Annotated in this window: 52 protein-coding genes (2 of these 52 cut by a window edge); 22 read left to right on the top strand and 30 right to left on the bottom strand. The window is 68.2% G+C overall.

From position 1 onward, the window contains the following. The 6 genes from ACOQPP_RS13985 to ACOQPP_RS13960 form a co-directional block, all read left to right on the top strand. Window positions 1-563: the end of a xanthine dehydrogenase family protein molybdopterin-binding subunit gene (locus ACOQPP_RS13985; protein ID WP_420636754.1), read on the top strand. Its footprint begins 1834 nt before the window's first position; the window shows 563 of its 2397 coding nt (coding positions 1835-2397); the start codon falls outside the window, past its left edge; it ends in the stop codon at window positions 561-563. A 13-nt stretch (window positions 564-576) separates the two neighbouring features. After that, a complete protein-coding gene (locus ACOQPP_RS13980; RefSeq protein ID WP_420636753.1) occupies window positions 577-1575 on the top strand; it encodes an FAD binding domain-containing protein in 999 nt (332 codons plus the stop codon). Beyond that, window positions 1576-2448 carry a cytochrome b/b6 domain-containing protein gene (locus tag ACOQPP_RS13975; protein ID WP_420636752.1) on the top strand — a complete coding sequence of 291 codons (873 nt, stop codon included), beginning with the start codon at window positions 1576-1578 and terminating at the stop codon, window positions 2446-2448. Next, a complete protein-coding gene (locus tag ACOQPP_RS13970) occupies window positions 2445-2831 on the top strand; it encodes a hypothetical protein (RefSeq protein ID WP_419165902.1) in 387 nt (128 codons plus the stop codon). The genes ACOQPP_RS13975 and ACOQPP_RS13970 overlap by 4 nt, the downstream gene beginning before the upstream one ends. Before the next feature lie 126 nt (window positions 2832-2957). Beyond that, complete coding sequence (locus ACOQPP_RS13965; protein ID WP_419165903.1) at window positions 2958-3203, top strand: hypothetical protein; 246 nt, start codon at window positions 2958-2960, stop codon at window positions 3201-3203. Next, window positions 3200-3613, top strand: coding sequence for a PIN domain-containing protein (locus ACOQPP_RS13960; protein WP_419165904.1), 414 nt, complete (start codon window positions 3200-3202; stop codon window positions 3611-3613). Before ACOQPP_RS13965 ends, ACOQPP_RS13960 begins: the two co-directional genes overlap by 4 nt. On the opposite strand, the gene ACOQPP_RS13955 is transcribed toward ACOQPP_RS13960, so the two are convergent. The 12 genes from ACOQPP_RS13955 to ACOQPP_RS13900 form a co-directional block, all read right to left on the bottom strand. Next, window positions 3610-4317, bottom strand: a complete 708-nt coding sequence (locus tag ACOQPP_RS13955; RefSeq protein ID WP_419165905.1) for a spondin domain-containing protein — start codon at window positions 4315-4317, stop codon at window positions 3610-3612. The two genes, ACOQPP_RS13960 and ACOQPP_RS13955, sit on opposite strands and share 4 nt — an antisense overlap. Window positions 4318-4321: 4 nt before the next feature. Then, window positions 4322-5443, bottom strand: coding sequence for an NAD-dependent epimerase/dehydratase family protein (locus tag ACOQPP_RS13950; RefSeq protein ID WP_420636751.1), 1122 nt, complete (start codon window positions 5441-5443; stop codon window positions 4322-4324). Between the two features lie 33 nt (window positions 5444-5476). Then, window positions 5477-6892, bottom strand: coding sequence for a serine hydrolase domain-containing protein (locus ACOQPP_RS13945; RefSeq protein ID WP_420636750.1), 1416 nt, complete (start codon window positions 6890-6892; stop codon window positions 5477-5479). Window positions 6893-7038: 146 nt separating this feature from the next. Next, window positions 7039-9840 (bottom strand): DNA polymerase I, encoded by a 2802-nt coding sequence (polA, locus tag ACOQPP_RS13940; RefSeq protein ID WP_420636749.1) that lies wholly within the window; start codon window positions 9838-9840, stop codon window positions 7039-7041. 104 nt (window positions 9841-9944) lie between these two features. Beyond that, complete coding sequence (locus ACOQPP_RS13935) at window positions 9945-10061, bottom strand: cold shock domain-containing protein (RefSeq protein ID WP_419165909.1); 117 nt, start codon at window positions 10059-10061, stop codon at window positions 9945-9947. Window positions 10062-10229: 168 nt separating this feature from the next. Next, window positions 10230-12575 carry a transglycosylase SLT domain-containing protein gene (locus tag ACOQPP_RS13930; RefSeq protein ID WP_419165910.1) on the bottom strand — a complete coding sequence of 782 codons (2346 nt, stop codon included), beginning with the start codon at window positions 12573-12575 and terminating at the stop codon, window positions 10230-10232. A gap of 182 nt (window positions 12576-12757) precedes the next feature. Further along, on the bottom strand, window positions 12758-13444 hold the full coding sequence (locus ACOQPP_RS13925; RefSeq protein WP_419165911.1) for a MotA/TolQ/ExbB proton channel family protein: 687 nt from the start codon (window positions 13442-13444) through the stop codon (window positions 12758-12760). A gap of 98 nt (window positions 13445-13542) precedes the next feature. Next, on the bottom strand, window positions 13543-14481 hold the full coding sequence (locus ACOQPP_RS13920; protein ID WP_419166160.1) for a lipoate--protein ligase family protein: 939 nt from the start codon (window positions 14479-14481) through the stop codon (window positions 13543-13545). After that, the gene (locus ACOQPP_RS13915) at window positions 14481-15173 is read right to left on the bottom strand and encodes a metal-dependent hydrolase (RefSeq protein ID WP_419165912.1); all 693 of its coding nucleotides are present in this window, start codon (window positions 15171-15173) and stop codon (window positions 14481-14483) included. Before ACOQPP_RS13915 ends, ACOQPP_RS13920 begins: the two co-directional genes overlap by 1 nt. Before the next feature lie 59 nt (window positions 15174-15232). After that, complete coding sequence (gene gcvP, locus ACOQPP_RS13910) at window positions 15233-18124, bottom strand: aminomethyl-transferring glycine dehydrogenase (protein ID WP_419165913.1); 2892 nt, start codon at window positions 18122-18124, stop codon at window positions 15233-15235. Window positions 18125-18140: 16 nt separating this feature from the next. Then, window positions 18141-18542, bottom strand: coding sequence for a glycine cleavage system protein GcvH (gene gcvH / locus ACOQPP_RS13905; protein ID WP_419165914.1), 402 nt, complete (start codon window positions 18540-18542; stop codon window positions 18141-18143). A 76-nt stretch (window positions 18543-18618) separates the two neighbouring features. Next, complete coding sequence (locus tag ACOQPP_RS13900; protein ID WP_419165915.1) at window positions 18619-19305, bottom strand: DUF1707 SHOCT-like domain-containing protein; 687 nt, start codon at window positions 19303-19305, stop codon at window positions 18619-18621. Between the two features lie 377 nt (window positions 19306-19682). Between ACOQPP_RS13900 and dapF the strand changes: the two genes are divergently transcribed. Beyond that, a complete protein-coding gene (dapF, locus tag ACOQPP_RS13895; protein WP_419165916.1) occupies window positions 19683-20477 on the top strand; it encodes a diaminopimelate epimerase in 795 nt (264 codons plus the stop codon). 4 nt (window positions 20478-20481) lie between these two features. Then, the gene (locus ACOQPP_RS13890) at window positions 20482-21528 is read left to right on the top strand and encodes an A/G-specific adenine glycosylase (RefSeq protein WP_419165917.1); all 1047 of its coding nucleotides are present in this window, start codon (window positions 20482-20484) and stop codon (window positions 21526-21528) included. 19 nt (window positions 21529-21547) lie between these two features. Here ACOQPP_RS13890 and ACOQPP_RS13885 read toward each other — a convergent pair whose 3' ends face one another. From ACOQPP_RS13885 to dnaA, 3 genes are all read right to left on the bottom strand, one after another. Beyond that, window positions 21548-22759 carry an MBL fold metallo-hydrolase gene (locus tag ACOQPP_RS13885; protein WP_420636855.1) on the bottom strand — a complete coding sequence of 404 codons (1212 nt, stop codon included), beginning with the start codon at window positions 22757-22759 and terminating at the stop codon, window positions 21548-21550. Beyond that, window positions 22756-23883, bottom strand: coding sequence for a DNA polymerase III subunit beta (gene dnaN / locus ACOQPP_RS13880; RefSeq protein ID WP_419165919.1), 1128 nt, complete (start codon window positions 23881-23883; stop codon window positions 22756-22758). Before dnaN ends, ACOQPP_RS13885 begins: the two co-directional genes overlap by 4 nt. A gap of 282 nt (window positions 23884-24165) precedes the next feature. After that, window positions 24166-25545 carry a chromosomal replication initiator protein DnaA gene (gene dnaA, locus ACOQPP_RS13875; RefSeq protein ID WP_420636748.1) on the bottom strand — a complete coding sequence of 460 codons (1380 nt, stop codon included), beginning with the start codon at window positions 25543-25545 and terminating at the stop codon, window positions 24166-24168. 224 nt (window positions 25546-25769) lie between these two features. Here dnaA and rpmH point away from each other — a divergent pair, with 224 nt between their 5' ends. Genes rpmH through yidC form a run of 4 tightly spaced genes read left to right on the top strand, consistent with a single transcriptional unit; the run spans window position 25770 to window position 28240 of the window. Further along, on the top strand, window positions 25770-25943 hold the full coding sequence (gene rpmH / locus ACOQPP_RS13870) for a 50S ribosomal protein L34 (protein ID WP_419165921.1): 174 nt from the start codon (window positions 25770-25772) through the stop codon (window positions 25941-25943). Further along, window positions 25909-26316 (top strand): ribonuclease P protein component, encoded by a 408-nt coding sequence (locus ACOQPP_RS13865; protein ID WP_419165922.1) that lies wholly within the window; start codon window positions 25909-25911, stop codon window positions 26314-26316. Before rpmH ends, ACOQPP_RS13865 begins: the two co-directional genes overlap by 35 nt. Then, window positions 26304-26525 (top strand): membrane protein insertion efficiency factor YidD, encoded by a 222-nt coding sequence (yidD, locus tag ACOQPP_RS13860; protein ID WP_420636747.1) that lies wholly within the window; start codon window positions 26304-26306, stop codon window positions 26523-26525. Before ACOQPP_RS13865 ends, yidD begins: the two co-directional genes overlap by 13 nt. Continuing rightward, entirely contained in the window at window positions 26525-28240 is a 1716-nt protein-coding gene (yidC, locus tag ACOQPP_RS13855) for a membrane protein insertase YidC (protein ID WP_419165923.1), read from the top strand. The genes yidD and yidC overlap by 1 nt, the downstream gene beginning before the upstream one ends. Window positions 28241-28280: 40 nt before the next feature. On the opposite strand, the gene ACOQPP_RS13850 is transcribed toward yidC, so the two are convergent. From ACOQPP_RS13850 to pyrF, 3 genes are all read right to left on the bottom strand, one after another. Further along, complete coding sequence (locus ACOQPP_RS13850) at window positions 28281-29153, bottom strand: DUF1207 domain-containing protein (RefSeq protein ID WP_419165924.1); 873 nt, start codon at window positions 29151-29153, stop codon at window positions 28281-28283. Beyond that, window positions 29135-29932: an Fpg/Nei family DNA glycosylase gene (locus ACOQPP_RS13845; RefSeq protein ID WP_419165925.1), complete on the bottom strand. Its 798-nt coding sequence runs from the start codon at window positions 29930-29932 to the stop codon at window positions 29135-29137. Before ACOQPP_RS13845 ends, ACOQPP_RS13850 begins: the two co-directional genes overlap by 19 nt. Window positions 29933-30269: 337 nt before the next feature. After that, window positions 30270-30989, bottom strand: a complete 720-nt coding sequence (gene pyrF, locus ACOQPP_RS13840) for an orotidine-5'-phosphate decarboxylase (protein WP_419166163.1) — start codon at window positions 30987-30989, stop codon at window positions 30270-30272. Between the two features lie 495 nt (window positions 30990-31484). Between pyrF and ACOQPP_RS13835 the strand changes: the two genes are divergently transcribed. The 7 genes from ACOQPP_RS13835 (at window position 31485) to ACOQPP_RS13805 (ending at window position 36270) form a co-directional block, all read left to right on the top strand. After that, window positions 31485-32267 (top strand): ParA family protein, encoded by a 783-nt coding sequence (locus ACOQPP_RS13835; protein ID WP_419165926.1) that lies wholly within the window; start codon window positions 31485-31487, stop codon window positions 32265-32267. Next, the gene (locus ACOQPP_RS13830) at window positions 32260-33147 is read left to right on the top strand and encodes a ParB/RepB/Spo0J family partition protein (protein ID WP_419165927.1); all 888 of its coding nucleotides are present in this window, start codon (window positions 32260-32262) and stop codon (window positions 33145-33147) included. The genes ACOQPP_RS13835 and ACOQPP_RS13830 overlap by 8 nt, the downstream gene beginning before the upstream one ends. Beyond that, window positions 33144-33956, top strand: a complete 813-nt coding sequence (locus tag ACOQPP_RS13825) for a M23 family metallopeptidase (protein ID WP_419165928.1) — start codon at window positions 33144-33146, stop codon at window positions 33954-33956. The genes ACOQPP_RS13830 and ACOQPP_RS13825 overlap by 4 nt, the downstream gene beginning before the upstream one ends. A gap of 13 nt (window positions 33957-33969) precedes the next feature. Beyond that, window positions 33970-34428 carry a bactofilin family protein gene (locus ACOQPP_RS13820; protein ID WP_420636746.1) on the top strand — a complete coding sequence of 153 codons (459 nt, stop codon included), beginning with the start codon at window positions 33970-33972 and terminating at the stop codon, window positions 34426-34428. 88 nt (window positions 34429-34516) lie between these two features. Continuing rightward, window positions 34517-35518 (top strand): calcium/sodium antiporter, encoded by a 1002-nt coding sequence (locus ACOQPP_RS13815; RefSeq protein ID WP_419165930.1) that lies wholly within the window; start codon window positions 34517-34519, stop codon window positions 35516-35518. A 75-nt stretch (window positions 35519-35593) separates the two neighbouring features. Continuing rightward, complete coding sequence (locus ACOQPP_RS13810) at window positions 35594-35797, top strand: AbrB/MazE/SpoVT family DNA-binding domain-containing protein (RefSeq protein ID WP_419165931.1); 204 nt, start codon at window positions 35594-35596, stop codon at window positions 35795-35797. Continuing rightward, window positions 35794-36270, top strand: a complete 477-nt coding sequence (locus ACOQPP_RS13805; RefSeq protein WP_419165932.1) for a type II toxin-antitoxin system VapC family toxin — start codon at window positions 35794-35796, stop codon at window positions 36268-36270. The genes ACOQPP_RS13810 and ACOQPP_RS13805 overlap by 4 nt, the downstream gene beginning before the upstream one ends. On the opposite strand, the gene ACOQPP_RS13800 is transcribed toward ACOQPP_RS13805, so the two are convergent. The 9 genes from ACOQPP_RS13800 to ACOQPP_RS13760 form a co-directional block, all read right to left on the bottom strand. Beyond that, on the bottom strand, window positions 36267-37007 hold the full coding sequence (locus tag ACOQPP_RS13800) for a succinate dehydrogenase/fumarate reductase iron-sulfur subunit (protein ID WP_419165933.1): 741 nt from the start codon (window positions 37005-37007) through the stop codon (window positions 36267-36269). The two genes, ACOQPP_RS13805 and ACOQPP_RS13800, sit on opposite strands and share 4 nt — an antisense overlap. Window positions 37008-37012: 5 nt before the next feature. Further along, window positions 37013-38809: a fumarate reductase/succinate dehydrogenase flavoprotein subunit gene (locus ACOQPP_RS13795; protein ID WP_419165934.1), complete on the bottom strand. Its 1797-nt coding sequence runs from the start codon at window positions 38807-38809 to the stop codon at window positions 37013-37015. 45 nt (window positions 38810-38854) lie between these two features. Next, the gene (locus ACOQPP_RS13790; RefSeq protein ID WP_419165935.1) at window positions 38855-39637 is read right to left on the bottom strand and encodes a succinate dehydrogenase; all 783 of its coding nucleotides are present in this window, start codon (window positions 39635-39637) and stop codon (window positions 38855-38857) included. Between the two features lie 108 nt (window positions 39638-39745). Continuing rightward, window positions 39746-41194 carry a dihydrolipoamide acetyltransferase family protein gene (locus ACOQPP_RS13785; RefSeq protein ID WP_419165936.1) on the bottom strand — a complete coding sequence of 483 codons (1449 nt, stop codon included), beginning with the start codon at window positions 41192-41194 and terminating at the stop codon, window positions 39746-39748. Between the two features lie 35 nt (window positions 41195-41229). Beyond that, a complete protein-coding gene (locus ACOQPP_RS13780; RefSeq protein ID WP_419165937.1) occupies window positions 41230-42204 on the bottom strand; it encodes an alpha-ketoacid dehydrogenase subunit beta in 975 nt (324 codons plus the stop codon). Between the two features lie 54 nt (window positions 42205-42258). Next, window positions 42259-43260: a YgfZ/GcvT domain-containing protein gene (locus tag ACOQPP_RS13775; RefSeq protein ID WP_420636745.1), complete on the bottom strand. Its 1002-nt coding sequence runs from the start codon at window positions 43258-43260 to the stop codon at window positions 42259-42261. A 145-nt stretch (window positions 43261-43405) separates the two neighbouring features. Then, the gene (locus ACOQPP_RS13770) at window positions 43406-44041 is read right to left on the bottom strand and encodes an OmpA family protein (protein ID WP_419165939.1); all 636 of its coding nucleotides are present in this window, start codon (window positions 44039-44041) and stop codon (window positions 43406-43408) included. 76 nt (window positions 44042-44117) lie between these two features. Then, window positions 44118-44792, bottom strand: coding sequence for a hypothetical protein (locus ACOQPP_RS13765; RefSeq protein ID WP_419165940.1), 675 nt, complete (start codon window positions 44790-44792; stop codon window positions 44118-44120). A 178-nt stretch (window positions 44793-44970) separates the two neighbouring features. Continuing rightward, window positions 44971-45882, bottom strand: coding sequence for an NAD(P)H-binding protein (locus ACOQPP_RS13760; protein WP_419165941.1), 912 nt, complete (start codon window positions 45880-45882; stop codon window positions 44971-44973). A 51-nt stretch (window positions 45883-45933) separates the two neighbouring features. Here ACOQPP_RS13760 and ACOQPP_RS13755 point away from each other — a divergent pair, with 51 nt between their 5' ends. Together ACOQPP_RS13755 and ACOQPP_RS13750 are read left to right on the top strand one after the other, a co-directional pair. Then, on the top strand, window positions 45934-47712 hold the full coding sequence (locus tag ACOQPP_RS13755) for an SLC13 family permease (RefSeq protein ID WP_420636744.1): 1779 nt from the start codon (window positions 45934-45936) through the stop codon (window positions 47710-47712). Between the two features lie 133 nt (window positions 47713-47845). Then, window positions 47846-49861, top strand: a complete 2016-nt coding sequence (locus tag ACOQPP_RS13750; RefSeq protein WP_419165943.1) for an aconitase family protein — start codon at window positions 47846-47848, stop codon at window positions 49859-49861. Here the strand turns inward: ACOQPP_RS13750 and fdhF are convergent. Both fdhF and ACOQPP_RS13740 read right to left on the bottom strand, forming a co-directional pair. After that, on the bottom strand, window positions 49858-52581 hold the full coding sequence (fdhF, locus tag ACOQPP_RS13745) for a formate dehydrogenase subunit alpha (protein ID WP_420636743.1): 2724 nt from the start codon (window positions 52579-52581) through the stop codon (window positions 49858-49860). The genes ACOQPP_RS13750 and fdhF overlap by 4 nt on opposite strands. Before the next feature lie 108 nt (window positions 52582-52689). After that, window positions 52690-54354, bottom strand: a complete 1665-nt coding sequence (locus tag ACOQPP_RS13740) for an NADH-ubiquinone oxidoreductase-F iron-sulfur binding region domain-containing protein (protein WP_419165945.1) — start codon at window positions 54352-54354, stop codon at window positions 52690-52692. An 83-nt stretch (window positions 54355-54437) separates the two neighbouring features. Between ACOQPP_RS13740 and fdhD the strand changes: the two genes are divergently transcribed. Then, the gene (gene fdhD / locus ACOQPP_RS13735; RefSeq protein ID WP_419165946.1) at window positions 54438-55274 is read left to right on the top strand and encodes a formate dehydrogenase accessory sulfurtransferase FdhD; all 837 of its coding nucleotides are present in this window, start codon (window positions 54438-54440) and stop codon (window positions 55272-55274) included. Window positions 55275-55334: 60 nt separating this feature from the next. Here the strand turns inward: fdhD and ACOQPP_RS13730 are convergent, their stop codons facing one another. Next, window positions 55335-57671, bottom strand: the end of a protein-coding gene (locus ACOQPP_RS13730; RefSeq protein ID WP_420636742.1) for an Ig-like domain-containing protein. The gene runs 2796 nt beyond the window's last position; the window shows 2337 of its 5133 coding nt (coding positions 2797-5133); the start codon falls outside the window, past its right edge; the stop codon is at window positions 55335-55337.

Genomic DNA, 57671 nt, shown 5'->3' with positions numbered 1-57671 from the left:
CCCTCTCCTCGGCCACCGCCCTCGCCGGGCAGGGGCTGATGGGCGTCGCGAGGGACAACTTCGCGCACGAGGGATCGACGTGGTCCTGGGTCGTCGGCTTCGCGGTCGTCGAACTCGATGTCGAAACGGGCGATGTGCGGCTGGTCGACTACACGGGCTCCACGGACTGCGGCGTGGTGGTCCACCCGCGCAGCCTCGCGGCCCAGATCCACGGCGGCGGCGTGCAGGGCTTCGGCCAGGCGCGGAGCCAGAAATGGGTGTTCGACCCCAAATGGGGCGTGCCCTTCGCGCACCGGCTCTATACCGCCAGACCGCCGGGGATGCTCGACGTCCCGCTCTCGATGGACTGGGCGGCGGTGGGCGAGCCCGATCCGCAGACGCCGATCGGCGCCAAGGGGATCGGCGAGCCGCCCGTGGGCGCGGGATCGGCGGCCGTCGCCTCCGCGATCGCGGACGCGCTGGGAGGCCGGTGCCTGTGCCGGATCCCGCTGACGACCGACGTGATCCTGGCTGAGCTGGAGGGGAGAGCGCAGCCCCACGAACTCACCGAGATTCATAGCTGAGGGGAGAAGAACGATGGCCGTGATTCGCGACATGATGCCCGCGTTCGAGCTCTTCCAGCCGACGAACGTGGACGAGGCGCTGGACGTGCTCGACCGGCGCGACAACACCTGGGTCCTGGCCGGCGGCCTCGACTCGCTGGACTGGTTCAAGGACCGCATCAAGCGGCCCGAGGTCGTGGTCGAACTGGGCGCGGTGAGCGAGTTGCGGGGGATCCGCGCCAGCGGCGATGGGCTCGAGATCGGCGCCATGACCTCGCTCCGCGACATCGCCTCAAGCGAGGAGGTGCGGTCGCGCTTCGGCATTCTGGCCCAGGCGGCCGCCGAGGTGGCGACGCCGCAGATCCGCAACCAGGGGACGCTGGGCGGCAACCTCATCCAGGACACGCGCTGCTGGTACTACCGGGGCGGCTGGCCGTGCTACCGCGCGGGCGGGAACATCTGCTACGCGGGGACGCCCCGCTCGATGAACCGCGAGCACGCCGTCACGGGGCAGAGCCGCTGCGTGGCCGTGAACGGGTCCGACACCGCCGGGGCGCTGATCGCCCTCGGCGCGCAGATGATGGTGCGGAACTCGGCCGGCGAGCGCGTCTACGAGGCCGACGACTTCTTCATCGGCCCGGCGATCGACATCGAGCGCATGACCGTGCTGGAGCCGGGAGATCTTCTCACGCACGTGCGCATCCCCGGCGACTGGGCCGACGCCCGCTTCTACTGGGAGAAGGTTCGCGACCGCAAGTCGTGGGACTGGGCGCTGGCCAGCGTGGCCGCCGCCATCGTGGAATCGAACGGGACGATCGAGCGCGCCCGGATCGCGGTCAACGGCATCGCGCCGACGCCCGTGCGGCTGCGCGACGTCGAGACCTTCGTCGAGGGAGCGCCGGCGAACGACGACACCGGCCTCGCCGCCGGAGAGCTGGCCACGCGCGGCTTCCGGCCCCTCCGCCACAACGACTACAAGGTACCGCTCGCGCGGAATCTCGTACGGCGCGCGGTCCGAGGAGACATGGCGTAAATGGAGATCCTCAGAACGGCGCCGAATCCCTGGGGCCAGGAGGTACTCGTCGGCGTCGCCTGGGATCTGCTCTGGGCCGCCGCCATCGCCGGGTTCGCGTTCGTCGTCGGGCACCAGCTGTACCTGTGGATCATGGCGCCCAGGGCCCCGAAGACCGCGCCGGAGCCGCCGGCCGACGTGCCCGAGCGGGTCGAGCGCCATTCATCGGCGTCGCGCACGTTCCACTGGCTCATGGCGACGACGATGCTCACACTTCTGGTCACGGCGTTTTTCCCCGTGATCGGCGTCCAGTTCGCCTGGGTCACGATCCACTGGATCGCCGGCATCGTCCTCACCCTCCTCATCATCTACCACATCATCCATGCGACGATGAAGCAGGACTTCTGGTCGGTGTGGATCGGGAGGAAGGAGATCGGGCAGGCGCTGAAATCGATCGGGAAGTTTCTCCGGCGCCAGCCGGCCAAGGAAGAGCGGTCGGGCAAGTACCCCCTCGACCAGCGCGCGTACCACAACGCCGTCACGCTCGTCTCGATCGGGGTGATCGTCACCGGGATCTTCATGATGGTGGGGGTCGACACCTGGTTCTGGGCGAGCAACCCGTACTTCCTGTCCGACTCGACGTGGGGGCTGGTGTTCGTCCTGCACGGCCTGTGCGGGGTCGGCCTCGTGACGATGGTCATCGCCCACGTGTACTTCGCGATCCGGCCCGAGAAGCGCTGGATGACCCGCTCCATGATCAAGGGCTGGATCACGCGCGAGGAGTACCTCGAGCACTACGACCCGGCCATGTGGCGGCTGGGGTCGGAGCGCGCGGACGCCGAAACCTGCGGTGAGGCTCCCGCGGCGGACCCGGACGCGGTCGCTCCCGCTTGAACCGCGCCGATCTCAAGGCCCACATCGAGTCGCTCGAGAAGACGTACGAGTTCTTCCTCTCGTACGCCGCGCTGGGCGCCGCGGGCGAGGAGGCTTCGAAGGTGGGCGGGCAGCTCCGCGACTTCCTCGGCCAGGCGGATACGGCGCTGAGGGCGCTGGCGGACGATCTTCCGGGCCTCCTCGAGGCGGAGGGCCTGGAGCCCGCAGGCGCCTACCGGGACGTGATCGACGTGACCTCGGCGGACGCCGCGAAGGCCGGGGCGGCCGTGCGGCTCGTCATGGCCCAGGAGACGATCAGCTCGCAGCTGATCGACAACCTCAACGCCTCCACCCACGTGCGGGCACTCCTCACCGACCTCTTCCTGCTCGACGACGTCGTCTGATCGAACCCGGTCAACATTCCTCTCACTGCGTCATCAAGCTGATCGGGCCGGTCGTTGACCGTCCCACCCCGATGCCATGATATTGCAGCAATTGATGTAAGAAAATGAATGCATATGGAGTGTCCGTTGAAGACCCTGACCGTGAGAAAGATTCCGCCGGAACTCGGGCGCGCGCTGGATGCCGAGAAGCGTCGTCGCGGCCAGTCGCTCAATCAGACCGTGATCGATCTGCTGAAGCAGGGGCTGGGGGTCGGAACGACGCGATCCAACGGACTGGCCCGGTTCGTGGGCGTATGGAGCGAAGAGCAGTTCCGCGAGTTCAAGGAAGCCACGAGGCAGTTCGACGAAATCGATGAGGACATGTGGCGGTGAGCCGTTACTGCCTCGATACGTCGGCGTACATCGATGCCCTGCGCGGGGACCGGCGGTGCGGGATGATCCTCGATGCTGCGGCCTGGGTCGGCGTGCCGGCGATCGTACTCGGCGAGTTGCGCGCCGGGTTCAGGCTGGGCGCCGGGGGAGCGGAGGAGGAGGCTCGGCTGTCGGACTTCCTGGCCAGTCCGACAGTTGAGGTCGTGCCCGTGGACGACGACGTGGCTGCGTGCTACGCCGACATCGTGGTGGACCTGCGCCGGGCCGGCACACCGATACCTGTCAACGACGTCTGGATCGCGGCCTGCGCCGCGCACACGGGCTCAACTGTGCTCACTGCGGACGCGCACTTCGAGCGTGTCGGGAGGATCGGCGTGCTGGCGGTCGGCCGGCAACCGGGCGGCAGCTAACCGTCGGTCCGAGTGAACGTGAACGTGCCGATGGGTTCATCGGAGAATGGGCGTTCGCCCTTCAGGCCGCGAATCGGCTCCTTCGGTTGGGTATCGTCGTTGGCCGAGGTGTAGGCAGGGCCGCTGTCTGTCCCGGCGTCGAGGGGATACAGCACGACCTGCAGTTCCTCGACCCAGCTTCCCTCCTCGTTCCGCAGCGACAGTCCCGACACACCCACGAACCAGTCCGGGCTGGGCGCGATCATCGTGACCAGAGTGACGAGCGGGAAGTCCTCCCGCAGGGTGATCGCCTGAATCGTCGTGCTTCCGGGGCTGCGGATCCCGGACCCGTTGATGACCGCCAGCGCAGGTGCCGGGATTTCGGCGCGGATCTCCGCGGCCAGAGTGCTGGTGCCTCCCGTCTCGGCCATGCTCTCGATCCCTGGCGTGGCGGTTCCGTCCAGGGCCCAGAAGGTCACGCTGTCGTTGTGCACGGCACCGATGAGCGGCGAGAAATGCGCGCCGCCGGGGAAGTTGGTGGGGTGCGTGGCAGCGCTCCACGTCGCCTCAAAAGCTACCCGGTACGTCGCCGTGGTCGCGGCGGGCGGGGGGGGCGGCTCGGGCTCCGGATCGGGCCTTGAGACCGGCTCGGTCCCTGAACCGCCGCACCCGGCGGCGACGACGACGACGGCCGTAAACGCACGGCTCCGCAGGAGGCTGGTCATGCGTTCAGACGCTCGCGTGCCACGCGGCGAGGACTTCGGCTTCCTTGTCGGCGGGGAGGCCCGCCCGGGGCTCGGCGCGGCGCTCCTCGGGGAGCGCGTTCCACCATTCGACCGTGTCGCGGGCGGTGTCGGCGAGCGGGCGGAAGGTGAGCCCGGCCTGTACGGCGACCGCCACCGAGACCTGGTTCATCCCGACCGTCTCCCCCTCGGGCGGCGTCCAGTTCGTCATGTGCATCCATGGCGCCACTTCCTGCTCCTGCATGAACTCGGTCGACACCCATGTGAACGTGGCGTCGGAGCCGAGGGCACCCCGGATCTCCTCCAGCATGGCGCCGAACTGCTGCACCTCGCCGGTGGCGTTGTACGTGCCTCCGTGCCCGGGGGTCTCGACGAGGCGCACGATCCACTCGGAGAGGTCGCGGGCATCGATGTTCTGTACCGGATCCGCGGGGGTGTTGGGGGCCAGCACCTCGCCGCCGCGGTCGACCCGGACCGGCCAGTACGTCCAGCGGTCGGTGTTGTCGCCGGGCCCGATGATCAGCCCGGGCCGCACGATGATCGCACTCTCTCCGAAGGCGTCGCGGGTGTAGTGCTCGCAGCGCGCCTTCCTCGGCCCGTACCCGCCGTCGTCCTCGGCTTCCGTCGGCGAGAGCTGCCCGACGTGATAGTCCTCGTCGATCCCGACCCGGGCGAAATCGGCGTAGGCGGAGATGGACGAGACGAAGAGGTAGCGGTCGACCTGATCGCGGAGGAGTTCGGTCGTCGACGCGACCCAGCTCGGGTAGGAGGCGGAGTTGTCGATTACGGCGTCCCACTCCCGGCCCTCGAGCGCCGTCAGGTCACTCGTGCGGTCTCCGATGAGGTGTTCGACGCGCGCGAAGTAGTCGTGGAAGAAGGGCGGCTCGGTCTGTCCGCGCGTAAAAATCGAGATCTCGTGCCCCCGGTCCAGCGCGTACTTCACCTGGTGGGGGCCGATGAAGCGCGTCCCGCCGAGGATGAGGATGCGGAGAGGGTCTCCGGTTCCACCCGCGCAGGCGGCCGAGCCGAAGGCGCCGAGCACCCCCAGCGCGCCGCCGGCACGGGCGGAGGACTTCACGAACTCCCGGCGAGTCTGGTTCCACGTCATCGCAATCGTCCCTTTCTTTCGTTCCTTCTCTCGCTAGCGGCGGATCGCGACGATGCTGCCGACCCTGACCGTCATCTCGTCTCCGTCGCCGCTGAAGTGGGCCTCGCGCCCGCTATCGGGATCGAAGAAGGAGGAGTCGCTCAACGGCCACAGGACCCCGCGGCCGGGGCCCGGCCGGAGCGCGAGCCCCCGCCGGTCCAGCTCGAACCGGTACTCGGCCCCCAGTTCGGGCGCGACATAGGTGCCGACGTAGCGCTCGCGCACCTCGGCCGGCACCTCCACGGGCACCTTCTCTTCGGAGAGAGGCCCGGACCATCCGTATGTGTGGGCAACCGTGGTCGCGATCTCGGACGCGAGCTGGCTCCCCGAGTCGGAGTTCGTCATCACGAAGACCCCGTCGTCCCCGTCGATGTACGCCGCGAAGGTGGAGCGGAAGCCCTGGTTCGAGCCCCCGTGCTGGAAGCGTTCGCCATCCGGCGAGATCGCCGGGCCCAGGCCCCAGTCGTCCGCGTCGGGCGTCAGCATCGCGAGCGCGAGCGCTTCGCCGAGGACGCGGGCAGACTCGCCCTTCCACGCGCGTTGCATCTCCCGGGCGTAGAGCGCGAGTTCGCTCGGCGTGGTCCAGAGCCCGGCGGCGGCCTGCTCGGGGTACGTGTGCCACCCGCCGGGGACGCGCTCGCCGATCGCCCGGTAGCCGGTCGCGATGTCGTCCCGGCGCTCGGCCGGGATCGGCTGCTCGTACGTCGAGCGGACCATGCCGATCGGATCGAGGACTTCCTCCCGCACCACGGCGGCGAACGGTTTGCCGTGTACGTCCGCCACGAGTTGCTGCATCACGGTGTATCCGCCGCCGGAGTACCTCCAGCTCTCGCCCGGTGCCTTGTAGACGCGCACGGGGTCGGTGTTGCCGCGGCCGTCCAGGACGGCTGGCCCGTCCGGCACCGCTTCGTCCGGCCCGTACCCGGGGAAGCCCCATACGGTGAGACCGCCCCGGTGCGTGAGGATCCCGCGCAGGGTGACGGGCGCCTCCTCCGTGAACCCGTTCTCCGGCACCTGCCAGCTCGTGAGGTACGCGTTGACGTCGCCGTCGAGCTCCACCCGACCCGATTCGACGAGTCGGAGGGCGGCGAGCGCGGCCACGGGCTTGGAGATGGACGCCGCCTGGAAGAGCGTGTTCGGCGTCACGGGACGCCCCGACTCGACATCGGCGAGTCCGTAGCCCCCCGCCCACGCGATCTCGCCGTCAACGAGCACGGCGATGCTGACCCCGGGCACTTCGAGTTCGGCCATGCGCTCCGCGAGCGAGGGTCGCGCGACAGGCTCGCCGCGGATCGTGAAGGTCGGCATCAGCGCCGACTCGACGGCCGCCTGTCGGGCCCCCTCGGCCCCCTCCTCCTGCCGGGACCCGTCGGCCGGCGGGGCCTGCGAGCAGGCCGCGGCGAACGACATCCAGGCGACGAGGGTGCTCCGGGTGGTGTTGACGGTCCCCCTCCCATCACGGGCGCGACACGGGCAATTTGCGGTACGGCGAACCTCGGGACTACCACGATGACTGTCGGGTGAGCGGGAGACCAGACCGGATCGCCCCGGTTCGGTCACTGCCAGGCTTTCTTCCCGAACTTGCAGTCGTACCAGCTGCGCCCGATGCCGAGATCGACCCGCAGCGGAACGTCGAGTTCGACGCCTCCTTCCATCTCCTCGCGCACCACCCGGCTGACCTCTTCCGCATCGGCTTCGGGCGCCTCGATGAGCAGCTCGTCGTGCACCTGCAGGAGCATCCGCGCCTCCGTGTCGGCGAGTCGGCGGTGGAGCCGGATCATCGACACCTTGATGAGGTCGGCGGCCGAACCCTGGATGGGGGAGTTCGTCGCCGTCCTTTCGCCGTAGCCGCGGATCCCGGGATTTCTGGAGCGGATCTCGGGGATGTACCGTCGGCGTCCGATCAGCGTCTCGACGTAGCCCTGTCGCCGCGCCACCTCCTTCATCTCCTCCAGGTAGATCGCGACCCCCGCGAAGCGCTCGAAGTAGCCGTCGATGAACTCGCCCGCCTGCGCCCGCGAGATGCCGAGCTGCTGCGCGAGGGCGAACGGACCCTGGCCGTAGATGGTCGCGAAGTTGATCGTCTTCGCCTGTTCCCGCATCGTCGCCGTGACGTCGGCGGGCTCGACGCCGAAGATTCGGGCCGCGGTCTCCCGGTGGATGTCGCGCTCCGCCCGGAACGCCTCCACGAACGCCTCGTCCCCCGAGAGGTGGGCCATCACGCGGAGTTCGATCTGGGAATAGTCCGCGCCCACGAACGCGTGGCCGGGTGCGGCGACGAACCCCTTTCTGATCTCGCGTCCCAGCGCCCTGCGGATGGGGATGTTCTGGAGATTGGGGTCGGAGGACGAAAGGCGGCCCGTCGCGGCGACCGTCTGGTTGAATCGGGTGTGGATGCGCTCCTCGGCGTCGATCAGCCTCGGGAGCACGCTCACATACGTGCCATCGAGCTTGTCCAGCTCCCGGTGCTCGAGGATGAGGCGCGGCAGTGCATGACCCATGGTCGCGAGTTGTTCGAGCACGGACTCGTCGGTCGAGGGCCCGGTCTTCGTCTTCTTGAGGACGGGCAGCGCGAGCTGGTCGAACAGCAGGGCACGCATCTGCGGCACTGAGCGCAGGTTGACTTCGGCTCTCGCGATCTTGTGGATCTCCTCGCGCACCGCGTCGAGGTCGCGTCGCAGGCGGGCCTTAAGATCCGCGAAGAAGTCGAGGTCTATCGCGATGCCGGCGCGTTCCATGCTGGCGAGCACGGAGAGGAGCGGCATCTCCACCTCCCTGAACAGGCGGCTCATCCCGGTGCGTTCGAGTTCTTCCCCGTCGACTTTCGCGAGTCGGTGGAGGAGAGCGGCGCGGGGTCCGGCCCATTCGGCGGCGCGCGCCGGCTCGACCGAGGCCATGGCGAGGCGGTTCCGGCCCGTTCCGGTGACCCCGTCGCGGGTCTCCAGCTCCACCTGCGCGCGGTCCGGGGCGAGCGTGGAGAGGGCGCGGTCGCGTCGGGCCGGATCGATACAGTACGAGGCGATGCGGGTGTCGAAAGCTGCGGCGGCCCCGACGCCTCCCAGCTCGACACCGTGCCGTCGCAGAAGCTGGACGGCGTACTTGAGATCGTGGCCGATTTTCGGGGTCCCCGAGGCGAGCAACTCCCGCAGCCCCCGCATCTCGGGCGAACCCAGACCCGGCAGGCCGACCGGTTCGCCGGCATCGAAGGCGAGCGCCGGGTTCCCCGCCACGTCACGCTGGACCTCCGGCGCCCGGTGACCGAGGGGCAGGTAACACGCCGCCGCATCCGAAGCGGCGAGCGCCACGCCGACGAGTTCTGCGCCCAATGGATCGTCCGAACTGCCGACGACGAAGAGTCCGAGGCGGACGGCCCCGGCGAATCCGGCCACGACCTCCCCGAGGCGATCGGCGTCGGCGACCCGTTCGATATCGGGTGAGAATCCACGTACTTCCGCCGCCGGCGCCTCCAGTTCCCGGAGCAGGTTGTGGAACTCCAGGGCGCGGAAGACGGCGGCCGCCTTCCCGGTGTCGAGCGGCCGCGAGCGGAGGCTCTCGAGGTCGAGTTCGACCGGCGCGTCGGTCCGGATGGTCACGAGCGCCTTCGAGCGCCGCGCGTCGTCCGCGTGCTTCAGGAGGGCGTTCCGCGCCCGGGTGGCGGTGACCTCTTCGGCCCGCTCCAGGATGGATTCCAGATCTCCGAACCGATGGATGAGTCCGGGGGCGGTCTTCTTCCCGATCCCCGGTACGCCGGGGACGTTGTCGGAGGTATCGCCGAGAAGCGCCAGGAAGTCGGTCACGCGCTCCGGCGGCACGCCGAACCTCTGCTCCGCGTTCTCCGGGGTCACCCACTCCTGTTCGACCCCGGCGGGCCCGCCGCGGCCCGGATTGAGGAGGACGGTGTCCGGGTCGACCAACTGGTGGAAGTCCTTGTCGCCCGAGACGATGACGGTGCGCAGCCCGCCTCCGCCGGCTTCGCGGGCGAGCGTCCCGATCACGTCGTCCGCCTCCCAGCCTTCGGCTTCGACCACGGGCACCCGGAAGGCGTCGAACACCTCCCGGCACCTCGGCAACGAGGCCCTGAGTTCGTCGGGCATCTTCTCGCGCGTCGCCTTGTAGTCGGGATAGACCTCGGTCCGGAAACTGTCGCCCGCGTCGAACACGACGCCCAGGTAGTCGGGCGCGTGGTCGTCGATCAGACGCATCAGGAAGCGCGCGATCCCGTACGGCGCCGAGGTGTTCTCGCCGCTCGAGGTGGTGAGCGGACGGTTGATCATGGCGAAGAACGCGCGGTAGATGAGCGCGTAGCCATCGAGCAGGAAGAGCGACGGGCGAGCAGCCCGTCCGGAGGTGGTCGACATGGCCTACATGTAGTCCCGCCGAGGGGCTCGTGGCAAAGGCCGGCGCAACAAAAAAACGCCCCGCCGATGGGGCGGGGCGCCTGGAATCGTGGTCGTGCCTCGGGTCAGGCGGTGCGGGTCACCCGGGTCGCGTGCAGGCCCTTGTCACCCTGCGTGACCTCGTAGTCCACCTCCATCCCCTCGGCGAGCGTCTTGTACCCGTCCATATCGCCTGATGGCATCCTGCCTCCTGCGAGCCGCTGAGATGGGTGGTTTCGGACGGGTGCGGCGGTCCTCCGCACACTCCGCCGCTCCGCCGAAAATCGAGATGGAACCTATCGTATGCGAGCGGTCCGAAAGCGTCAACACGCTGCAACGGGACGGTCGCGAACGGTGATCCGACGCGCGGATCAGCGTCCGTCCGTGGCGAGTTCCGGATAGAGGAAACGGTAGATCCCGGACAGTTCGGTGACCGCCCGCACGTACTCGCGCGTCTCCCGGTAGGGGATTCGTTCGACGAGTTGTTCCGTGTCCGCGAACTCGGGGAAATCACGCCACCGGGCGTAGCGGAGCGGGCCGGCGTTGTAGGAGATCATGCCGGCGATGTCGAAGCGCTCGTAGCGGTCGAGCACGTCCGCCAGGTATCGCGTGCCGAGCATCAGATTGACCTGCGGGACCGTGATCTGGCCGCGGTGGTATCCGGGCAGGCCGGCCCGCGAGGCCACGTTTCGCGCCGTCTCCGGCAGCAGTTGCATCAGGCCGATGGCGTTGGCGACCGACCGGATCTCGGGGTCGAACATCGACTCGCGCCGCGAGAGGCCGGCCACGAAGTGCGGCGAGAGGCCGTTGCGCTCAGCCGCGGCGACGAGGGCCTCCCGGAAGGGAAGCGGATAGATGGCCTCGAGGAGCGGCCGGCTCCATCGGCCCCGAAGCGCGTGGGCGCGCCAGCCCTGCCCGATCCCTTCCCGCGTCCAGCCCGCCGCGTTCAACGCGTGCGCGAAGACGAGGACGGATCCGTAGGTGGACGGCCCCCGATCCCGCGCCCGCCGGTACTCCCGGCGCGCCCGGTCGTGCCAACCGAGTTCCCGCAGGATCCCCATCCGTTCGATGGCGGCCGCGTGGACCCCGTCGAGCGGAGGAAACGGGTCCGGGTCTCCGAGGGTAACCGCCTCCCAATGGTTCGATCCGATTCGGGGCGCCGCGAGGATGGCGTAGTAGTCGAACGGATCGTACCCGACGACGCGGCGGTAGAACGACCGCGCAGACGCGGTATCGCCGAGGACCTCCGCGACCCTTCCGCTCCAGTAGGTGGCGCCCTGCGCCCAGGCACCCTCCGGATAGCGGTTCCGATACTCGGCAAGGTGCGATCGCGCTTCTTCGTAGCGGGCCGCGTGATACGAGAGCAACGCGAGCCTCTCGAGTGACCGCGCCCCGTAGTTCGACCCGGGGAACGCGCCGAAGGAGCGCTCAAACCCCTCGGCCGCGGCATCGGGCCGGCCGTCATCGTGCTGCAGGTCCGCGATCAGATAGGCCGCGCGGGCCGCGACCTCTCCCCTGCCCCTCGCGGCGGTCTCCTGGGCCCGCGCGGCCGCGTCCGGGCGGCCGAGCGCGGTGTAGATGCGGTTCGCCAGCATCCAGAGCGACGCGCGGGGGCTCGTCGCCGAGGCAGGATCGTCGATCCACGGTCCCAGCGCCCGGGCCGCCCGGCTCGGGTCGCCCAGCGCCAGGTACGCTCCCGCGAGCGACTCCGCGATGGCGGGCCGCTCGTCCTCCGGCGCGAGTTCGAGCGCCTCGGACAGATATTCGGAGGCGCGGGCGTGCCGGCCGGCCCGGCTGTCCGAGCGGCCGACATCGCGGAGCGTCCGCCAGGAGCGCGACAGGTGCAGGAGCGCGGGACCCGTCTCCGACGTGTACGGTCCCGCAGCGATCGCGTCCGCAACGGCCGACCGGGCCGATGCGGTGTCCCCGATCGTCAGGAAGTGCGGGCCGAGGTGCCGGGCGGCGAGCGCGGTGCGGACGCGGCGGCCCGCGCGGCGCGCCAGCGTGACCCCGCGCTCCGGGTCCTCGAGCCGGAATGCCAGGCGCGCGGCGCGGAGCAGCGCGGAGTCGGCGGACACCCGGCCCGCGATGACGATCGAGTCGGCAAGCGCAAACGCGGCGCGGTCGTCCCCCTCGGCGAGGGCGTAGAGACGGGAGAGCCGCAGCCACGGCGCCAGATCCGGGTGTTCGCGCTCGGCGAGCGCGAATTGCTCCGCCGCCTCGGACCACCGGGCCAGGTCGCCCGACACCCGGGCGAACTCAACGCGCGCGGCCGGCGGAGGCGTCCCATCGACGGCTCGCAGGTACGCGCGGTATTGCTCGGCGGCCCGGCCTGCGCTGTCCAGCCCGGCGTACGCGCGCGCCAGGAGAAGTGTGGCCTGCGACCGCGCGGACGGGGCCGAGACGGCGTCTTCTACAAGGAGCCGCCGCACGGAAGCCCACGCGCGCTGACCCGCAAAGGCTCTCGCCGCCAACAGCAAAGCCTCGTCCCCCTGCACCTCGCCCACCGCAAGTTCACGCGCCAGCAGCGTGGACGCGGAGACCGGCATCTGCGCATCGAGGAGAGCGCTCGCTCGCTCGAGGATGGCGTCGCCTCGCGGAAAGGCGGACTGGGCCCCGTCGCCCCCGTTCTGCGCGGCAACGCCCGGTGCGAGGGACAACAGCAGGAGCGACCCCAACCCGGGGCCGCGGAGAAACACACGCAGGAACACGCTCACAGACAGGCCTCCTTCCACCAACTTCCCCACCCCGACAACCCACGGGCCAGCGAGCCCGACCCACAATTTCCGTCGCCCTCCGCCCTCGATGCAAGGACCAAAAAAAAGAAAGCGGCCCGCCGGAGTGGCGGGCCGCCTCTTTGAAGCCGGCCTCGGTTGCGCCCCCGAGGGCGCGTGGACGATCAGCCGGCGGCCTGGTGAGCCTCGCGCTCGTGCAGTGCATCGATGAGACGCTGGGCGCTCTCTTCCATCTCGATCACGAGGCGGTCGATCATCGTGACGAAGTAGTTGTGGAAGATGTTGATCGGAATCGCGATCGTCAGACCGGTCGCGGTCGTGATGAGCGCGACCTTGATCCCGCCCGCGACCAGCGTGGCTTCCACCTCACCCGCGATCTCGATGGCCTGGAAAGCCATGATCATCCCGATCACGGTCCCGAGGAAGCCGAGGAGCGGTGCCACGTTGGAGAGCGTCGCGAGCCAGACGAGGCCCTTTTCGAGGCCCGCTACCTGGATGGCGCCGGCGTTCTCGATCGCCTGGGTCGCCCGCTCCGTCCCTTCCTCATGTCGGGAGAGACCCGCCTGGAGGACGGTCGCGGCGGGGGCGCCCGATTCGTTGCAGAGATCGAGGGCCGCGCCGAGGTTCCCGCCGGCGATCATCTCGTCGGCGTCTCGGAGAACCTTCTTGTTCTTGGAGGCCTTCAACTGCAGGTCGACCAGCTTCCAGAGGATGATGAGGACTCCGATCGCCAGGGCCGCGCCGAGCGGCCACATCATCCAACCCCCCGCCACCCAGATGTCGGCAAGGTTGAGCGACTGGCCCTCACCCAGCGTGAGTGTCTCCTGAAACCAGAGTATCGACGCGATCAAGGTGGGCCTCCCGGGTAAGGTTGATCCTTTTTCCACAGCGCGGCCGACCGGGCGCGCGGAGGCGCCGGAGGCGGAGCGGAACCCAAGCTAGATCCGGTCTATGGGACCGTCAAGCGGGACGCCGACGGGTCGAGAGGCGATGGGGCCCGGCGCCGCGCGACGGCACGCTGCTCGCGGCGCCAGAGCCAGGCGGCCGATCGATGGAGCCCCTCGTACGATGCCGCCATCCGGTCCAGCGTAGCCGACACCCCCACGATGTCCCCGGGGGGCGCCGGTGCCCCGAACGCCCGGGCCATACCGGCCTCGAGGCGTCGGATGATGGTCTCGGCATCCGGGGCAGGCGAGAGCGCCTCTCCCAGGCCGATCGACGGTCGCCCCCCGGCCTCCCCCACCGGGTCCGCCGCCGGGTCCGCCAGCGCCTCCGGTCCATCGAGGTCCGCCAGCTTCTGCCGATCCTCCAGCAAAATGGAGCCGTGCTGGAGCAGCGCCCCGCGGCGGCGGCGCTGAGCGCTTCCCACCAGCTTGCGGCCGCCGACGGTGAGTTCGCCCGGGGCGGGTTCACGGAAACAAGCCGCCGCCGAAAGCGCAATCGGCCCCGCCGTACCGGGCGTCGGCGCGTCGTCCCGCGGCAGATCGTCGACGGGGACGCCGAGCGCCCGCAGCCCTTCCGCGAGCGCCCGATGGAGGCTCCGCAGCACCGCCTTCGGCCCTCCCCACGCCCGATCCGGACAGGCGAAGGCGTACGTGATCTCGGGGCCGTGGAAGACCGACCGGCCGCCCGTCGGCCGCCGGACGGCATCCACCCCCGGGCGGATGTCGCCCGGGGCCTTCCCGAGCAGGCGCGCGGGCGCCGGCTGGTTGCGGCCCAGCGACACGCACCAGGGATCCCATCCATAGAAGCGCAGCAGCGTCCGGCCGGCGGCGGCGTACTCCAGCATTGACTCGTCGAGCGCCATGTTCCGCGCGCCGTCCGCCACGGCATGGGGCAGCACGACGCAGGCCGGCCCCCCGCGGGATGGCCGCCCGCCCCGGCCCATCACAGTTCCAGCGCCTCTCCGGGCTTCAGGATGACGACTTCCGCGGCGTCGCCCACCCCGTCCACGAACCTGGCCGGATCGACGGCGATCAGCTCCCACGTGTCGTAGTGGTGGGGGATCGCGATCCGGGGCTGGATCATGTGGATCGCGCGGGCCGCGTCCTCGGGGCCCATGGTGAAGTTGTCGCCGATCGGCACCAGCGCGATGTCCACCTCGCCGTTCAGCAGCTGCATGTCCATCGTGAGCCCCGTGTCGCCGGCATGGTACACCCGCATCCCGTCCACGGTGAGCAGGATGCCGGCGGGGATTGTCGTGTACCCCTCCGCGCCCGGCGCATCGATCTTCCCGCCGTGGATCGCCACGGTGAGCTTGACGCGCCCGAACGGGAACTCGTGCGCGCCCCCGATGTGCATGGGATGCCCGTTCTCGTGCCCCTGCACCTCTCCCGCGTAGGACACGATCTCGTAGGTGGCGATCAGCTGCGCATTCGTCGCCTTGAGGATCTCCCACGTGTCCGCGATGTGGTCGCCGTGCCCGTGCGTCAGCAGGAGATAGTCCAGCCGGTCCGTGAAGTGTTCCGGGCCGACGTCGGCGATGGGGTTGTCGGTCAGGAAGGGATCGATGAGGATCCGCGTTCCGTCCGCCGTCTCGATCTCGAAGCAGCTCTGGCCGTGGAATACGAGTCTCGCCATCTCGGCTCCCTCCGTTTTTGCGCCGACCGGCCCGGGGGGGCCGGCCGCACTGACGAGTCCTATGCCTCTACCGTCTCGTAGCTCTCCAGGGGCGGACAGGCGCACACGAGATTCCGGTCGCCGTGGGCGTTGTTCACCCGCCGCACGGGCGGCCAGAACTTCCATTCGCGCGTGGACGGGGCCGGATAGGCCGCCGCCTGCCGGGCGTAGGCGTGGTCCCACTCGTCGCCCGCGACCATGGCGGCGGTATGGGGGGCATTCTTCAGCGGGTTGTCCGCCTTGTCCCAGATCCCCAGTTCGATTTGCCGAATCTCGCCGCGGATCGAGATGAGGGCGTCCACGAGCCGGTCCAGTTCCCGCTTCGACTCGCTCTCGGTGGGCTCGATCATGATCGTGCCCGCCACCGGGAACGACATCGTGGGGGCGTGGAATCCGTAGTCCATGAGCCGCTTCGCCACGTCCTCGTCCGTCACGCCCGTCCCGCGACGAAGGGGCCGCGTGTCGAGAATGAACTCGTGGGCCACGCGCCCGTTCTCGCCGCGGTACAGGACATCGAAGTGCTCGCTGAGCCGCGTCGCCATGTAGTTCGCGTTGAGCACCGCAACCTCCGTCGCCGCGCGGACGCCGTCGCGGCCCAGCATGGCGACGTAGGCCCACGAGATGAGGAGGATCGAAGCGCTGCCCCAGGGCGCCGACGATACCGCCGGGATCGCGGACTCGCCGCCCACATCGACGAGCGGGTGTCCGGGCAGATAGGGCGCCAGCTCCTCGGTCACGCAGATCGGGCCCATTCCGGGACCGCCGCCTCCGTGCGGAATGGCGAACGTCTTGTGGAGGTTGATGTGGATGACGTCGGCCCCGTAGTCGCCCGGTCGGCAGAGGCCCACCTGGGCGTTCAGGTTGGCGCCGTCCAGATACACGAGCCCTCCGTGCTCGTGGACGATGTCCGTGACCTCCCGGATCGCGGACTCGAACACGCCGTGCGTGGACGGATACGTGATCATCGTCGCCGCCAGCCGGTCCGCGTGCCGCGCAGCCTTCGCGCGCAGGTCCTCCACGTCGATATTACCGTCTTCGTCGCACTTGACGACGACGACCTTCATCCCCGCCATGACCGCGCTCGCCGGGTTCGTGCCGTGGGCCGAGGACGGGATCAGGCAGACATCCCGGTACTCCTCCCCACGGTCCTCGTGCCGGGCCGCGATGACGAGCAGGCCGGTGTATTCGCCCTGTGCCCCGGAGTTGGGCTGGAGCGAGCACGCGGGAAGTCCGCTCATCTCGCACAGCCAGCCCTCGAGTTCGTCGAACAGGCGCCGGTAGCCCTCCGCCTGCTCGACGGGCGCGAAGGGGTGGAGTGAGCCGAACTCCGGCCACGTGACCGGGATCATCTCCGAAGTGGCGTTGAGCTTCATCGTGCACGAACCGAGCGGGATCATGCTCGTGTTGAGCGACAGGTCGCGCGTCTCCAGGCGGTGGATGTAGCGCAGCATCTCGGTCTCGGAGTGATGCCGGTTGAAGACCGGGTGCTCCAGGTAGCCCGAGGTGCGCGCGAGGTTGGCGGGATAGGCGGGCTCCGGCGCCTCGGACACAACCGCCGCCGCCGTCAGTTCGGGTCCACTCTCACCCCGGAAGACGGCGAGCAGATCGTCGATATCCTCGCCGCGGACCGTCTCGTCGAGCGTGATCCCCACCGTCCCGTCCTCGAAATCCCGCAGGTTGATGCGGCGCTCGAGCGCGCGGGACAGGATGTCGGCCGACGTGAAGCCCGAGGGGATGACCTGCAGCGTGTCGAAGAAGTGCTCGTGCACGATCGTGTGGCCGAGCCGCTCCAGCCCCCTCGCGAGCGCCCACGTCAACTTCCGGACCCGCGTCGCGATCGCCCGCATGCCTGCCGGCCCGTGGTACACGGCGTACATGCCCGCCATGATCGCGAGCAGCACCTGGGCCGTGCAGATGTTCGACGTGGCCTTCTCGCGGCGAATGTGCTGCTCCCGCGTCTGGAGGGCCATCCGCAGGGCCGGGTTCCCATCCGCGTCGATCGAGACTCCGATGATGCGCCCCGGCAGCTTCCTCTTGAACGCGTCGGTCACGGCAAGATACGCGGCGTGCGGGCCGCCGTAGCCCATGGGGACCCCGAAGCGCTGCGAGTTGCCGACAGCGATATCCGCGCCAAACTCGCCGGGCGGGGCGAGCAACGCCAGGGCGAGCAGGTCTGCCGCGACGACGACTCCGGCACCGTGCTCGTGAAGTGCCTCACACAGGCCGCGGTAGTTCACGGCCGCGCCCTCGGTCGTCGGATACTGGAGGAGGGCGCCGAACGCCACCCCCGGGCTATCGAGTTCGAGGTCTCCCTGCCGGAAGAGCCGCACCTCGATGCCCAGCGGACGGGCACGGCCCCTGACCACCTGGACCGTCTGGGGGTGACAGGCCTCGGAGACGAGAAACACGTTCCTGTCGCCGCGTCCCCGGGCGGCCCAGAGCATGAGCATCGCTTCCGCCGCGGCGGTTCCCTCGTCCAGCAGCGAAGCGTTCGCGATCGGGAGGCCGGTGAGGTCGATCACCATGGTCTGGAAGTTGAGCAGCGCCTCGAGCCGCCCCTGCGAGATCTCGGCCTGATACGGTGTGTACTGCGTGTACCAGCCGGGGTTCTCCATGATGTTGCGGAGGATGACGCCGGGCGTCAGGGTCCCGTGGTATCCCAGCCCGAGATAGGACCTGTGGGGCCGGTTGAGGCGCGCGAGTTCCGCGGCCCGATCGAGGAGCCTTCTCTCGCTCACCGCCTCGGGGAGCTCGAGGTCGCGTCCGAGGCGGATCATTTCGGGCACCGTCTGGTCGACGAGCTCGCCCATGCTCGCCACGCCGACGACATCCAGCATCTTCTCGATGTCCGCGGCCGCGGGTCCGATGTGGCGCCCGGCGAACTCGCCGACAGGTTCCATCTCGAGCTGCATGTTCAGAAGCGTACCGTCAGCCCTCGTCGGCGTCGGCGACGAGCGCGGCGTACTGCTCGGCGGTGAGAAGGTCGTCGAACTCGAACGTCGAGTCCGTCGCGAGGCGGATCATCCAGCCCTCGCCGTAAGGGTCACTGTTGACGAGCGCGGGATCGGTCTCCAGAGCGTCGTTCACGGCCACGACCTCTCCAGCCGCGGGGCAGAAGAGTTCGGAAACCGTCTTCACGGCTTCGACGGTCCCGAAAGCCTCCATCTGTCCGAACTCCTCGCCGGGCGCCGGGAGTTCCACGTATACCACGTCCCCCAGCTCGCCCTGGGCATAGTCGGTGATCCCGATGAAGACCTCACCTTCCACATCTGATTCGCGCACGTACTCGTGCTCTGGCGTGTACCTGAGGTCTTCCGGGATGTCCGTCATTTCGTCCCTCGCGTGGTTCGGACCGGGCGGTATGGGGGGCGGCGACGGGGAGAATACCCGAGCCGCGAGCCGGGCGTCAAGGAAGCTGCCCGCGGCGTGCTTTCCTCGCCATCCTGAGGCGTTTCCGCGCGTCTCGGGCGCTCTCGCCGGGCAGGCGTTCCACGATGTCCACGCCGCCCATGCAGACGAGGCCGCTGATCCGGATCACCGGTGCGTCCCGTGCCGGCGGAGTGCTCGGTTCGGGCATGGTCACGCCCCCCATCAGCGCGAGCCCACCCCATTCCACGCGGACGCCCGGCGGGACGACGATATGCACGCCTCCCATCAGCGCGAAGAGTCGGACGGAGACCTCGACCGTCGCGAACGCCGCCTGGCGGAAATCGAGGTCCGTGCCGCCCATCACGCTTACGGCGGTGAGCGTGCGGGGCGGGACCCAGCTTCCCTTGCGCTCGGTCGTGCCCCACACCGAGACGATGAGGTCGCTCTTCTGGGCGGGTCGGGACGGATCGACGGACGTGGAGGGGCGGGGAGCGGGGGCGACCGGGCGGGTTTCCCGCTGCAGCGGCGGGAGGTCCCGCTCCAGAGCGACGAGTTCGCCCGGGGTGCGGGCGGCGTACGCAATGTCGAGCCGGCGCTCCAGCTCCGTGGCGCTGATGGCGTCGCGCGCGAAGTGCGCGCTCAGCCGTTCCACCATCGCCTGCCGTTCCCCGGGTGACGGCGATCTGGCCGGAGGTCCGGCGTCCGTCCCATCCCTGTTCGTCATCGTCCCCCCTCGCCGCAGCGTAGTCGGGGTGATCCTCGCGTCGCGCGGATGCCTCGGCAAGACGACAAACTTGCAGCTTCGCCCCGCACGCGGCATCATGCGCTTTGTTGTTCGTTTTTGGTGCCCTATCGTGAACTTCTGAAAGGAGGTGATCCAGTGTCTGAAGGGTGTAGAACCGGGTCTGACTCGGCATGGGCAGCGATCGCCTCGAGGCAGCGTAACCGGTCCTGAACCGGTGGCGCTCGAGACATGCGCCGACCTGAAGCTTGCGGTGCCTCGCCGGCGTCGCGTCGAGTCAGGTTTCGGACAAGACAGAGCCGGCCGCGGGCTTCACGCTCGCGGCCGGTTCTCTTTTTGTACTCCACCTCACGGTTGAGATGCCGCTATTCAGCAAGTACAGCGGGGCCGGCAACGATTTCGTCATCGTGCGCGGCGAGGAGTTGGGACTCCGGGATGTCGGAACGCTGGCCGCAGTCCTCTGCCCGCGGGCGTCGGGCGTCGGGGTGGATGGACTGATCACGGTTCGCAGCCTGAGCGAGGAACTGGTCCGCCTCCGCTTCTTCAACCCCGACGGCTCGGAGTTCTCCACCTGCGGCAACGGGTCGCGTTGCGCGGCCCGCTACGCGGTGGACCGCGGCCTGGCCCCGGCCGACCACATGCTGGTGACGGACGACGGAGAGATCGTGGCCAGAGTGCGGGCCGACGGCGTCGCGCTCGAGTATGCGCTCGATGCGCGTGTGGAGCGGGAAGTGCGGGCAGCGGTCGGGAAGGAGAACCGCGACGCCTGGCTCGTGCGCATGGGCACCGCGCACCTCGTGGTCCCGGTACCCTCCGTCGAGGTGGAGGATTTCGAGGCCGTCTGCCGGTCTCTCCGCTGGCTGGAGGCGCCTGGTGATGGCGGCGTAAACGTTCACCTCGTCGCGCGCGCCGACGGGGCCACCTTCATCCGCACCTTCGAACGCGGCGTCGAGGCGGAGACGCAGGCCTGCGGTAGTGGTTGCATGGCGGTGGCTTTCGCGCTGCGGAACGCGGGTGAAGCCGGAGAGCGCGTCGAACTCGTGGTTCGATCCGGCGCGGTGCTCGCGGTGGAATTCCTCGCTGCCGGGCGGATGCACCTGACAGGACCCGCCGTGTTCGTCTTCGATGGTGTCTTCCCCGAACCGATGCCCTGAGCCGGTGCGGCCCGGGATCACGACGGCGCTCCTGGGCTGGTTCGACCGGCGGCGGCGTGACGTCCCCTGGCGCGGCGAGGGTGACCCGTACGCGATCCTCGTCGCCGAGGTGATGGCACAGCAGACGAGGCTCGAAACCGCCATCCCCTTCCACCGCCGCTTCATGGAACGCTTTCCGGACCTGCAGGCCCTGGCCTCGGCGGACGAGGACGAGGTCCTCAAGGTCTGGGAGGGGCTCGGCTATTACGCCCGGGCCCGCAACCTGAGGCGGACCGCGCGGCTCGTGGTTGCGGAGTACGGCAGCCGGCTTCCGGACACCGCGCCGGAACTGCGGCGGCTCCCCGGGGTCGGTCCGTATACCGCGGGGGCGGTGGCGAGCCTCGCGTTCGGTCGGCGGGAACCCGCGATCGACGGGAACGCACGTCGCGTGCTGTCTCGTCTCCACGACCTCGAGGCGCCGACGTCATCGTCGCTCGACCGCGCCGCGCGCGCCCTCCTGCGGGACGCCCTCGACCGGCCGGGCGCCGTGAACCAGGCGCTGATGGATCTCGGGAGCGCGGTGTGCACACCCCGGCGGCCGCGCTGCGAGGAGTGCCCTCTTTCGCCGCGCTGCCTCGCCCGGCAGCGGGGGACGAGGGCGCAGCGTCCCCCGCTGCGCCCTCGTGCGACCCCGCCCGAACGGGTAGAGGCGGCCGCAGTCGTGCAACGGGACCGGCGCATCCTCGTGCTGCGCCGACCGGCCGAGGGGCTGCTGGGCGGTCTGTGGGATTTCCCGTCGATTCCGCTCGCTCCCTCGGCCACGCCCCGGACGGCGCTCTCCGAGGGGCTCCGCGAGAGATTCGGACTGGTCTGTCGCGTCGGTGACGAGATCCGAAGCGTGCGCCACGCGTTCAGTCACTTCCGGCTTCGGCTCGCAGTCCATCGGGCCTCGTGGATGGATGGCGAGATACCGCCGGAGCTGCGTCACCGCTGGATCCGGCGTACGGAACTGGCCGACCTTGCCTTCCCCGTCTACCAGCGCCGCTTCATCGACCGGGATCTGATCACGTGAGACGCTATCCCCCACCGCTTCACCCGGGGATCGGCGGCGGTTTCTCACCCGCCTCCTCCAGGTAGGAGAGGTAGGCGCGGATCGTGAGTTGCGCGGCCCGGTGGCGGGGCGCCGGCAGGTCGCCGTAGACCGCTGCCCGGATCTGCTCGAGTGTACGCGCGCCCGATCCGAGGGCGGCGCGCACGAGAGCCACGCGGTCGAGTCGGTGGGCACGACACGCCTCCAGCCGAGCCCACGCGTCATCCACCGCGGGCCCGTGACCCGGCAGGAGCCGGGTCGGACGCAGCGCGGCGAGGCGAGCCAGACTCGCGAGCCAGGCGCTGACGGAGCCGTCGGGATGGACGATCATGCTGCTCCCCTCCCCCAGCACGAGGTCGCCGGTGAACAGGATGCCTTCCGGTTCGAGGAGATAGCAGAGGTGGTCGGCCGAATGGCCCGGCGTCGCCAGCGCGCGAAGTCGGAGATCGCCGCCCAGCGCGACCGCCTCGTCGTCCGCGAGCGGCCGGCCGCCCCGCCCCAGTCGGCCCAGCGTGACGGCCGAGCCGCGGAGTGCGCCCCAGCGCCTGGATGCTTCGGCCGCGGCTGCGGCGTGGTCGGCGTGCGCGTGCGTGAGGCATACGGCGGCCACGCGCCTCCCGCCGACAACCGCTTCGACGCGGCCGAGATGCGCCTCGTCCCGCGGGCCGGGGTCCAGCACGACGAGGGGTTCGGCACCGATGACGTACGTCTGCGTGCCGGTCAGCGTCAGCGCGCCCGGGTTGTCAGCGCGGATCGCGGTGACGTGCGCCCCGCGCCGGGCGACGTGCGGGTCGGGAGGCAGGGGGCTCAAGGGAACTCGTCGTAGCCCGGGGCGCCGGGCGCCAGCGGCCGGACACCGGATGCGCTCGGCGAGCCAAGAGAACCTCGTCTGGTCCGCCAGTAGTGCCCGGCGCGCTTCCGCGAGGCCCGACGGGTCTCCCGGCTGCGTGGATCCGGGGAGGATGCCCGTCTCCTCGAACAGTTCGCGCAGAGCCGCCACGCACGCCGTTGACTCGCCCACGGGCGGAAGCCTGCCCGCCCACGTCGGTGAGGCATCGTCCGCCTCGATCACGCCGCCGGGGAACACGTATGCCCCCGCCGCGAACCTCGATTCCATGGGCCGCTGGAGGAGCAGGAGTTCCAAGTGAGGCGGTGCCGGGCGCGCGACGATGATCGTTGCGGCGGGCCGCGGAACGACCGGGTCGACGCTCAGTCGAGGATGCGCAGCGGCATCACGAGGCAGAGATAATCCGGCTCGCCGCTGGCGGGCTGGAAGGTCGCCGCGCGTTCCGGCGCCTTGAACGTCATGCGCACGTCGTCATCGGGCATGTGCCGCAGGACCTCGAGCAGGTACGTGGCGTTGAACCCGATGTCGATGTCCTCTCCCTCGTAATCGAGTGAGAGCGTGTCCTCGGCCTCGCCGAGGTCCGGGGTCTGAACCTTGAAGTTGAGGCCGCCGTTCGTGAAGGAGAGGCGGACGCGTCTCGTCGGGTCTTCGGCCATCACGGCCACCCTCCGCACTGCGGTTTCGAGCGCAGCGCGGTTCACCGTCGCTACCTTGTCGTTGTCCTTCGGGATGACCTGGTCGAAGTTCGGATACGGCCCTTCGATGAGGGAGGTGAACACCTCGCGGCCGGCGGACCGGAACGCGAGATGGTTATCCGATCTGGCGACCTGCAGGACGGCGTCCGACGGATAGAGTTTCTGCACCTGGTTCAGAGCTCTCGGGGGGATGATCAGGTCGATGTCGGTCGGTACCCCGCCGCCATTCAGTTTCTGCGTGATCTTCGCGAGCCGATGGCCGTTCGTCGCGACCATCACGGTCTCACCCGCGCGCAGTTGCCAGAGCATCCCGTTCAGAATTGGACGGCTGTCCTCCGTCGACACCGCGAAACTCGTCTTTTCGATCAGCGTCTGCAGTTCCCCCGCCGACATCTCCCAAGCCACTCCGAAATCGATCTTCGGAAAGTCCGGAAACTCATCCGGTGCCTGCCCATAGAGCGTGAACCGACCGCGCCCACAGGCGATATCGACCCCAGTTCCGGACTCCGCGCCCCCGGGACCGGAGGACGAAAACTTCACCGGCGCATCCTCCAGGACGCGCGCGATCTCCACCAGTTGTCTGGCCGGCAGCGCCACCACACCCGGTTCTCCCACCTCCGCGGGTGCGCCGAGGGAGACGAAGACCGACATGTCCGTGCCGCTGAGCCGAACGGCGTCATCCTCCGCCTGGATCAGGATGTTCGAGAGTACGGGCAGCGCCGCGCGCGTCGGGACGGCGGATGCGCTCGCCCCAAGGCCTTTCTGAAGCGCCTCGCGAGTGATGGAGAATCTCATCTCAACTCCGGGATTCCGGTTCGATGTTTTCCACCGTTGGTTCTACGGGTGCGTATGATATCTCTCTCAACGTAGCAGTAGTAGGGCCCGTCCACGTGTCGAAAACGCCCCGATATGCGCGGGGGCAGACGGTCTTACGGGCATGCGCGAGCTGTCGACAATGCGGCATGGACGTCGAAGCTCCGCCGAAAATCCCGATGTCGGGACTTGCACCTGCGAGACGCGCGGCGGAAACCGGTGTGGTTTCCGACATCCTTCGGTCTCTTCTCGGCGGGCCGGGCATCAGGTTTTGAACAACTCCTTTTGGAGTTGCAGGACGCGCGTACGAAGGACGCCGTCGGAGGCCATGTCGGCCTCGACCTTGTTCACCGAGTGGATCACGGTGGAGTGGTTCCTTCCTCCGAACAGGTGGCCGATGTCGGAATAGGCCAGGTCCAGGTGCGTCTTGATGAGGTACATCGCCACCTGCCTGGGGACGGTGATCGTGCGGTTGCGCCGCTTCGACATCAGCGCATCGATGGACACCCCCCATAAGGCTGCGGTGCGCTCACGGACTTCTTCCGGCGATATCTCGATGGGCTCTTCCTCGGGCCAGGGGACTTCGGGACCGAGTGCGTCCCGGGCCATGTCGAGCGATATCTCGCGGCGCGTCAGCGAGCTGAAGGCGAGGAGTTTGATGAGTGCGCCTTCGAGTTGCCGGACGGAGGTCCGCCGACTGCGCGCCACGTACTCGACGACATCGTCTTCGATCTCGATGCCGTCTTCGTGCGCCTTCTGGCGGAGGATGGCGGAGCGGGTCTCCAGATCGGGCGGCTGAATGTCCGTGACGAGGCCCCACTCGAAGCGGGAGACAAGCCGTTCCTGAAGACCCGGGATGTCCTGCGGCGGCCGGTCGCTTGTGATGACGATCTGCTTCTTCGCGTCGTAGAGCGCATTGAACGTGTGGAAGAACTCCTCCTGCGTGCCCTCCTTGTTCGCGATGAAGTGAACGTCGTCGACGAGGAGCACGTCGATGCGCCGATACCGTTCACGGAAGAGCGCTGTCTGCCCCGTCCGGATCGCGTCGATCATCTCGTTCGTGAACTGTTCCGAGGGGACGTAGGCGACGTGATGGTTCGGCAGGCGTGCGAGGATCGTGTTTCCGATCGCGTGCATCAGGTGCGTCTTGCCGAGCCCCGTGCCTCCCCAGATGAAGAGGGGGTTGTAGGTCGTCGCCGGGGCTGCGCCCACGCGATCGGAGGCCGCCGCCGCGAGTTCGTTGCTGCTGCCGATGACGAACCGCGCGAAGGTGTATCGTTCGTTGAGCGGTGCGGCCGATGGAATGCCGGCCCGGGGCGGGTCCGCAGCTAGGAGCGCGCCGAGGCTGACCGGGTAGGGGTCTGAAACGTGGGGGAACTCGATCCGCTCCTCCGCCCCGCGATGCTCGAATAGAAGTCGCAGGCGCGCCCCGAGTTCGCGTTCGGCGATGTCTCGGAGCAGGCCGCCGTACTTATCCTCCACCCACTCCACGGCGAACTTGGTGGGCGCGGAGATGATGAGCGTGTCGTCCGAGAGCGAGACCGCCTCCGTGGAAGCAAGCCAGGTGCGGTAGGTTTGCTCGGGCAGCTGCCTCTGCGCGAACGCGCGGATTTTGGTCCAGGCCTCGTGTGCGGTCAGCTCCATCGCGTCGCGCTGGCAAAGAAAAAAGACGGTGGGATGGGAAGCCCCATCTTAGACGAGCGCGGCGGCGGGTGTCAACGAGCGGGAAAGCTCCTCCCGGGTTGGACGGCCATCCGCGCGCGCCGGAGCAGCCGTCACCCGAATTGACACTATCCGGCATCGCGTCTAAACTTCCGGGCTCACCTCGAAGAGAGGGCAGCGACCGCGAAAGCCACGGGTGATCTGCGATGGGGAAGCCCACATACAGCAAGCCGACCAACAGAAAGCGCGTCCGCGATCACGGGTTTCGGGCCCGCATGAAGACCAGGGCCGGGCGTCGAACCCTGTCGCGCCGCCGCCGAAAGGGCCGCCGCCGACTGACGGTCAGTGACGCGTTCAGCCGCAAGCGACGAAGCCGCTAGTGCGGCGCGTCCGCGGGGGGGCTTCCGCCTCCCGCGTGCGGCGAGGCTGCGGACAACTCGTGACATACGGCGCACGATGCGTGAGGGCCGACGCAGCCGCGGCCGACTCGTTGACGTGTTCTTCGCTTCATCTCCCGCCGGGCGCCCGCGAATAGGGATCGTGACGCCCCGCCATGGCCGAACCGCGGTCGCCCGCAACCGCGTGCGGCGCCGGCTCTTCGAGATCGCCCGGATTCAGTTCCTGCCCACGCTCGAGGCGCGGCGGCTTGACCTGGACGTGATCCTGCGGGCGAAACCGGCCGCCTATGAAGCCTCGTACCGGAAGCTGCAGGCAGTCCTGAGGGACGCCACGGAGTTCGTATGCGCACGGTGATGATCGGCGCGATCCGCGCCTATCAACTTGTCGTCTCGCCGTGGCTACCGCCGGGTTGCCGATATGAGCCCAGCTGTTCGGAGTACGCACTCACCTCGCTGAGGCGATTCGGGGCCGGGCAGGGGTCCTATCTGGTCGTTCGCCGGCTCCTGCGTTGTCAGCCGTTCGGATCGTACGGGCACGATCCCGTACCAGCACGGAAGCGTTGATGGAACGCCGTCTGCTCTATGCCATAGCGTTCATGATCGGGATCATGATCCTCTCGAACGTCATCTTCCCGCCCATCGAACGCCCGCTCGAACCCGGCGCGCCGGGGGACGAGACGACAACGATCGTGCAAGCCCCCGCGGGCGGCGTGGAGCCCGAGCCTTCGGGCGCGGAGAGGGCCGCGGAAGAAATGGCGGCCGCGCTCGCGGAACCCGAGGAGATGGAGGTCCCGGGCCGGGAAGAGGCACCGGCACCGCGGGCCGGCGAGACGATCGTCGTCCGCTCCGACCTGTACGAATACCGATTCGACACCCGCGGAGCCCGGCTCGTCGGCGCCACGATGCTGGAGTACGAGAACTTCGCGTCGGGTGGACACCTCGGAGCGAACGTGGAGTTGATCCGACTCGATGACGCGATCCTGACGTACGGCGTCACGCTCAGAGGGGACACCGTGTCGCTCGCTTCGGTCGTGTTCGACGCTTCCACGACGCGCCTGGACGTCACGGACGGGCCGGCGGAGGTGACGTTCGAAGCCGCCGTCGGCCAGGTCACGTTCGACGTCACCTACCGCTTCCAACCCGATGACTATCGGATCGAAGCCAGCGGGGGTCTGCGCGGACTCGGCGAGGTGGGGCATGCGCTGCTCATCGGGCTGGGGCGCGGGATCGAGCTGAACGAGGCCGTGCCGCAGGAGGATCGCCGGGCGCGGGCGCTCGTCACGCGGAGCCGGTCCGGACAGATATCGGCGGAGCGCCTCGGTGGAGTGGACGACGGCGAATCGGTGCCCGTGGCCGGTGGTCCCTTCAGCTGGGTCGCGTCAAAATCGAAGTACTGGCTGGCGGCCCTGGTCACGCCGCCGAACAGCCCGGGCGTCGGCGGGGTCATCCTGCGGGGCATAGCCGAGGAGGACGCCGCGGTCATGCAGGCCACGCTTCCCGTGCCGGCGGGCAGCGAGGGGTTCGCGTACGTCGCGTACGTTGGACCGCAGGATTTCGAGCGACTGCAGGCGGTGGGGCAGGAACTGCACAATGTGAACCCCTACGGCTGGAGTTGGCTCCGGTGGTTCATCCGACCCTTCGGGAATCTCATCGTCGCCGTGCTGATCTGGATGCACGAGTCGTTCGCGCTCGCGTACGGCTGGGTCCTGATCCTCTTCGGCGTCGCGTCCCGGATCGTCCTGTTCCCGCTCTACCAGATCTCGATGCGGCAGCAGATGAAGCAGATGGCGATGCAGCCCGAGGTCAAGCAGCTCCAGGAACGGTACAAGAGCGACCCGCAGCGGCTTCAGCAGGAGCAGATGAAACTGTACAAGGAACACGGGGTCAACCCGCTGGGCGGCTGCCTCCCGATGATGGTGCCGCTCCCGATCCTGATCACCCTTTTCTTCGTGTTCCAGAATACGATCGAATTTCGCGGCGCCCCCTTCCTGTGGCTTGCCGACCTTTCGCTTCGCGACCCGCTCTTCATCGTGCCGGCGCTGATGGGTGGTTCGATGCTGCTGCTCGCCTGGATCACGCAGAGGGGCATGGAGACAAGCGGGCAGATGAAGATGGTCTCGTACGTCCTCCCGGTGGTCTTCACCTTCATCTTCGCCAGTTTCGCGGCGGGGCTGAACCTCTACTACACGGCGTCGAACATCGCCTCGCTGCCCCAGCAGCTGTACCTGTCGCGGGAACGCCGTAAGGCGCAGCCGGCCGCCAGCGGAAAGAACAGCTAGCAACTACGGCTGCCGGACGGGCCGCAGCGGGGTCGGGGCTTCAGCGCACGTGGGAGATCGAGAGGCCCAACAGTCTCTCGGACTTGCGGAAAAACTGCTCTGCCCGCGAAGGGCCGAACCCGAGTCCGAACCCGATCTTCGTGCCTCGACCGAGCGCGGCCCCCACCTCGGCAGCGAGCGCGGGCTCCCAGCCGAGCTCGGCCCAACCGAAAAGCTCCAGCGAAGCGTAGAGTCGCGCGTGCGCGAGGCGGGACGATTCCCAGTCCGCGCCGGCCCGGAACGAGACGCGCTCCAGATCACGGGAACTCCGGAGTAGCAGTCCCGGTCCGCCGTAGATGGTCAGGCCGGACAGGGGGGATCCCTGGACCAGCACCTCGAGGCCCTCGCGACTTGTGCTGATGGGCTCCGTGCCGGTGTCGAGGAGGAATTCGTCCCCCAGGTGTGAGCTGACGTGATAGATCTCGGCGCGAGCGGCGAGCGCACCCAGCCGGGCGCGCAGTAGCGCTCCGATCCGGTAGTGGACCTCGATCAGGCTCTGGTCCGGCCCAGCGAGATCGAAACGGGAGAACGCCCCGCCGTGAATCGCCCCCGCCCACTCCACGGACCCGTCCGGATCCCGCCGGATCCAGAACTGGAGCCGATCTCCGATATCCGCCAAGGCGATTCCGTCGCGGACGGAGTCGCGGACGCTGCGGTAGAATGCGATACGATGCGCGGGCTCGAGCGGGGATCCGGCGGGGGTTCGGAACGGGTGCCCGTTGCGGTCACTGATCGGGTCGCGGGTCGCGCCATGGGTCTGAGCGGACAGCGACCCGCACAGCGCGGGCGCGAGAAAGAGGAGGGCGGGCGCGAAGGACGCGCCCGCCCGACTGCCCGGCCGCCAAAGACGAATCTTCAGGCTGCCCGCTGGCACCTCGGGCAGATTATGGTCTTGCGGCCAGTGACCCGGAGAGAGGTAAGCTCATGCCGGCAGCGTGGGCAACCACTCCCGTTGAGGCGGGAGTTGATCAGCCAGCCCGGGTCGGAGTGCGCGGCAGTCCAGTGAAGCGTGGCGCGCCGCAGCACCCGCTTCAGGTAACGGTGCAGGCGCTGAATCTGATCAGGTCGCAGGCTGCCGACCCGCAGGTCGGGGCGCACCCCGGCCTGGAAGCAGATCTCGTCCGCGTAATCGTTACCGATACCGGCGATGGCCTTCTGGTTCAGAAGAAATCCCTTGATGGTCGATCGGGCGTTGCCGGACGCGAGCTTCTCGAACCGTTCGACAGTCAGGTCTTCGCTCAGCGGATCGACGCCCAGACTCTCGAGCACCCCGTTCTCGTCGAACTCGCTTCCCGCGACGGCCTCCACGGCGCCCTGCGACCCGGACGACGAGAACCTGAGTTCTCTGCCCGCCGCGAACTGGAACCGAATCCGGGTTCTCTCGGTGGGGGGCGCCGTCTGGGACTCCAGTCGCAGGAGACCGTCGTCTCCCATGTTGAAGACCAGACTGTAGTCCGAACGAAACCTCAGGACGACGTGTCGGCCGTGGCGCTCGACGGAATCCACCGCGTGGCGCTCGAGGTGATCCTGTACGATCCAGGGCTTGAGGGACACCACGCTGGGATCGTCGATGCGAATGGCCGAGATCGTCTTGCCGGTCGTGTAGCCGGCGATACTCTCTATCATCCGCTCTACGTCGGGAAGTTCTATCATCGCATTACGGCTCCGGTAGGCAATACGGGTGTCAGTGCGTCTACACCCGTACGCGACAAAAGTGCCTCTTGCTTCAAGTTTCACCTCCGCGGCAGAACCACCGGGGCCGGAGCGGGACCTCGCAGGCTCGCCAGGACCACGAACAAGGTCAAGTTGCGGGCCGGGTCGCAACGGCCCGTCAACGACCATCGGGGCCTGATGCAGGGAGCCAGCGACTTCGGGGTGCGTACGGGTGGCCGGGTCCGGGTCTTGGATGGGTACGGCGCGCGCCTGTAACACCTTATCACACATTGGGTTACGTGAGACGCAGGTCGCTGCGTCGCGAGCCACGGGGGCCTCATCCGTCACGCGCAAAATGAGCCGCAATCCGATCCTGGACGGCGACGGCGGCCGCTACCGGGTCCGGCGCGTTGCGGATGGGCCGCCCCATCACGATGTAGTCCGCTCCGGCTTCGAACGCCGTCTCCACGTCCACCGTGCGCTTCTGATCGTCGTGGCCGGCATGGCTGGCGGGGCGAATTCCGGGAACGACGATGCGGAAACCATCGGCTACGACCGCACGGATCCTGGCGGCCTCGTGTCCGGAACTGATTACGCCGGCGCAACCGATCGCCTGCGCGCGGCGCGCTCGGGAGCGTGCAACCGCCGGAATGTCGGCCTTGAAGCCGAGATCTTCCATGTCCGCCCGGTCAAGGCTGGTGAGCACGGTGACGGCGAGGATGCCGAGGGTCCCCCGCGCCGCGTCACAAGCGGCCCGGAGGATCGCGTCGTTGCCGTGTACGGTCAGGAAATCCACGTCTCTGCGCCGAAGCTGCCGGACGGCGGAGCCCACCGTCTGGGGTACATCGTACAGCTTCAGGTCGGCGAAGACCCTCTTCTCCCGGGATCGCAACCAGTCGGCAAGGTCGAAGTAGGCGCCCGACAGGAAGAGTTCCAGACCGATCTTGTAGAAGGAAACGGTCCCGCCGAGCGTGTCGACCAGGGCGCGCGCTTCATCCGCGCTCGGCACGTCGAGCGCCAGGATCAGGCGGTCGTTCGTCGGGATTGTCGGCACGATTCTCTTCTTCTCCCTCTTTCCAACGATTGGTTGGCGCAGACAAGCGCAGAACCATGGCTGAGTCGGACGACGAAGCTCTGCGTCTCGACCGGAACGGGCAAGAGGAGAGCGTGAGGCGTTGCACGTGAAACGAGCTCACGAAACCAGGACGTTACTCCCCGGGACAGGTACCGGTCAGCGTCACGGTCCCCCGCCCCCGGGCAAACGGGTACGGGCAAGTGGGCCGCCGCGGGCGGAACCGTCACGGTCCCCCGCCCCCGGGCAAACGGCGGCCCGGAGCGTTTCACGTGAAACGTGCATAAACCGGAGACGGAGGTATATTGGTTGTGGGCCGGCATCGTGGTCCGGCAGCCCCCGTCGTTCACCCCGGTCGAATCCGTCGATCGAGGCGGCGACGACAACCGGACTACATTTGCAACCAATTGTGCAACACCATGTTACGATAATCCGGCGGCGATCGGTCAGCCGCGGGATCGAGCGAGGAGCGGATTCGTCGTGGGTCGAGTGATCACCATCGCCAATCAGAAGGGCGGGGTCGGCAAGACCACCACGGCCATCAACCTGGGTGCGTCATTGGCGATCGCCGAGCGCAAGACGCTTGTCATCGACTGCGATCCGCAGGGGAACGCGACGTCCGGGCTGGGGCTCCGGAAGGACGGCAATACGCCGACCGTGTACGACTGCCTCGTCACCGCGCAACCGTTGCGGGCTGCGGTGCGAGACGAAGTGCACTTTTCCTGTCTGTCGGTCGTCTCCGCGAGCCGGGATCTCACCGGGGCCGAGGTGGAGTTGATCGACCGGGCGGACCGCCAGAAGATCCTGAGCGAGAAGGTCGATGTGTTGCGCGAGGACTACGACTACATCCTCATCGATTCGCCCCCGTCACTCGGCTTGCTGACCTTGAACGCTCTGGCCGCAGCCGACGCCGTGCTGATTCCCATCCAGTGCGAGTTCTACGCTCTCGAGGGCTTGAGCCAGCTGCTGAACACGGTTCGGCTCGTCCAGCGCGCGATCAATCCGGGCTTGGAGATCGAAGGGGTCTTGCTGACGATGTACGACTCGAGGCTGAACCTCGCCAAGCAGGTGGCGGCCGAGGCGCGGGAGTATTTCGGGGGCAAGGTCTTCGACACGATGATCCCGCGGAACATCCGGCTCGCCGAGGCGCCCAGCTTCGGCGAACCGATTGCCAGCTACGATCTCCTGTCGAGCGGGGCCCGCGGATACCTCAGCCTGGCGCGCGAGCTGCTCGATCGGCATCGGGAGGAGAAGATTGCCTAAGAGCGACCGCCGCCTCGGGAAGGGACTCGCCGCGCTCCTGGGCGAGAACCTCGATGCCGAACCCGCGACGAGCGACGCCTCGATTCCGACTAACGCCGTGCGTCCCAATCCTTTCCAGCCGCGCGGCGAGTTCGACGCGGAACGGCTCGCCGAACTTGCGGACTCAATTCGACAGAACGGGTTGCTCCAGCCGATCGTCGTGAGGGCCGTGGCGGACGGCTTCGAGATCGTCGTGGGGGAACGACGGTTTCGGGCGATCGAAAGCCTTGGCTGGGATTCGGTTCCAGCGATCGTGCGGTCGCTGACCGATGAGCAGATGCTGGTCGTGGCCCTCGTCGAGAACCTTCAACGGCAAGACCTGTCCGCCCTGGAGGAAGCTCGCGGCTACCGACAGCTGATGGAGGAGTTCGGCCTTACGCAGGAGGAGGTGGGGCGCCACGTGGGTCGGGATCGATCGACGGTCGCGAACGCGCTTCGCCTGCTCGCGCTTCCCGCCCCCGTGCTCACGCTGCTCGCCGGCGGGCAGTTGTCCGCCGGCCACGGCCGGGCGCTCCTGACGCTCCCGGACGCCGAAGCCCGGACTCGGATGGCCGTGGAGGCCGTGGAGGAGGGCTGGTCGGTGCGCGAGACGGAGCGCCGCGTTCGGAGGGGTCGACCATCCCGAAAGCGTCGACCGGGCAAGCGAAGTCGCGCGACGCACGATCCTTTCCTGCGGCGGGCCGAACGAGAGCTGGAACGCGGCTTCGGGACCCAGGTACAGGTCCGGACCCGGTCGGACGGAGGTGGCGAAGTGGTCGTCCGCTTCCATGACTCGGAAGATTTCCTGCGACTGGTTGAATTGATGGGAGGCGAGGGGTTGGCTGCGGAGTTGCGGGAATGATGCGGTTGCAGGACTGGACGCTTCAGTTCGTCCGTCGCGACGGGCACGGGTTCCGTACCCTGCGGCTGGGAACGGCGCAGGTGCTCCTGACGGTGTCGGGGTCCATACTCGCCATCGTTGCGGTCGGCGTACTGCTGGGGGTGTCCATCGCCGGACGAAGCGAGGCGGCCCGAGTCGCGGAGCTGGAGGCCCGGCTCGCGGTGCTTGTGGCCGAGCGCACTCGGGTCAACGACCTGGCGGGTCGGCTGATCGAACTGGAAGAAGGGTTCGGCCTCCTGCAGGACGCGGTGACGGAAGGGCGACCGGCCGCCCCGCCGCCGGCGAACATCGTGGGAGCCGGCACGCGGGCCGTGCCGTCGCCGCCGGCTCTCGAAGGTGCGACGCCCGCCTGGCCTCTCACGCAGCGGGGCTTCATAACGAGGACGTTCGGTTCGCGTCCGGAAGCTTCCGGGGAGGGGCACACGGGCCTGGATATAGCGGTACCCACCGGATCCTACGTTCGGGCGATCCAGGCGGGGGTTGTCGAAGAAGCGGGGGAAGATCCTGTCTACGGAAAGTTCCTCCGGATTGCGCACGCCGACGGGCTGACGTCATTGTATGGGCACAACTCCTGGCTGTTCGTCGGCGCCGGTGACCAGGTGGAGCGGCTCGAGGTGATTGCCCTTACGGGCAACACAGGGCGATCGTCGGCGCCCCATCTGCATCTGGAGCTGGCGCGGAGCGGCGCGCTGCTGGATCCACTTACGCTGGTCGCAGACCACAGTGTTCGGGGTGGCGCCAGGGCCCGAACGGACACGGAACCGAAGTGAGGATTGGGACGATATGATCAGAGATTCTCGACAAGCTCCACCCGTCCGCGAGGTGAGCGACGTGGTTTCGGTGATCGCACCGGGAATGACCGTCCTCGGGGACATACGGTGCGAGGGCACGGTGCGCGTGGAAGGGAAGGTCGAAGGGTCGGTCCAGGCATCGAAGTCGGTGGTCGTGGGCAAGAAGGGGCAGGTTGTTGGAGATATCGAGACCCAGGATGTCGTGGTCGCCGGCTCCGTACAGGGGACCGTCATGGGCGCGAGCCGGGTGGAATTGCAGGAGACCTGCCACATCGACGGTGACATCCGGAGCCGGCGGATCAAGCTGGACGAGGGTGGGCAGATCGATGGCCGCTTCCACATGTCGAAGGCGGACCCGGCCGAAAAGGCCGCCGCCCCGGCGACGGCGTCGGGCACGAAAGGGCCTGGGCGTTCTCTCCAACCGAAGAAGCACGCGGCTGGCCGCAGCTGACCCGGGAGCCCATCCCGCCGGGTTCACGGGGGCGCCGCCCGGGGGGCCTTGAACCCGTCGTATATTCTGCACAACGCCCAGACCGCCGATGAGGGACACGCTTCTCTTCGTGTTCGCGCTCGTGCCTCTCACGCTGGGGGCGGACTGGCTCGTCCGCGGAGCGGCCGCGCTGGCTCAGCGCCTCGGCGTAAGTCCGCTCGTCGTCGGCCTCACGGTGGTCGCCTTCGGTACGTCCGCCCCCGAGCTCTTCGTGAGCGGGAGCGCCGCACTGGACGGGGACGCGGGCTTCGCCGTCGGGAACGTCATGGGGTCGACCGCGGCGAACGTAGGCCTGATCGTCGGTATCGGTGCTCTGATTCGCCCGATTGTGGTGCACCACCGCGTCATCGTGAGGGAGACCCCGCTCGTCATCTTCGTGCTGTCGCTCGTGATGGCGCTGTCCCTGAACGATGCCCTCGGTCGACTCGACGGGTTCGTGCTCGTGTCCGGCTGGTCGCTCTACCTCTTCTTCCTCCTGCGGTGGGAGAGGAGCGAAGTCAGGCACAGCGAACCCCGGCCACCCCGGCCCGCCGCCAGCGAGACGGAGTCGGCAGGGGAGCCCGAAGCAGACGATGCGGAGACCGACCTACCGGCCCCCTGGGGGTCGCTCCTGCGAATCGGGCTCGGCATGACGTTGCTCTACTTCGGAGCGGAGTGGCTGCTCGAGGGCGGGAAGGGCATCGCGCTCGCGCTCCGGCTGCCCGAGGCCGTCGTCGCCGCAACCATGATAGCGGTGGGTACTTCGCTGCCGGAACTCGCATCCACGCTGGTCGCCGCCTACCGACGCATGGGTGACATTGCAATCGGGAACGTCATCGGCTCCAACGTCTTCAATCTCGGTCTGGTCCTCGGCACGGCCGCGCTCCTCCGACCTCTCGTCCTCGACCCGAGCATCGTCGTCGGCTACGTCCTTCCGGCCCTCGCGTTCTCCATCATTCTCATCCCGCTCGCCTTGCATAGAGGTACGGTGCAACGGTGGGAGGGTGCGCTCCTACTCCTGCTTTACCTTGGGTACATTGTGTCGCTCGTCGCATTCGCGCCGCCTACGTAGCATAGAAGCCGCCACGCGAGGATTGTAAAGTGACACCGTAAAGCATAAGTTGGTTTCATGGTCGTTTCCGTAAAGATGAGCAGCAAGAACCAGATCGTGGTGCCGAAGCCGGCTCGGGACGCCCTTGGCCTGGTACCCGGCGACCGGCTGGCCGTCACGGTGGAGGACGACACGGTCCGGATGGAGAAGCTGCCGCCGGATCTGGAGGATCGCCTCGGCGGCGCCCTCAAGGACGTCGCCGGATCCGGGGACCTCTGGGCCGAGCTCACCGACGGATGACGGCGGAGGTCGGGACGCCGGATGGTCTCGTCGAACGTCTCACGCGGGCCACGCTGGTCCATGTCGATGCGCGGGTCCTGGCCCTCCACCTCACGGCGACCGGGCCCGTCGCGCGCACGGACGTCGTGTTCGCGGGCATACGGGATGGGCAGATCACCGCCCAGACCTCGAGCCTCTCGCTGTACCAGATCCTCGCGGAAGTCTACCGGCAGGGGGAGGCGGCCCTGGCCCGGGAGGTCGCCCGGACACTGCGGCTCCACGCGCGACTTGAGATCGTAGCGGCCGGCCCGGAGATCGCGCTTCAGGCCGCCGAGGTCCGCGCACGGCTGGGAGGGCGCCCCGAACGGGCGTTCCAGATCGCGACCGCCCTCGTGTCGGGCGCCGAGATCTACCTCACGACGGGATCGGTCCTGCGGCGGATCGCGGGAATGCTCGTGCTCAACATCGAGGACGTCACCTCAGACGACGGCTAGCCTCGCCGCACGAGTCGGACGAGCGCCTTGAGCGGGTCGTAGAAGCGGTCGACCACACGTTCCTTGAGCGGAATGATCGCATTGTCGGTGATGGTGATGCTCTCCGGGCACACTTCCGTGCAGCACTTCGTGATGTTGCAGTAGCCGATCCCCGCGGCGTCCTTCAGGAACGCGCTCCGATCCTCGACATCGATGGGATTCAGGCTGTATCCGGCCGTCCTCACGAGGTAGGTCGGGCCGATGAACTCCTCGTGCTTTCGGTGGGACCGGAGTACGTGGCACACGTCCTGGCAGAGGAAGCATTCGATGCACTTCCGCATCTCCTGCGCGCGCTCGATCTCGAACTGCTGCATCCGCCAGCCATCCTCGGCGTCACGCGGGCGCGGCTTGAAGCGCGGGATCGAGGCGTTGTTCCGATACCCCTGCGAGACGTCCGCGACGAGGTCCTTGATCACGGGGAAGGCCTTCATCGGCGTCACCGTGATCGTCTCTTCCGCGCCGTAGTCCGACAACCGCGTCATGCATGTGAGTCGGGGCTGCCCGTTGACCTCGCAACTGCAGGACCCGCACTTGCCGGCCTTGCAGTTCCAGCGTACGGCGAGGTCCGGGGCATGTTCGGCCTGAATGCGGTGGATCGCGTCGAGCACGACCATGCCCTCTTCCACGTCGATCTCGTAGGACTCGAGCGCCCCCTGGACTTCCGAGCCGCGGTAGACTTCGAAGGTTCGTTGCGCCACCTCGCTTACACCCCTTCCTCGATGAGCCGCCGCAGGTCGTCCGGCGGCGCCGCTACCGGCTCGGCGTCGGTCACCATCCGCCCGTCGGAGGATCGAATGACGAGGTTGACCCGCCCGAACTCGGGGTCCGAATCAGGATAGTCGATGCGGGTATGAGCCCCGCGACTCTCCCTGCGCTCGAGCGCCGTGAGCACGACGGCTTCGGAGACCGTGAGCATTCCGTGCAGGTCGATCCACGTGTGCCAGCCGGGGTTGAAGGCCCTCCCTCCGTCAACGGAACAGCCGTCGACCGCCGCGCGCAGCCGCCGCACGTCCGCTAGCGCCTCGTGCAGGTGCGCCGCCGTTCGAGCGATCCCCACCTTGTCCTGCATGACCTGTTGCAGTTCCTCCTGCAGCGAGAAGGGGTTGCGCCCGCCCTCGCGCGCGAAGGGGGAGAGTGCCTGCCGCGCGGCGTCCTCGAGTTCGCCGTCGGCGACGGCGATGAGATCCAGATCCTTCGCCTCGGCGGCGGCGGCCGCCCCGGCGCGCTGGCCGAAAACGATGAGGTCCGAAAGGGAATTCCCGCCGAGGCGGTTGCCCCCGTGCAGTCCAGCCGCGACCTCGCCCGCCGCGTACAGGCCGGGCACGCAGGTGGCGGCCGTCTCCGGGTCGACCTTCACGCCCCCCATCGCGTAGTGCGTCGTCGGTCCCACCTCCATCGCGTCGACCGTGATATCGACGCCGGCGAGTTCCTGGAACTGGTGATACATGCTCGGGAGCTTCGCCTTGATGTACTCCGGGCCGCGCTTGCCGGAGATGTCGAGGAAGACGCCGCCGTGCGGGCTGCCGCGCCCGGCCTCCACCTCCGCGATGATCGCTTTCGCGACCACGTCCCGGGTCAGGAGTTCGGGCGGCCGGCGATTGCTTGTACGATCCCCCTCCACCCAGCGGTCCGCTTCCTCCTCGGTCTCCGCGTAGTCCCCCTCGAACATCTCGGGGACGTAGCGGAACATGAAGCGCTCACCTTCGCTGTTCGTGAGGATGCCGCCTTCGCCTCGGACCCCCTCCGTGACGAGCGTGCCGCGCACGCTGGGCGGCCACACCATGCCGGTCGGATGGAACTGGACGAACTCCATCCCCATGAGTTCGGCTCCCGCCTCGTAGGCGAGCGCGACGCCGTCTCCGGTGCATTCCCACGAGTTGGATGTGATCTTCCAGGCCTTGCCGAGCCCGCCCGTCGCAAGGATGACGGTCCGGGCCCGGAAGAGCACGAACTCGCCCGTTGGACGCCAGTAGGCCAGCGCACCGGCCACGCGGCCCTCGACCACGAGCAAGCGGAAGACCGTGCACTCCATGAAGACATCGGCGCCCTCGTGCACGGCGTGGTCCTGGAGCGTCCGGATCAGTTCCAGCCCCGTCCGGTCCCCCACGTGCGCCAGCCTCCCGTACGTGTGTCCCCCGAACGGGCGCTGGTTCATGCGGCCGTCCTCCGCGCGATCGAAGAGGGCGCCCCATGCTTCGAGCTCCCTCACGCGATCCGGCGCCTCCCGCGCGTGAGCCTGGGCCATGCGCCAGTCGCACAGCCCCTTCCCGCCCCGCATGGTGTCGCGGAAATGGACGCGCCAGTTGTCTTCCGGGCGGTTGTTGCCGAGCGCCGCCGCCATGCCCCCCTCGGCCATCACCGTGTGGGCCTTGCCGAGCAGGGACTTGCCGACGAGCGCCACGGAGGCGCAGGCTGCGATCGCCTCGATGGCCGCCCGCAACCCGGCGCCGCCGGCTCCGATCACCAGCACGTCATGTTCGTGGCGTTCTCGTATCTCCATGCAGGTTCCGCCGAGGGTCGGTGTGCGTAGCCGGAGTGAGAGTCGTCAGAAAAGCCGTGGGTCCTGGAACGCGCCCATCGCGACGAGCCGGATGTAGAGGTCGGTCACGCACACGAAAGCGAGACTGAGCCAGGCCCAGCTCATGTGTCGCTTGTTGAACCAGCTCACGCCCTTCCAGGCCTTGTAGCGCGCCTTCCCCGCAAGCGCGCAGGAATGGCAGTCGACGTCGCCCCCGATCAGGTGCCGGAGAGAATGACACCCGAACCAGTAGCCGGAGAGGAGGACGAGGTTCATCAGCAGGATCAGAGATCCGAGTCCTACCCCGAACCCGTCCTCGAAGAGAAAGCCGTGGATCGTGTCGTACGTCAGGAAGAGCCAGATGACGATCGAGGCGTAGAGGAAATAGCGGTGCAGGTTCTGCAGGATCCACGGGAATCTCGTCTCGCCCCCGTATCCGTCACCCCGGAACTCGCCCACCGCACACGCCGGCGGATCGAGGAAATAGGCCCGGTAGTACGCCTTCCTGTAGTAGTAGCAGGTCCCCCGAAACCCCAGGATGACGCCCATCATCAGGATCGCGGGCGAGAAGGGCCACCACTCGAATCCGAGCAACCGGATCTGCTCCGGACAGCTCGCGGCGATGCAGGGTGAGTAGAACGGGGACAGGTAGGGGTCGGCGAAATAGTTGCCGCCCTGCAGGACCGCCCAGGTCGCATACAGCCCGAAGAAGCCGAGCCCCAGAGCGACGCTGAGAGGGGGTAGCCACCAGCGATCCGTTCGAAGGGTCTTGCCGAATCCGCGATCTCGCACCGCGACCGAGCTTTCCATTGTCTCCCGTCGAATTCTGAACCGGCGCCGGGTCCACATGGAGGAACGCGGCCAGCCTACCGGGCGGTCCCGATGGCGTCAAGCCGCGACCGGCGCCGGTGAGGGCTTCTAGGCCATCTCGTCCGGGAAGTCCTCGAGGTATTCCTGCACCCTGTTCAGGAAGAACGCCGCCATCGCGCCGTCCACGACCCGGTGGTCGTAAGAGAGGCCGAAATACGCCCGGTGGCGGATCGCGATCACGTCATTGCCCAGAGCGTCCTGCACGACCACGGGCCGCTTCTCGATGACGCCCGTGCCGAGGATCGCCACCTGCGGCTGGTTGATGATCGGCGTCCCGAACAGGTTCCCGAACACACCCACGTTGGTGATCGTGAACGTGCCTCCCTGGATGTCGTCGAAGTCGAGCGCCTTGGCGCGGGCTTTGGCCGCAAGCGCATTGGCCCGCTCCGCGAGCCCCAGGAGGCTGAGTTGGTCCGCGTCCTTGATCACGGGGACGATGAGTTCGCGACCGTCGTTCAGCGCCACGGCGATGCCGAGGTTGATGTTGCCGTGATAGACGATTCGCGATCCGTCCACGGACGCGTTCAGGATCGGATACTGTCGCAGGGCGTCGATCACGGCCCGGTAGATGAACGGGCCGTACGTGAGTTTCACGCCCTGCTCGGTGAACCTTCCCTTCATCGATCGCCGCAACTGCACGACGCGCTCGAAGTCGACCTCGTTGACGGAGGTCACATGGGCCGACACCCGCTTGGACATGAGCATGTGCTCCATCGTCCGCAGGCGGACTCTGCTCATCTCCTCGACCCGGTCCCGATCACGCACCGGCACGGAGCCGAGCTTGATGTCCAGCGTCGCCCCGTGGATCGGAACGCGAAGCGTCCCAGGCGCCGCCGGCCCGGGGGGCGGGGCGGACGGAGGGGCGGACACGGGCGCCGGGGGGGCTGGATCGTCGGGGACCGCGACCGGCGCCGGCACGTGCGCGACAGCCGTCTCCGGATGGCCGGCGGTTTCCCGCCCCCCGGAGGCGATGAAGGCCAGGATGTCATCGCGCGTCACCCGTCCGGAACTGCCGGTGCCGGTCACCTGGTCGATGTCGACGCCATGCTCGGCGGCGATCTTCCGCACGAGCGGCGTGGAGCGCGTCCTCAGCCGCTCCTCGCGGCTCGCGGGCGGTCCATCCGCCGCCGTCGTCGGGACGGCCTCCGGGAGCGCGGCAGCGTCGGCCGGTGCCGGAGCGGGCGCGGGGGCGGTCGGAGCGGGCGTGTCGGGCAGATCGCCCGTCTGCGTCTCCGCCTGGCCCACACCGGCGGTCATATCGGTCTCAATCCTCGCGACGATCGTGTTCACCTCGACGGTCTCGCCGTTCTGCACGAGTACCTCGGCGAGCACCCCCGCGGCGGGGGAAGGGATGTCCGCGTCCACCTTGTCCGTCGAGATCTCGAACAGGTCTTCGTCCCGTTCGACCGCGTCGCCGACCGACTTGAGCCAGCGCGTCAACGTCCCCTCCGCGATGGACTCACCCATCTGCGGCATGATCACATCCACTTTCGACATAGCTTCTTCCTCCCCCGGTTCCTGCTCGGCGTCCCTTAGTAATGCAATTGTTCGCGAGCCATCGATACGATGTCAGCGACCTGCGGCAGGTGCGCATCCTCGAGCGGCGCGGCATACGGCACCGGCGTGTCGCGGGCGGTCACACGCCGGATCGGCGCGTCCAGCCACTCGAACGCCCCTTCGCACGCCACCGCCGCCAACTCGCCCCCAAAGCCCCCGAAGCCCGGCGCCTCGTGCACGATAAGGAGTCTCCCGGTCTTTCTCACGCTGTCGAGGACCGCGGCGGCGTCGAGAGGTTGCAGGCTTCTGAGGTCGATGATCTCGACCTGCGCTCCGTCCTCGTGGGCGACTCGTTCGGCCGCTTCATGTGCCGCATGGACCATGGCCCCGTAGGTGACGATCGTCAGGTCGGCTCCTTCCCGGTGGGTCCGCGCCTTCCCGAGGGGTGTCAGGATCTCCTCACCGGCCGGCAACTCATCCTTGAGTCGCCGGTAGAGGTATTTATGCTCAAAGAAAAGCACCGGATCCGGGTCGCGGATCGCGGCCTTCAGAAGGCCCTTCGCGTCCCGGACAGTGGCGGGCGCGACCATCTTCAGACCCGGAACGTTGGCGAAGTACGATTCCACGTTCTGCGAGTGAAACGGGCCGGCCCGGACGCCTGCGCCGCACGGCCCGCGAATCACGAGACCGGCCCCGGCGCCCGTGCGATACCGGACCTTGGCCGCGAAGTTCACGATGACGTTGAAGGCCGGCGCGATGAAGTCGATGAACTGCATCTCGCAGACGGGCTTCAGACCCATGTGCGCAGCACCGATCGCGGCCCCCACGATCGCCGCCTCGCTGATCGGAGTGTCGATGACCCGATGCGGGCCGAACTCGGCCAGCAAGCCTTGGGTGATTCTGAAGGCGCCTCCGTAGGCCCCGATATCTTCACCCATGATGAAGACATCGGGATCGGCCTCCATTTCCTCCCGGATCGCCTCCCGGATCGCTTCCAGATAGGTCGTCACATGGCGGAGAATACCGCAGCCCGGAGAGGGCGGCAACGCCTTGCGATTGGCCCTTTACCTATTAGTAAAGGGTAGGGCGGTCACCTCGAACTCCCCATGGGGAGCCTGGAGGGATCGAACCGTATCGCCCGGTTCGATCTCACGGCGGAGATATGCGAGGCCGATCAGTCCGAAGCGCGGAGAGACGACGGCCGATGTGACGACCCCGACAGACCTCCGGGCGGGCGGACCCGCGACGGCGTGAAGCTCGGAGCCCACCAAACCGCAACGGTCGCCGGTGTCGCCCGGCGTCGCCGCCCCGCCCCGGATCCCGCGAAGATGCCAGTTCACATGGCCGCGGTAGTGAATGCGGGCGACCACTTCCTGTCCCGTGAAACACCCCTTCGTGAGGCTGATGGCCCGGGCATCCTGACCCACTTCCGGTGCCAGCCGGTCCGGACCCAGTTCCGCCCCGAACACCGGCAACCCTCGCTCGACCCGCAGAATCTCCCAATCCGCCCCGGTCGCGACCGTCCCGTCCAGACTCGCCACGGCAGACTCCAGCTGTCTACGAATGCGCGCTGCCTCGGCCGCGCCGCCGTTCCCCGGCTCGACGTAGAGGTCGAAGCCAGGCCCCTCGATGTCCTCGCGACGCACGGCGAGTCCGGCTGCGCTTTCGAGGCGCACCGTCGTCGCTTCCAGAGGATCGAGGTCGCCCGGGCCCTTCAGGAAGACCGCCCTGGAGTCGGCGGCCCAGCGCCCGAGCGCGTCGGCGGCGAGCGGGCCGAGGAGAGAAACCGCACCCGCACTCGTCGGTCGGTGGCTCGCGAGAATCGGTGGCACGTACTTCTCGAGGTGGCGCGTCAACGCCTCCCGGCCCGATGCAGGCGCATCCAGCCACACCGTGAGCGGACCCGAGGACGCCTCGAACTCCGGCGCGGGAAGAATCCTCAGATCGACCACGACCCGTCCGCGGCGGTCGAGCAGATAGGAGTAGGTCCCGCGGCCGTTCTCGACTTCACTCGTGTCGTTCGACGCGAGACCGTTGACCACGCGAAGCGGCGCGGCACCCGACACGGCGACGACGCTTCGTCCGCGATCCGGAAGGCAAGCCACCCGCTCGAGAGCGGCTCGATATCCCGTCGAGAAAAAAGACTCCCGGGCCGAAACCCGGGAGCCTAGCTCCGAGACCGCCATCCGCGGGTCTGTCAGAGTGTCGATCCTAGCGGCCGGGGCCGGCCCATTCAATGATGAACGTCGCGCGGCGATTCTCGATCCCGCTCTGCGGGTTCTGGACCCCTGTCTCCCCGTTGACGAGTCGGCTCTCACCCATCCCGACGGCGCCGACGTTGTCCGCGTCGAGACCGGCGTTCTGAACGAGATAATCCCTCACGCTCTCGGCACGCGCTGTCGACAGCCGCATGTTGTAAACGGCGGAACCGGCCTGATCGGCCGAACCCTCAACGGTGATCCGCGCCTGCTGGAACGTGCCGGTAATCGCCGCGGCGAACGCATCGAGAATAGGCCGATCGACGGCACGGATGTCGGAACTGTTGAAGTCGAAGTGAACCGGCAGGGACACGGCAAGGCCGCCCCCGTGCATGTCGTCGTCGCCGACATGCCCGCCGAACTCGCGCTGCAACTGATCCAGTCGGCGCCGCAGTTCCTCGATGTCGCTCTGAAACGACTCCATCGCGGCCGCGTTCGCCGAGATCCGTGTCTCATGATCGGCGAGTTGCCCATGGACGGGCTCCATCGTCCCGTCGAGCTCCCACTGGCGCACGAGTTGCATGCAGCCCGTGGATACGAACGCAAGTATTACCGCAACGCCCACCACCCATCGTCTGGTCTCACCCATCCCCATTTCTCCTTCTTGCGTTATGAACCGTCTTGAATCAACAGGGCGGGAGCCCTGAGGGCTCTCCTTCAACAAATCACGGGAAGTTGATGCGGAGGCCCACCGCGAAGGGAACCTCCATGACGGTGTCGAACCCATCCAAGCCGTTCAGCGCCATGTAGATATGGGTGTTCTCCGCGTCCGCCCAGATCATGCGCACCCTGGCATGGGCGAAGAGCGTCACCATGGGCACGCCGCTGTCGGCGTGCCGGGCGAAGTTGTATCCGACCTTGATGCCGGCATTGCCCGAGACGTAGGAGCCGTTCACCAGGCCGACGGTGAAGTCACCCGAGCTGGGGTGGTCATGCACCCGAATGACATCCGTGTCGAAGGTCGAGGCCCCCGCGAGCACATCCACGGCGACGGTCGTGTTCCCCATGGGATCGACGAGGTGATACTCGATTCCGCCCAGCAGGTGCAGAATCTGGAAGTTCGGATCGACCGAGCCTTTCGTGCCGAGCATGTCGAGACCACCCTCCGCCCGGAGGGCGAGCCGCGGGCTCATGAAATAGGACGCGGCGGCCGTGAACGCAGGCCCGGACTCGGCCGCATCCGCGATGTCGCCCATCGGAAGCGCCATCCCGACGCTGCCCTCGAACGACCAGAACATCGGCGAATAGGAACCCGTCTGCGCCTCGGCCCGCACGGGCAGGAGAGCCAACAACACCACCGCGCCGAGCGTCAAGCCCAGCTTTCTGGAACCAACCTTCATATCGACCTCCTGCGTGTCTGTGGGACCGCCAGGGAGTCCTCGGGCGCGCGCCGCTCGAACACTCTCCAACGTGGAATACGGAGACCTGCGGCAGACTGGCTCCGCTGCCTTCGAAAACCAACTCAAGCTAATCCGGCAAACGCGCAAAATGCAAGGGAGACAACGCCCCACGCGATGGTCACGATCCGGACAGATACGCCTCCAGCCCGGGGCCCACAGCCCGAGGATCGAAGGACGGGAAACGGTCGCGGACGACACGGGAGTCCGCCACGCCGTCCTGGGTGACGAAGTCAACGGCATCTCGCGAGAGCAGTTGGCCGGGAAGAAGCTCCAGAAGGGCGGCACCGAGCTTCGCGAGAGGTAGCGGCAGGTGGAGAATCGGCTTCGGGCGGCCGAGCACCCGCATCGCCGTCCGGACGACCTCGTCCAGCGTGAGCACTTCGGGTCCGCCCGCTTCCAGGGTGAGCCCGTCGCCCGCCGTACCCAGTGTCACTTCGCAGACGAGACCCGCCAGGTCGTCGGCATGGATGGGCGTGATCCGTCCACAACCTCGACCCAGTTGAGGGAAGAAGAACGGGACGGCGCCGATGAGGGTCACGAAGCGATTGAGGCTCCGGTCCTCGGGCCCGTAGACCCATGAAGGCCGGACGATCGCGTGGGCGAGGCCCGATTCCTTCACCGAGGCCTCGGCGAGTCCCTTCGCACGATACCAGATCCGCGCGGCGTCCGGATCGGCCCCCACTCCCGACACGTACACCAGCTTTCGAACCCCCCCCTCGACCGCGGCCTCCACGAGGGCGGCCGTGCCCCGCGCGTCGACCTCCATGAAGGTGCGACCTCGCGCGGGTGCCTCCACGGGGTAGCCCGGGAACTGCACGCAGAGGACGGCTGTGTCGACGCCGCGCATCGCGGGCCCAAGGGTGTCGGGCCGCCGGACGTCGCCCCGCACGTAGTCGACCGGGAGCCCGAGCCCCGCCGCCCTGTCGGGGAACCGGGTCAGCACGACGACTCGCGCCCCCCGGCGAACCAGCCCCCGCGCGAAGGCCCGGCCGAGGAAGCCGGTCCCGCCCGCGACGAGGATCCGGCGCATCAGAACCTCGCCCGACTGGCGCCGGGACGGGCAAGGGCTGAACATCTGCGCATGACGTTCGACATCGTGTTCGTGCTCGGTCTGGCGCTCGTGGCTCTCGTCCTGTTCGCCATCGATCGGCTGCGGCTGGACCAGGTCGCGATGGCGATACCGGTCGCCCTGCTTCTGGGCGGCATCCTCACGCCGGCCGAGGCGGTCTCGGGCCTCTCGAGCCGCGCAACCGTGACGGTGGGCGCGATGCTCGTCCTCGGCCTGGGGCTCCGCAAGACCGGCCTCGTGGCGGCGATCGGGCTGTGGGCGCGAACCGCTCCGCTCGGCGGGTCGTACAGCCGCATGTTCGTGCTCTGCCTCATCGTCGCCTTTCTTTCCCCTTTCCTCAACAACACGGCCGTGGTGATGGTCTTCATCCCGGTCTTCATCTCGCTCGCCGAGCAGGCCGAGGAACCGGCCTCCATGTACCTCATGCCGCTCTCCTTCGTCTCCATCCTCGGGGGGACCGTCACGCTCATCGGAACGTCCACGAACCTCGTGGTACATGGAGAAGCGGTGAGCCGGGGCTACGACGACCTGAGCATGTTCTCGATCGCCCCGCTGGGCCTGATCTGTCTCGCCGTGGGACTGGCCTACCTCTTCACCGTGGGCCGCAAGCAGCTGCCTCGCCGCGAGCGCCCCCCGGACCTGTCGAGCAAGTACCAGGTCCGGCGCTTCGTCACCGAACTGCTCGTGGCGCCGGATTCGCCGGCGACCGGCCAGTCGCTGGCCGAACTGGGATGGGGCGAGCGGTATGCGGTCACCGTCCTCGGGATCGAGCGGGGCCAGGAGGACATCACGGTGCCGCACGGAGAGCGCCACATACGTCCGGGCGACCTCCTGTACGTACAGGGATCGGCCGACCGGCTGCTGGATCTCGCCCGGCGGCAGCGTCTCGTGACCCCCACCGAGCGCACACACGGGCAACTCGACCTCACGGCGGGAGGCGGTCGGCTCGTCGAGATTCTCGTGGCGCCCGGCTCGGCCCTCGTCGGCCGCACGCTCAAGGATCAGAGCTTCGCACAGCGATACGATGCGACGGTGCTCGCGATCCAGCGGCACGGCGTGACGGTGACCGAGCGACTGGCCGAGATCGAGTTCCGGGTGGGCGATCTTCTGCTGATGCACGGGACCACGCCCGCGCTCGAGCGGCTGGCCGACGATCCCGGGTTCATCCCCATGTCCGAGGTCAACACGCAGCCCGGAGGACGACCGCGGGCCGCGGTCGCCGCGGCCATCATGGTCGGTGTCGTCCTGATGGCCGCTCTCGGCGTCCTCGACATCATGACCTCCGCCCTCACCGGCGTCGGACTGATGGTGTTCACGCGTTGCGTGCGCGTCGAGGAGATCTACGCGGAGGTCGATTGGCTGGTGATCTTCGTGCTCGCGGGGCTGATCCCTCTGGGCGTGGCGCTCGAGTCCACGGGGGCGGCCGCGTGGATCGCGGGGTGGGTGGTGACCCTCACATCGACCCTGGGGGAGACCGGGCTGATCGGGGCCTTCTACCTGGTGACGGCCGTACTGACCGCCATCGTATCCAACGCGGCTACGGCGGTGATGCTCACACCCGTCGCGATCGTGGCAGCGACGCAGGCCGGCATGAATCCGTACGCGCTGCTCGTGGCCGTGATGTTCGGGGCGTCGGCGTCGTTCGTGACCCCGTTCGGCTACCAGACCAACGTCATGATCTATGCTCCGGGTGGATACCGCTTCTCTGACTTCATGAAGGTGGGTGGCGTGCTGAACCTCCTCATGCTGGTGACGGCCACCCTTCTCATCCCGATCTTCTGGCCCAGCTGACCGGCTGGCCGCCCGCCGCCGCCCGCCTCGGGGGCCGAGTCCTGCCACGTCATGTGCCGACTTGGCCCGTCCGGTCCCGCGACCCTATCATCTTCGCCTGCGTGGGCCCTCGACAGGACACTGAAGCGCCGACATGCTGGAACATCTGCTCGAAACCGAGGTCGCCAAACGGCCGCCGACCGTGCGGCTCCAGGGCCGTATCCTCTTCCTGACCGAAGACCCGGACCTCATCCGCCGCCAGCTCGCGGGGGAAGACCTCGACTGGGATCCGTCGATCCCCCTGCGGGACGACATCTCGACGGACGAGATCACGCCCGGCTGGGTTTGCTACCACTTCGACGAGAAGCTGGGGGAATACCCGTATGTAGGCCTCCTGTGTGGCGATGAGCGGCCGATCGGCCGCAACGACATTCGAAACGGCGGCTTCGCGTGCTCGGTGTCCGGCAAGCGGCGCGGCAAGGGGTCGAGCCGGGAGGCGTCGCCGTACGCCGAGCACGCGGCGGGCCTGCGTGTCGTCATCGGAGAGAACATCGAGCGGATCTACGGGGAGAACTGCGCGAACATCGGCCTGCTCGCCTCCACCGATTTCTCACTGATCGAGAAGATCCGGCGCGGGGTCGAGATACCGCTCGAGGCCTTCATCGGGGACGCGGGACGTATCCAGCGGGACATCATCGAGTATGGCGGCCTGCTCGAATACGCGGTGGCGCGGCTCAAGGGGCTCGTCGCTCTCCCCGAGATCGACACGCCGGAGTCCCGGCCGCAGACCATCGCGGAGAAGATCCTGGCCCGGCACTGGGTGACCGACGCGGCGTCCGATGCCCTTGGCGTGCCGGCCGTGAAGCCCGGCGACACGGGGTTCGCGCGAGCGGATCTTCGCTTCTCTCACGAGTACGTGACGCCCATGGCGTCAACGTTCTGGGAGGACTTCGCCGGCGACGCGGGGCTCAACGACACGGATTCGATCCTCTTCTTTCGGGACCACCTGGCCTTCCTGGACGAGGTGATCACGGAGGAACGCAAGGCTGCGGGGCTGCTCGATGCGGCGCACGCCCTTCACGACCGTCAGCGCGAGTTTGCGGCCGCCAAGGGGGTTCGCCTGCACGGCGAGTTGCCGGACCGGACCGGGAGCGAGGGGATCTGCCACATCGTGATGCAGGACCGGTACGCGCTGCCCGGGCAGGTCATCATCGGGAGCGATTCGCATACACCGCATTCCGGCGCGCTGGGGTGCGTCGCCTTCGGCGTGGGCACATCCGCGATCGTCAACGCCTGGGCTACACGAGACGTCCGGCTGGAGGTGCCGGAGTCGATTCGGGTCCACATGACCGGCACACCGCGCCCCGGCGTGGTCGCGAAGGACCTGATCCTGGAGCTGCTCCGTCACCCGACCGTGAAGAGCGGGGAGGCCATCGGTCGGATCATCGAGTTCGCGGGAGAAGCGATCGACGCCATGTCGATCGATGAGCGGGTGACGCTGACGAACATGGCGGCCGAGGTGGGGGGCTTCACCGGCATCGTCGCGCCCGACGAGAAGACCATCGCCTGGCTTGCCGGGCGGCGGGGCATGTCGGCGGACGAGGTGCGGGTTCTGTGCGAGGGTCTCCACAGCGATCCGGAAGCGGAATACGCGGCGACGATCGGGATCGACGCGAGCCGGGTGGAGCCCCTGGTCGCGACCCCCGGCGACCCCGGGAACGGCGTGCCGATCTCCGCTCTCGGCGAGGACATCGAACTGGACCTGGTGTTCATCGGGTCCTGCACGGGCTCCAAGCGTGCGGACTTCGCGCTGTACGGCGAGGTGGCCCGCAGAGCACTGGAGGCGGGCCGGCGTGTTCCCGATTCCGTGCGGGCGTACGCGCAGTACGGTTCGATCGACGTCGAGGCCTGGAGCCGCGAACGGGGTCACGACACGGCACTCCGCGACGCGGGGTTCGAGGTACTGGCCCCCGGCTGCGGGGCCTGCATCAACGCGGGACCGGGAGTGTCGACTTCGCGGCGGCAGGTCACGATCAGCTCGATCAACCGGAACTTCCCGGGCCGGAGCGGTCCCGGGCAGGTCTACCTCGCAAGTCCGCTGACGTGCGTGGCCTCGGCGATCGAGGGGCGGATCGTCGCCTACGACCCCCAGGCCTGGGCGGGCGGTTAGGCCGGCTCCACCCTCACCGGACAGACCTTCAGTTCGGCCGTGTGCGTGATCGGGTCGTAGCCGCCTCCGGTGAGGAAGTTCACCGGCACGTCGTTGAAGCTGAACGACGCGAACACGGTTCCGGGCGGAGAGCGGTCATTCGCCTCGACCTTGATCCGTACCTGGCCGCGCGGGCTCGACATCGTCGCCCAGCCGCCGTCCCGGAGACCCCACCTGGACACGTCCGCGGGGTTCATCTCGAGACGTTCTTCCGACAGCAGGTACTCGATCCCCGCCGAGCGCCCCGTCTGGGTGCGCGTGTGATACGCGGGCAGGCGGCGTCCGGTCGTGAGCCAGATCGGGTACGCCTCGGAGATCGTCTCGGCCGGGTCCCGATACCGGATCATCTGGAAGATCCCGCGCCCGTTCTCGAACTCGCCCTCGTGGAGGATCGGTGTGCCGGGGTGGCCCCGCTCGGGCACCGGCCAGTGGTACTCACCGTGCTGGATGCGGTCCCAGTCGAGGCCCCGGTAGATCGGCGACAGCGAGCACAGCTCGTTGAAGACCTCCTTCGCCGACTCGAACTCGAAGCCGTCCAGTCCCATCCGCCGGGCGATCCGGGACACGCACCACCAGTCGGGCCTGGCCTCGCCCGGCGGCTCGACCGCCTTCCGGAGACGCTGCACGCGCCGCTCCGTGTTCGAGCACACGCCGTCCGTCTCCGCCCAGGCGGTGGCCGGGAGCACGACATCGGCCAGTTCCGCCGTCTCGGTGAGGAAGATGTCGATGACGACGAGGTGGTCGAGGCTCCGGAGCGCGTGCTCGCAGTGCTCGCGGTCGGGATCCGTGACGACGGTATTCTCGCCGTTGATGATCATGGCCCGGATCCGGTCGCCGCACATGTCGAGCGCCTGCACTTTGGTCGGGCCTATTTCGAGGTCGACCTCCCGCCCGTAGGCGGCCGCAAACAGCGCCTGGCTCGCCGGGTCGAGGACGGACCGAAAGCCGGGGTAGTTGTTCGGAAGCGCCCCGCAATCCCCCGCGCCCTGGATGTTGTTCTGTCCCCGCATCGGGTTGATCCCGGTTCCCTCGCGCCCGACGTTGCCGGTCATGAGGGCGAGATTGCAGAGACTCTGGACGTTGTCGACGCCGCAGATGTGCTCCGTGATCCCCAGCGTGTAGTAAATCGCGCCGCGCTCGGCCGCGCCGTACCACCTCGCGGCCTGCTCGATCAGCTTCGCGTCGACCCCCGTAATCGATTCCGCCCATTCCGGCGGGTACTCCAGGACATGCTCCACGAAGTCCTGGCCCTCCACCGTGCGGTCGGCCATGAAGCTGTCGTTGACGAGCCCCTCACGGGCGATCACATGCGCCATCCCGAGCAGCAATGCGACATCCGATCCGACCCGCAGGGGCAGGTACACATCCGCCATCTCGGCGAGGGGAATCCGACGGGGATCGGCGACAATGAGCTTGGCGCCCCTGGCGACCGCCCGCTTGATTCGGGTGGCGGCCACCGGGTGGCACTCGGTCATGTTGGTCCCGATGCAGAAGATCACATCGGGCTTTTCCATGTCCTCGAGCGGATTCGACATCGCCCCCCGTCCGATAGAGGCCGCCAGACCGGCGACCGTGGGGGCGTGTCAGGCACGGCTGCAGTTGTCGATCTGATTCGTGCCGAACGCGCCTCGGATGAAGCGCTGCATCATGTAGGCCGCCTCGTGCGGCGCGCGGCCCGATGCGATGCCGTACACGGAGTGCCGGCCGTGGTCCTCCAGGGCCGACGTGAACCCCGCCGCCGCCCGGTCCAGCGCCGTGTCCCAGTCCGTCTCGTGAAGTTCGCCGTCCTCGCCGCGCACCATGGGATACGCGAGCCGGTCGGGATGCTGCACGAAATCGAACGCGAACTGGCCCTTCACGCAGAGGGCGCCTTCGTTGGCGGGCCCATCCATCGCCGGCTGCACGCCGATCAGCGTGTCCCCACGGCTCATCAGGTCGACGGAACAGCCGACCCCGCAGTACGGGCAGACCGTCCGCGTCTTCTTCGTCTCACCGGGGACCGCGGCGTTCGCGAGCGCCTTGATGTCCGCGAGCGCCCCGGTGGGACAGGTCTGCACGCACTGCCCGCAGAAGGTGCAGGCGGAGTCCCCGAGCAGGCCCTCGAACTCCGTCGTGATCTGCGTCTCGAACCCGCGGTTCATGACGGAGATCGCGTAGTCGCCCTCCTGCTCCGCGCAGACCCGCACGCAGCGGTAGCACGAGATGCAGTTCTCGTAGTCGCGGAGGATGAAGGGGTTGTCGTCGTCGGGACGGCTGCGGCCCGATCCGGCCCCCGCGAAACGGCCCGTCCGGGCCTCGTAGCGGTCGAGAAGAACCGCCATCTCCTGCGAGGCATACCCGGACAGCGGGTCGACGTCGGTGTCGCGGTTCTCGGACGCGACCATCTCCATCAGGACGCGGCGGTGCATGTCGAGCCGCGCGGATCGCGTCTTGATCCGCATGCCCGGTCCCGCCCGCATGGTGCAGGAGGCTACCGGGTTGCGGGCGCCGTCGAGTTCGACGATGCAGAGGCGGCAGCCACCGAAGGCCTCCAGGCGCGGATCGTAGCACAGCGTCGGGATCTCCTTCTGGTGCCGCTCGGAGACCTCGTAGACGCTCTCCCCACGACGGACGCCCACCTTCGCGCCGTCAAGCGTGATCTCGAAATCGAAGCCGGAGTTGTTGCCCGTCGTGTCGCTCAATCCAACCTCTTGGAGGCCTGGAGACCCCGCGCCGCTGGCCGCTGGAAGCTGCCGGACCAACTAACATGGCAGTCCGCGCCCGTTGCGACAAATGTCCGGCCCCGCGCCCTACCGGGCCGCGGTTACGTGCCTCGAAACCCGATCCCGAAAATAGCGGAGCAGACTCTCCGTGATGAGGGGAGCGGCCTGCCCCAGCCCGCAGGCGCTCGTTTCCTTCATCGTCACGCCAAGATCGTGGACTTCATCGATCCAGTCGCCGACATCCGACGGACCCCCGCCGTGCAGGCGTTCGGTGAGGCGCTGCGTGCCGATGCGGCAGGGGAAGCACTTGCCGCACGACTCCTCTGCGAAGAACTCCATGGCGGAATGCGCGACCTCCACCATGTCCCGGGAGTCGTCGAAGACCATGATCCCGCCCGCGCCGAGGAACGACTCCTTCGATCGGATCGAGGGCTCGTCCAGCGTCACGTCGAGATCCTCCCCCGCCAGAAAGCCGCCCGACAGCCCGGCCATCGTGACCGCCTGGATCGCACGGCCACCGGGTACGCCGCCGGCCCCGTCGTCGATCAGCGTCATCAGCGGAAAGCCCATCGGAACTTCGTAATTCCCGGGTCGCTCGATGTCGCCCGAGAGCGAAATCACCTTGGTGCCGGCGTGTTCGCCGTTACCGAGTCCCCGGTACCAGTCGGCTCCGTGCGCCAGGATGTGTGGTATCGAAGCGAGTGTCTCGACGTTGTTCACCACGGTGGGGAGGTTCTCGTATCCGTGCGTCACCGGGAAGGGCGGGCGGTTGCGAGGGAACGGGTGCTTGCCCTCGAGACTGTTGAGCAGGGATGTCTCCTCCCCGCAGATGTATGCGCCCGCGCCGCGGCGTACCCAGAGGTCGAACGGCCGCCCCGGCCCGAAGGCGGCAGGCCCGATCAATCCCTCGGCCCGGGCCTCGTCGAGCGCTCTCTCGAGAATCTCGAACGTGTCGGGGTATTCATATCGGAGGTAGATGAAACCTCGGGTCGCCCCGGTGGCGAAACCGGCCGCCAGCATCCCCTCGATGACCGCGTGCGGATCGTAATCCATGAGCGCCCGGTCCTTGAAGCACCCCGGCTCGCCCTCGTCGGCGTTACACACGATGGACTTCGGCTCGCCTGCGGCTTCCGCCACGGCCCGCCACTTCCTCCCGGTCGGGAAACCGGCGCCACCCCGGCCGGCGAGGCCGCTCGCGTCGATCAGATCCAGCACCTCCTCCGGGCGCCCGCGGAGCGCTGCCGCGAGCCCCGAGTAGCCACCGGTCGCGCGATAGCCCGGGAGCGTGGCCCGCCCCGGCGCCCGGATGTGCGCGAACACACACTCTTCGATGCCGGGAGGCGGATCGGGAGGAAGAGGGGAGGGGCCGGACTGGAGTTCGGCGACCGTCGCTCCGCAGCGAACCTGGTCTCGTTCCAGCACCGGGATCGGCTCGTCGCAGCGCCCTGGGCAAGGCATGGGAAGCGCCCCGGGTAACCCGGCCAGCAGTTCGTCGGCGCCCCGGAGTGCGCATACGGGCCCCGTGCACACCCGCGGGTGCCCGCGTCCCCCCGGCTTACGCGCGAAGTGATGGTAGAACGTCACCGTGCCGAACAGGTCGGCGATCGGGATCCGGAGATCGTCGGAGATCGTACGCAGCGCCTCCTCGGACAGGTGCCCGTCGCGCTCGTGGAACGCGTGCAGAAGCGGGAGCAGGGGAGCGGATTCGTCTCGCCACTTCGCGAGGAGATCCGCGTCGGAGGGCGTTGTCATGCCGTCATAGTTACCCGTCGCCGCTCGCGGCGGCAACGAAACCGACCCCGGCGCGACCGCCGTCCGAACCGTACCTTCGAGCCATGATCTCGCCTCGCCGGAACACCGCCCGCGTGGACATCGATCGCGTCTCCGACACATCGAGCCGCAGACGGCGTGATGCCGTGGCGGTCGAGGAGCCGCTCGAAATCCGAATCGCCACCGCCGCGGGCGAGGAACATCAGGTCGCGGTCACGATGCGCACGCCCGGGGATGACTTCGATCTCGCCGCCGGGTTCCTCTTCTCGGAGGGTCTGCTGGCCCATCGATCCGATGTGGCCGACCTCCGCTACTGCGTGGAGGTCGAGACGCAGGAATACAACATCGTCACGGTCCAGCTGAGCGAAACGGGCCGCTTCGACCCGGCGGAGCTGACCCGCAACTTCTACACGACGTCGAGCTGCGGTGTCTGCGGCAAGGCCTCGCTCGAGGCGATCGAGATTCGCGGTTGCGCACCGATACCGGCGGAGGGTCCAGCCGTGACCGGCGAGATCGTACGCTCTCTCCCGGAAGCGCTTCGCAGCCGCCAGGCCGTGTTCGAGCGTACGGGCGGACTTCACGCCGCAGGTCTCTTCGACGTCAGCGGCGAGCTTCAACTGCTCCGCGAGGATGTCGGGCGCCACAACGCACTCGACAAGGTGATCGGCGAGCGTTTCCTCAATGATGGCTTGCCTCTGGGCGATATCGTTCTGGCCGTGAGCGGCCGCGCGTCGTTCGAGATCATGCAGAAGGCGCTCGCCGCCGGCATACCGATCATCGTGGCGGTCGGCGCGCCGTCCAGCCTCGCCGTCGACGTGGCGAAGGAGTTCGGGATGACGCTCATCGGCTTCGCGAAGCCGACGGGTTTCAACATCTACACGGGCCGCCACCGCGTCCAGTGAAGAGCCGGATCGGCCCGGCGCCGTCAGGCCCGCGTCACGCCGGCATCGCGCCGGCGAGGGTCAGCGTCTCCAGGCCTCCCGCCCGGGAAGGCCGCGACTCACCAGCACCTCGATGTCTGGATCGGAGAGCAGTGCGGCGGCGGACGCGGACGCGAGGCTGCCCGTGAGTGCGTCGCGCAGGATGCCCCGCACCCGGCCGCTGGACCGGTCACGCACGATGGCCATGGAGGCATCCGTCTCCGGGTCCAGCGTAGCCGTGCCGCCGGGCCCCGAGAGCGTCACCTTCGCGAGGCCGTCGCCCCACTCGGGCTCGACTGGGAGGGCAAATACGAATCTCGACCCGCCCTCGCCGTGGGCCACCTCCGGCATCTCGAAGCTCGTGGAGAACAGCACCCGACCGTCCCCCGCCGTGCCCTCGAGTTCGTAGGCGCCGCCCGAGAGCGGCCCGGAGACGGGCGCATCGACGACGAACGCCGGTTCCAGGAACGGCGTTCCGTCCGGCTCGATCCCTCCCCATAGCAGAAGCGTCCGCGTACCGACCGCCGCCGCCCCTGCCGAGGCGCGTTCGTAGTAGCGTCTGAACTGCGTCGCCTGCGTGAAGAAGTAGTCGCTGATCCAGATCGGCTCGCAGTAGCCCATCAGATCCGCGACACTCGGGTCGACGAGTTCTCGCCGCTCGAAGTCGTACCCCCAGGCCCCGCTCGCTCCCTCCGCGTGCGGAAATGCCGGATCGGCTCCGCCGGCACCCCCGCAGGGCGCGTGAGGGAGGCTCATGTTGTGGCCCAGTTCATGCACGTAGGTGTTCGGGTCCGGCGCCGAGAAGCTGACGGGGATGTGAGAGTATGCCAGGCCCACCGAAACGGATGGCTCCGCCATCGTGCCCTTGTAATATCCGGTCCCTCCCTCCAGTCGGCGGATCACCTCCGTCTCTGCCAGCAGATCGAGGGTGCTCCGGCTCTCCGTCACGACGGGATCGTGCAGGGTGACGGTGAACTCCCCGACCGGAAGCAGCGACCCCACCAGCGCAAGAAGCTCGTGGTCCGGCGAGAGACCCTCGGTGATGTCCAGGATCGACGAGTCCGGCACCACGCTCCACAACATCGGAACCACCGTCAGATCGAGCAACGGCATCATGAGTACGTCGATCCGGGAACGCCCCTCGGCGGGGATTCGTTTCGGTACGCCCAGCCCGGGGTCCAGCGTCCCCTCCGGATCGATCTCGACGACCATCTCCAGTCCCGGCTGGATCACCCAGCCCGGCACTTCCTGGTTCGAGGACAGGTCGAGCGAACTCTCATCAACGGCGGATGGTATCTCCGCGGTCCCGGCCGGGATGTCCGCCCGATGCACTTCCTGCCCGTCGTGGTAGAATCGCGCAAGCACCGGCGGAATCGTCTCGCCCTCGGCGTCGGGGGCGGTCAAGAAGACCCGAAGGAGGGCAGGATCGTCGGCGACCAACGGGACGGGGTGTGTCCGCGACTGGATCGCCTGGATCAGATACGCCGTCGATGCCGCCGCTCCAGCCTCTACACAGCGTGCCAACCGGCGCTGGGGGCGGCCCTCCAGCCAGGCGATGAAGGTGGGGTCCGCCGGGGCGCAAAGATCCGTACCACCGGCCAGGAACCCGTAGACCGACCGAAGATTTCCCAGGGACACGGGGACCGGGCCGGCGAGCCCCGGATTGTCGTTCAGGACGAGCCCGCCGAGCCTCTCCAGGTTTCCCAGTTCCGCGGGTAACGCACCCGAGAGGCGATTCGCAGACAGGTCCAGCCAGGTGAGGGAGGCTAGTGAGCCCAATTCCGGCGGGATCGGCCCCGTCAACGCATTCGACCCCAGATAAAGCGTCTCGAGTTCGGGGAGGTCGCCCAGTCCCGGCGGGATCGGCCCCGTCAGTTCGTTATTCCCGGCCCCGAGATGTCGAAGGTTCGCGAGATCCCCCAGTTCCGACGGGATCGAACCGGTGAGTTCGTTATCGTTCAGCCAAAGCTGCGTCAGGTTCGCCAGACCCCCCAGCTCCGAGGGAATCGGGCCGTTCAGGGCGTTCTCGAAGAGCCACAGAACGGAGAGATTGCCGAGGTTACCGAGTTCGGTGGGGATGGGGCCGGACAGGTCGTTACCCCCGAGGGACATCCGCCCGAGATTTGCGAGGCGGCCGAGTTCGGCGGGGATGGGACCCGTGAGGTCGTTGTTCGCGATGCGGAGCGAGGTCAGGGATGAGAGGCCGCCGAGGGTCGACGGAATCGAACCCGTCAACCGGTTCGAGGAGAGTTCGAGGGTTCCGAGGCTTCCCAAGTCTCCGACTTCGGAGGGTATCGGGCCCTCGAGCAGATTGCTCCCAAGCAGCAGCTGACCCAGCGCGGCGAGGTTGCCGAGTTCCGGCGGGATGTTGCCCGCCAA

Origin of the sequence: Candidatus Palauibacter sp. (assembly GCF_965222475.1) — a bacterium.
GTDB lineage: Bacteria > Gemmatimonadota > Gemmatimonadetes > Palauibacterales > Palauibacteraceae > Palauibacter.
The sequence above is the reverse complement of the archived record's forward strand: the minus strand, read 5'-3'. Positions and strand labels throughout refer to the sequence as shown.

Coding starts and splice junctions, on each gene's coding strand:
- ACOQPP_RS13980 (WP_420636753.1), top strand. CDS start 577: ATGGCCGTGATTCGCGACATGATGCCCGCGTTCGAGCTCTTCCAGCCG.
- ACOQPP_RS13975 (WP_420636752.1), top strand. CDS start 1,576: ATGGAGATCCTCAGAACGGCGCCGAATCCCTGGGGCCAGGAGGTACTC.
- ACOQPP_RS13955 (WP_419165905.1), bottom strand. CDS start 4,317: ATGACCAGCCTCCTGCGGAGCCGTGCGTTTACGGCCGTCGTCGTCGTC.
- ACOQPP_RS13950 (WP_420636751.1), bottom strand. CDS start 5,443: ATGACGTGGAACCAGACTCGCCGGGAGTTCGTGAAGTCCTCCGCCCGT.
- ACOQPP_RS13945 (WP_420636750.1), bottom strand. CDS start 6,892: ATGTCGTTCGCCGCGGCCTGCTCGCAGGCCCCGCCGGCCGACGGGTCC.
- polA (WP_420636749.1), bottom strand. CDS start 9,840: ATGTCGACCACCTCCGGACGGGCTGCTCGCCCGTCGCTCTTCCTGCTC.
- ACOQPP_RS13935 (WP_419165909.1), bottom strand. CDS start 10,061: ATGCCATCAGGCGATATGGACGGGTACAAGACGCTCGCCGAGGGGATG.
- ACOQPP_RS13920 (WP_419166160.1), bottom strand. CDS start 14,481: ATGGGCCGGGGCGGGCGGCCATCCCGCGGGGGGCCGGCCTGCGTCGTG.
- ACOQPP_RS13915 (WP_419165912.1), bottom strand. CDS start 15,173: ATGGCGAGACTCGTATTCCACGGCCAGAGCTGCTTCGAGATCGAGACG.
- gcvP (WP_419165913.1), bottom strand. CDS start 18,124: ATGCAGCTCGAGATGGAACCTGTCGGCGAGTTCGCCGGGCGCCACATC.
- gcvH (WP_419165914.1), bottom strand. CDS start 18,542: ATGACGGACATCCCGGAAGACCTCAGGTACACGCCAGAGCACGAGTAC.
- ACOQPP_RS13900 (WP_419165915.1), bottom strand. CDS start 19,305: ATGACGAACAGGGATGGGACGGACGCCGGACCTCCGGCCAGATCGCCG.
- dapF (WP_419165916.1), top strand. CDS start 19,683: ATGCCGCTATTCAGCAAGTACAGCGGGGCCGGCAACGATTTCGTCATC.
- dnaN (WP_419165919.1), bottom strand. CDS start 23,883: ATGAGATTCTCCATCACTCGCGAGGCGCTTCAGAAAGGCCTTGGGGCG.
- dnaA (WP_420636748.1), bottom strand. CDS start 25,545: ATGGAGCTGACCGCACACGAGGCCTGGACCAAAATCCGCGCGTTCGCG.
- rpmH (WP_419165921.1), top strand. CDS start 25,770: ATGGGGAAGCCCACATACAGCAAGCCGACCAACAGAAAGCGCGTCCGC.
- yidD (WP_420636747.1), top strand. CDS start 26,304: ATGCGCACGGTGATGATCGGCGCGATCCGCGCCTATCAACTTGTCGTC.
- yidC (WP_419165923.1), top strand. CDS start 26,525: ATGGAACGCCGTCTGCTCTATGCCATAGCGTTCATGATCGGGATCATG.
- ACOQPP_RS13845 (WP_419165925.1), bottom strand. CDS start 29,932: ATGATAGAACTTCCCGACGTAGAGCGGATGATAGAGAGTATCGCCGGC.
- ACOQPP_RS13825 (WP_419165928.1), top strand. CDS start 33,144: ATGATGCGGTTGCAGGACTGGACGCTTCAGTTCGTCCGTCGCGACGGG.
- ACOQPP_RS13820 (WP_420636746.1), top strand. CDS start 33,970: ATGATCAGAGATTCTCGACAAGCTCCACCCGTCCGCGAGGTGAGCGAC.
- ACOQPP_RS13815 (WP_419165930.1), top strand. CDS start 34,517: ATGAGGGACACGCTTCTCTTCGTGTTCGCGCTCGTGCCTCTCACGCTG.
- ACOQPP_RS13810 (WP_419165931.1), top strand. CDS start 35,594: ATGAGCAGCAAGAACCAGATCGTGGTGCCGAAGCCGGCTCGGGACGCC.
- ACOQPP_RS13805 (WP_419165932.1), top strand. CDS start 35,794: ATGACGGCGGAGGTCGGGACGCCGGATGGTCTCGTCGAACGTCTCACG.
- ACOQPP_RS13795 (WP_419165934.1), bottom strand. CDS start 38,809: ATGGAGATACGAGAACGCCACGAACATGACGTGCTGGTGATCGGAGCC.
- ACOQPP_RS13790 (WP_419165935.1), bottom strand. CDS start 39,637: ATGGAAAGCTCGGTCGCGGTGCGAGATCGCGGATTCGGCAAGACCCTT.
- ACOQPP_RS13785 (WP_419165936.1), bottom strand. CDS start 41,194: ATGTCGAAAGTGGATGTGATCATGCCGCAGATGGGTGAGTCCATCGCG.
- ACOQPP_RS13770 (WP_419165939.1), bottom strand. CDS start 44,041: ATGGGTGAGACCAGACGATGGGTGGTGGGCGTTGCGGTAATACTTGCG.
- ACOQPP_RS13765 (WP_419165940.1), bottom strand. CDS start 44,792: ATGAAGGTTGGTTCCAGAAAGCTGGGCTTGACGCTCGGCGCGGTGGTG.
- ACOQPP_RS13760 (WP_419165941.1), bottom strand. CDS start 45,882: ATGCGCCGGATCCTCGTCGCGGGCGGGACCGGCTTCCTCGGCCGGGCC.
- ACOQPP_RS13755 (WP_420636744.1), top strand. CDS start 45,934: ATGACGTTCGACATCGTGTTCGTGCTCGGTCTGGCGCTCGTGGCTCTC.
- ACOQPP_RS13750 (WP_419165943.1), top strand. CDS start 47,846: ATGCTGGAACATCTGCTCGAAACCGAGGTCGCCAAACGGCCGCCGACC.
- ACOQPP_RS13740 (WP_419165945.1), bottom strand. CDS start 54,354: ATGACAACGCCCTCCGACGCGGATCTCCTCGCGAAGTGGCGAGACGAA.
- fdhD (WP_419165946.1), top strand. CDS start 54,438: ATGATCTCGCCTCGCCGGAACACCGCCCGCGTGGACATCGATCGCGTC.